Annotated in this window: 52 protein-coding genes and 1 pseudogene (1 of these 53 running past the window's edge); 31 read left to right on the top strand and 22 right to left on the bottom strand. The window is 59.7% G+C overall.

What is annotated here, in order from left to right; all coding sequences use genetic code 11:
• The 6 genes from AC5XE7_RS18550 to AC5XE7_RS18525 all read left to right on the top strand — a co-directional run.
• Positions 1–20, top strand: the end of a protein-coding gene (locus AC5XE7_RS18550; protein ID WP_495367143.1) for a cytosine deaminase. It extends 1,279 nt beyond the left edge of the window; the window shows 20 of its 1,299 coding nt (coding positions 1,280–1,299); its start codon lies off the left edge, out of view; it ends in the stop codon at positions 18–20.
• Entirely contained in the window at positions 17–1,408 is a 1,392-nt protein-coding gene (locus AC5XE7_RS18545; protein WP_495367142.1) for an FAD-binding oxidoreductase, read from the top strand. Before AC5XE7_RS18550 ends, AC5XE7_RS18545 begins: the two co-directional genes overlap by 4 nt.
• A 63-nt stretch (positions 1,409–1,471) precedes the next feature.
• On the top strand, positions 1,472–2,719 hold the full coding sequence (locus tag AC5XE7_RS18540) for an NAD(P)/FAD-dependent oxidoreductase (protein ID WP_495367141.1): 1,248 nt from the start codon (positions 1,472–1,474) through the stop codon (positions 2,717–2,719).
• A 49-nt stretch (positions 2,720–2,768) separates the two neighbouring features.
• Positions 2,769–3,569 carry an ABC transporter ATP-binding protein gene (locus AC5XE7_RS18535; RefSeq protein ID WP_495367140.1) on the top strand — a complete coding sequence of 267 codons (801 nt, stop codon included), beginning with the start codon at positions 2,769–2,771 and terminating at the stop codon, positions 3,567–3,569.
• A gap of 59 nt (positions 3,570–3,628) precedes the next feature.
• Complete coding sequence (locus AC5XE7_RS18530; protein WP_495367139.1) at positions 3,629–4,477, top strand: ABC transporter permease; 849 nt, start codon at positions 3,629–3,631, stop codon at positions 4,475–4,477.
• A 99-nt stretch (positions 4,478–4,576) separates the two neighbouring features.
• Complete coding sequence (locus tag AC5XE7_RS18525; RefSeq protein ID WP_495367138.1) at positions 4,577–4,969, top strand: RidA family protein; 393 nt, start codon at positions 4,577–4,579, stop codon at positions 4,967–4,969.
• Between the two features lie 107 nt (positions 4,970–5,076).
• Here the strand turns inward: AC5XE7_RS18525 and AC5XE7_RS18520 are convergent, their stop codons facing one another.
• The gene (locus tag AC5XE7_RS18520) at positions 5,077–6,423 is read right to left on the bottom strand and encodes an aromatic ring-hydroxylating dioxygenase subunit alpha (protein WP_495367137.1); all 1,347 of its coding nucleotides are present in this window, start codon (positions 6,421–6,423) and stop codon (positions 5,077–5,079) included.
• A 321-nt stretch (positions 6,424–6,744) separates the two neighbouring features.
• On the opposite strand from AC5XE7_RS18520, the gene AC5XE7_RS18515 reads away from it, so the two are divergent.
• The 5 genes from AC5XE7_RS18515 (at position 6,745) to AC5XE7_RS18495 (ending at position 11,791) form a co-directional block, all read left to right on the top strand.
• A complete protein-coding gene (locus AC5XE7_RS18515; RefSeq protein WP_495367160.1) occupies positions 6,745–7,065 on the top strand; it encodes a 2Fe-2S iron-sulfur cluster-binding protein in 321 nt (106 codons plus the stop codon).
• The gene (locus AC5XE7_RS18510; RefSeq protein WP_495367136.1) at positions 7,062–8,282 is read left to right on the top strand and encodes an NAD(P)/FAD-dependent oxidoreductase; all 1,221 of its coding nucleotides are present in this window, start codon (positions 7,062–7,064) and stop codon (positions 8,280–8,282) included. The genes AC5XE7_RS18515 and AC5XE7_RS18510 overlap by 4 nt, the downstream gene beginning before the upstream one ends.
• 96 nt (positions 8,283–8,378) lie before the next feature.
• On the top strand, positions 8,379–9,845 hold the full coding sequence (locus AC5XE7_RS18505; RefSeq protein ID WP_495367135.1) for a glutamine synthetase family protein: 1,467 nt from the start codon (positions 8,379–8,381) through the stop codon (positions 9,843–9,845).
• A 450-nt stretch (positions 9,846–10,295) separates the two neighbouring features.
• Positions 10,296–11,450 carry a hypothetical protein gene (locus tag AC5XE7_RS18500; protein ID WP_495367134.1) on the top strand — a complete coding sequence of 385 codons (1,155 nt, stop codon included), beginning with the start codon at positions 10,296–10,298 and terminating at the stop codon, positions 11,448–11,450.
• 152 nt (positions 11,451–11,602) lie between these two features.
• Entirely contained in the window at positions 11,603–11,791 is a 189-nt protein-coding gene (locus tag AC5XE7_RS18495; protein ID WP_495367133.1) for a hypothetical protein, read from the top strand.
• On the opposite strand, the gene AC5XE7_RS18490 is transcribed toward AC5XE7_RS18495, so the two are convergent.
• From AC5XE7_RS18490 to AC5XE7_RS18455, 8 genes are all read right to left on the bottom strand, one after another.
• Positions 11,769–12,572 (bottom strand): amino acid ABC transporter ATP-binding protein, encoded by an 804-nt coding sequence (locus AC5XE7_RS18490; RefSeq protein ID WP_495367132.1) that lies wholly within the window; start codon positions 12,570–12,572, stop codon positions 11,769–11,771. The two genes, AC5XE7_RS18495 and AC5XE7_RS18490, sit on opposite strands and share 23 nt — an antisense overlap.
• A complete protein-coding gene (locus AC5XE7_RS18485) occupies positions 12,569–13,402 on the bottom strand; it encodes an amino acid ABC transporter permease (RefSeq protein ID WP_495367159.1) in 834 nt (277 codons plus the stop codon). The genes AC5XE7_RS18490 and AC5XE7_RS18485 overlap by 4 nt, the downstream gene beginning before the upstream one ends.
• 41 nt (positions 13,403–13,443) lie before the next feature.
• Positions 13,444–14,214, bottom strand: coding sequence for an ABC transporter substrate-binding protein (locus AC5XE7_RS18480; RefSeq protein WP_495367131.1), 771 nt, complete (start codon positions 14,212–14,214; stop codon positions 13,444–13,446).
• Between the two features lie 153 nt (positions 14,215–14,367).
• Positions 14,368–15,357, bottom strand: a complete 990-nt coding sequence (locus AC5XE7_RS18475; RefSeq protein ID WP_495367130.1) for a polysaccharide deacetylase family protein — start codon at positions 15,355–15,357, stop codon at positions 14,368–14,370.
• A gap of 141 nt (positions 15,358–15,498) precedes the next feature.
• Positions 15,499–16,569, bottom strand: coding sequence for an arginase family protein (locus AC5XE7_RS18470; protein WP_495367129.1), 1,071 nt, complete (start codon positions 16,567–16,569; stop codon positions 15,499–15,501).
• 30 nt (positions 16,570–16,599) lie between these two features.
• Positions 16,600–17,538, bottom strand: coding sequence for a type 2 periplasmic-binding domain-containing protein (locus AC5XE7_RS18465; RefSeq protein WP_495367128.1), 939 nt, complete (start codon positions 17,536–17,538; stop codon positions 16,600–16,602).
• Complete coding sequence (locus tag AC5XE7_RS18460) at positions 17,535–18,896, bottom strand: M20 family metallo-hydrolase (RefSeq protein WP_495367127.1); 1,362 nt, start codon at positions 18,894–18,896, stop codon at positions 17,535–17,537. The genes AC5XE7_RS18465 and AC5XE7_RS18460 overlap by 4 nt, the downstream gene beginning before the upstream one ends.
• Positions 18,820–19,656 carry a polysaccharide deacetylase family protein gene (locus tag AC5XE7_RS18455; RefSeq protein ID WP_495367126.1) on the bottom strand — a complete coding sequence of 279 codons (837 nt, stop codon included), beginning with the start codon at positions 19,654–19,656 and terminating at the stop codon, positions 18,820–18,822. The genes AC5XE7_RS18460 and AC5XE7_RS18455 overlap by 77 nt, the downstream gene beginning before the upstream one ends.
• Positions 19,657–20,024: 368 nt before the next feature.
• On the opposite strand from AC5XE7_RS18455, the gene AC5XE7_RS18450 reads away from it, so the two are divergent.
• Positions 20,025–20,606 carry a cupin domain-containing protein gene (locus AC5XE7_RS18450; protein ID WP_495367125.1) on the top strand — a complete coding sequence of 194 codons (582 nt, stop codon included), beginning with the start codon at positions 20,025–20,027 and terminating at the stop codon, positions 20,604–20,606.
• Positions 20,607–21,129: 523 nt separating this feature from the next.
• Here AC5XE7_RS18450 and AC5XE7_RS18445 read toward each other — a convergent pair.
• Positions 21,130–22,251 carry an ABC transporter ATP-binding protein gene (locus tag AC5XE7_RS18445; protein ID WP_495367124.1) on the bottom strand — a complete coding sequence of 374 codons (1,122 nt, stop codon included), beginning with the start codon at positions 22,249–22,251 and terminating at the stop codon, positions 21,130–21,132.
• 231 nt (positions 22,252–22,482) lie between these two features.
• Complete coding sequence (locus AC5XE7_RS18440) at positions 22,483–23,562, bottom strand: ABC transporter substrate-binding protein (protein WP_495367123.1); 1,080 nt, start codon at positions 23,560–23,562, stop codon at positions 22,483–22,485.
• Between the two features lie 377 nt (positions 23,563–23,939).
• Here AC5XE7_RS18440 and AC5XE7_RS18435 point away from each other — a divergent pair, with 377 nt between their 5' ends.
• The 7 genes from AC5XE7_RS18435 to AC5XE7_RS18405 all read left to right on the top strand — a co-directional run bounded on the left by AC5XE7_RS18435 (position 23,940) and on the right by AC5XE7_RS18405 (position 32,303).
• Complete coding sequence (locus AC5XE7_RS18435; RefSeq protein ID WP_495367122.1) at positions 23,940–24,794, top strand: ABC transporter permease; 855 nt, start codon at positions 23,940–23,942, stop codon at positions 24,792–24,794.
• The gene (locus AC5XE7_RS18430) at positions 24,791–25,594 is read left to right on the top strand and encodes an ABC transporter permease (RefSeq protein WP_495367121.1); all 804 of its coding nucleotides are present in this window, start codon (positions 24,791–24,793) and stop codon (positions 25,592–25,594) included. Before AC5XE7_RS18435 ends, AC5XE7_RS18430 begins: the two co-directional genes overlap by 4 nt.
• A 49-nt stretch (positions 25,595–25,643) precedes the next feature.
• Positions 25,644–26,786: a succinylglutamate desuccinylase/aspartoacylase family protein gene (locus AC5XE7_RS18425; RefSeq protein ID WP_495367120.1), complete on the top strand. Its 1,143-nt coding sequence runs from the start codon at positions 25,644–25,646 to the stop codon at positions 26,784–26,786.
• Between the two features lie 604 nt (positions 26,787–27,390).
• On the top strand, positions 27,391–28,644 hold the full coding sequence (locus AC5XE7_RS18420; RefSeq protein ID WP_495367119.1) for a sarcosine oxidase subunit beta family protein: 1,254 nt from the start codon (positions 27,391–27,393) through the stop codon (positions 28,642–28,644).
• A gap of 8 nt (positions 28,645–28,652) precedes the next feature.
• Entirely contained in the window at positions 28,653–28,913 is a 261-nt protein-coding gene (locus tag AC5XE7_RS18415; RefSeq protein ID WP_495367118.1) for a sarcosine oxidase subunit delta, read from the top strand.
• Positions 28,913–31,780 carry a sarcosine oxidase subunit alpha family protein gene (locus tag AC5XE7_RS18410; RefSeq protein WP_495367117.1) on the top strand — a complete coding sequence of 956 codons (2,868 nt, stop codon included), beginning with the start codon at positions 28,913–28,915 and terminating at the stop codon, positions 31,778–31,780. Before AC5XE7_RS18415 ends, AC5XE7_RS18410 begins: the two co-directional genes overlap by 1 nt.
• The gene (locus AC5XE7_RS18405) at positions 31,773–32,303 is read left to right on the top strand and encodes a hypothetical protein (RefSeq protein WP_495367116.1); all 531 of its coding nucleotides are present in this window, start codon (positions 31,773–31,775) and stop codon (positions 32,301–32,303) included. Before AC5XE7_RS18410 ends, AC5XE7_RS18405 begins: the two co-directional genes overlap by 8 nt.
• Before the next feature lie 29 nt (positions 32,304–32,332).
• Here AC5XE7_RS18405 and AC5XE7_RS18400 read toward each other — a convergent pair whose 3' ends face one another.
• Entirely contained in the window at positions 32,333–33,076 is a 744-nt protein-coding gene (locus AC5XE7_RS18400) for a TetR/AcrR family transcriptional regulator (protein ID WP_495367115.1), read from the bottom strand.
• Between the two features lie 211 nt (positions 33,077–33,287).
• Between AC5XE7_RS18400 and AC5XE7_RS18395 the strand changes: the two genes are divergently transcribed.
• From AC5XE7_RS18395 to AC5XE7_RS18370, 6 genes are read left to right on the top strand one after another with little or no spacing between them, the layout of a single operon-like run.
• On the top strand, positions 33,288–35,282 hold the full coding sequence (locus AC5XE7_RS18395; protein ID WP_495367114.1) for a S9 family peptidase: 1,995 nt from the start codon (positions 33,288–33,290) through the stop codon (positions 35,280–35,282).
• Positions 35,279–36,529, top strand: coding sequence for an NAD(P)/FAD-dependent oxidoreductase (locus AC5XE7_RS18390; protein ID WP_495367113.1), 1,251 nt, complete (start codon positions 35,279–35,281; stop codon positions 36,527–36,529). Before AC5XE7_RS18395 ends, AC5XE7_RS18390 begins: the two co-directional genes overlap by 4 nt.
• Before the next feature lie 27 nt (positions 36,530–36,556).
• Positions 36,557–37,558, top strand: coding sequence for an ABC transporter permease (locus AC5XE7_RS18385; RefSeq protein ID WP_495367112.1), 1,002 nt, complete (start codon positions 36,557–36,559; stop codon positions 37,556–37,558).
• Positions 37,558–38,382 carry an ABC transporter permease gene (locus AC5XE7_RS18380; RefSeq protein WP_495367158.1) on the top strand — a complete coding sequence of 275 codons (825 nt, stop codon included), beginning with the start codon at positions 37,558–37,560 and terminating at the stop codon, positions 38,380–38,382. The genes AC5XE7_RS18385 and AC5XE7_RS18380 overlap by 1 nt, the downstream gene beginning before the upstream one ends.
• Positions 38,375–40,009, top strand: coding sequence for an ABC transporter ATP-binding protein (locus tag AC5XE7_RS18375; RefSeq protein ID WP_495367111.1), 1,635 nt, complete (start codon positions 38,375–38,377; stop codon positions 40,007–40,009). Before AC5XE7_RS18380 ends, AC5XE7_RS18375 begins: the two co-directional genes overlap by 8 nt.
• Before the next feature lie 12 nt (positions 40,010–40,021).
• Complete coding sequence (locus tag AC5XE7_RS18370; RefSeq protein WP_495367110.1) at positions 40,022–41,590, top strand: ABC transporter substrate-binding protein; 1,569 nt, start codon at positions 40,022–40,024, stop codon at positions 41,588–41,590.
• A 375-nt stretch (positions 41,591–41,965) separates the two neighbouring features.
• Here AC5XE7_RS18370 and AC5XE7_RS18365 read toward each other — a convergent pair whose 3' ends face one another.
• From AC5XE7_RS18365 to AC5XE7_RS18330, 8 genes are all read right to left on the bottom strand, one after another.
• The gene (locus tag AC5XE7_RS18365) at positions 41,966–42,286 is read right to left on the bottom strand and encodes a 2Fe-2S iron-sulfur cluster-binding protein (protein ID WP_495367109.1); all 321 of its coding nucleotides are present in this window, start codon (positions 42,284–42,286) and stop codon (positions 41,966–41,968) included.
• A 90-nt stretch (positions 42,287–42,376) separates the two neighbouring features.
• Positions 42,377–43,075, bottom strand: a complete 699-nt coding sequence (locus AC5XE7_RS18360; protein ID WP_495367157.1) for a TetR family transcriptional regulator C-terminal domain-containing protein — start codon at positions 43,073–43,075, stop codon at positions 42,377–42,379.
• Positions 43,076–43,097: 22 nt separating this feature from the next.
• Positions 43,098–44,108, bottom strand: a complete 1,011-nt coding sequence (locus AC5XE7_RS18355; protein ID WP_495367108.1) for an ABC transporter substrate-binding protein — start codon at positions 44,106–44,108, stop codon at positions 43,098–43,100.
• A 29-nt stretch (positions 44,109–44,137) separates the two neighbouring features.
• The gene (locus AC5XE7_RS18350; protein ID WP_495367107.1) at positions 44,138–45,520 is read right to left on the bottom strand and encodes an FAD-binding oxidoreductase; all 1,383 of its coding nucleotides are present in this window, start codon (positions 45,518–45,520) and stop codon (positions 44,138–44,140) included.
• Entirely contained in the window at positions 45,517–46,770 is a 1,254-nt protein-coding gene (locus tag AC5XE7_RS18345; protein ID WP_495367106.1) for an amidohydrolase family protein, read from the bottom strand. Before AC5XE7_RS18345 ends, AC5XE7_RS18350 begins: the two co-directional genes overlap by 4 nt.
• Positions 46,771–46,772: 2 nt before the next feature.
• Positions 46,773–47,606, bottom strand: coding sequence for an ABC transporter permease (locus tag AC5XE7_RS18340; protein ID WP_239801466.1), 834 nt, complete (start codon positions 47,604–47,606; stop codon positions 46,773–46,775).
• Positions 47,607–47,616: 10 nt separating this feature from the next.
• Positions 47,617–48,420 carry an ABC transporter ATP-binding protein gene (locus tag AC5XE7_RS18335; RefSeq protein WP_183832311.1) on the bottom strand — a complete coding sequence of 268 codons (804 nt, stop codon included), beginning with the start codon at positions 48,418–48,420 and terminating at the stop codon, positions 47,617–47,619.
• Positions 48,417–49,229, bottom strand: coding sequence for a creatininase family protein (locus tag AC5XE7_RS18330; RefSeq protein ID WP_495367105.1), 813 nt, complete (start codon positions 49,227–49,229; stop codon positions 48,417–48,419). Before AC5XE7_RS18330 ends, AC5XE7_RS18335 begins: the two co-directional genes overlap by 4 nt.
• 298 nt (positions 49,230–49,527) lie before the next feature.
• On the opposite strand from AC5XE7_RS18330, the gene AC5XE7_RS18325 reads away from it, so the two are divergent.
• The 6 genes from AC5XE7_RS18325 to AC5XE7_RS18300 all read left to right on the top strand — a co-directional run bounded on the left by AC5XE7_RS18325 (position 49,528) and on the right by AC5XE7_RS18300 (position 55,434).
• Positions 49,528–50,760, top strand: a complete 1,233-nt coding sequence (locus tag AC5XE7_RS18325) for an NAD(P)/FAD-dependent oxidoreductase (RefSeq protein WP_495367104.1) — start codon at positions 49,528–49,530, stop codon at positions 50,758–50,760.
• A 63-nt stretch (positions 50,761–50,823) separates the two neighbouring features.
• The gene (gene denD, locus AC5XE7_RS18320) at positions 50,824–51,819 is read left to right on the top strand and encodes a D-erythronate dehydrogenase (RefSeq protein ID WP_495367103.1); all 996 of its coding nucleotides are present in this window, start codon (positions 50,824–50,826) and stop codon (positions 51,817–51,819) included.
• An 8-nt stretch (positions 51,820–51,827) separates the two neighbouring features.
• Positions 51,828–52,754: an L-threonate dehydrogenase gene (gene ltnD / locus AC5XE7_RS18315; RefSeq protein ID WP_495367156.1), complete on the top strand. Its 927-nt coding sequence runs from the start codon at positions 51,828–51,830 to the stop codon at positions 52,752–52,754.
• A gap of 2 nt (positions 52,755–52,756) precedes the next feature.
• Positions 52,757–54,010, top strand: a complete 1,254-nt coding sequence (gene otnK, locus AC5XE7_RS18310; RefSeq protein WP_495367102.1) for a 3-oxo-tetronate kinase — start codon at positions 52,757–52,759, stop codon at positions 54,008–54,010.
• A gap of 3 nt (positions 54,011–54,013) precedes the next feature.
• Entirely contained in the window at positions 54,014–54,664 is a 651-nt protein-coding gene (otnC, locus tag AC5XE7_RS18305; RefSeq protein WP_495367101.1) for a 3-oxo-tetronate 4-phosphate decarboxylase, read from the top strand.
• 2 nt (positions 54,665–54,666) lie between these two features.
• A complete protein-coding gene (locus tag AC5XE7_RS18300; RefSeq protein ID WP_495367100.1) occupies positions 54,667–55,434 on the top strand; it encodes a hydroxypyruvate isomerase family protein in 768 nt (255 codons plus the stop codon).
• Between the two features lie 31 nt (positions 55,435–55,465).
• Here AC5XE7_RS18300 and AC5XE7_RS18295 read toward each other — a convergent pair whose 3' ends face one another.
• Both AC5XE7_RS18295 and AC5XE7_RS18290 read right to left on the bottom strand, forming a co-directional pair.
• Complete coding sequence (locus tag AC5XE7_RS18295; RefSeq protein WP_495367099.1) at positions 55,466–57,499, bottom strand: 3-hydroxyacyl-CoA dehydrogenase NAD-binding domain-containing protein; 2,034 nt, start codon at positions 57,497–57,499, stop codon at positions 55,466–55,468.
• A gap of 34 nt (positions 57,500–57,533) precedes the next feature.
• Positions 57,534–57,671: pseudogene (locus AC5XE7_RS18290) on the bottom strand (3-oxoadipyl-CoA thiolase); the annotation flags it as partial.

The raw sequence follows: 57,671 nt of genomic DNA, 5'->3' as shown, positions 1-57,671 counted from the left end.
TCGGGGTTGGAAATTCATGACAGCTAATATTGAGGCTTGCCGTGAGGCGCTGGCGCATCTCGATGTCGACTGCAACGTCAAAACGGTGCAGCAGAAGAGCCGGGACTTCTACTGGTACAGCCCTATCCTGAAAGAGCAACTGGGCCATATCACAGCTGATTTCGTCGTCGCGCCGCGTAATGAGGAGGAGGTCGTCGAAGTGCTTGCTGCTTGTTTCAGGCACAATGTGCCGGTGACCACCCGCGGCGCGGGCACCGGCAATTATGGCCAGGCAATGCCGCTGTTCGGCGGCGTCGTTCTGCATACGAAACACCTCAGCAATATGGTGGCAATCGAGGACGATCATTTCATCGCGCAGGGCGGTGCCGTGATCGAGCATATCGAGACGTCATTGCGGGCAGTCGGCAAGGAAATCCGCCTGTTTCCATCCACCATGAGTTCGGCGACGATCGGGGGGTTCGTGGCTGGAGGGTCGAGCGGCGTCGGCGCCATTCGCTGGGGCGGATTGCGCAACCCCGCCAATATCCGCCGCCTGAGGCTGGCGACGATGGAAGAGACGCCGCGCGTGCTTGACCTGGTGGGCGAGGACATCAGCAAGGCGGCGCATGCCTATGGTGTAAACGGCGTCATTCTCGAAGTGGAGATGCCGGCGGACCCGTCGACCGAATGGGTCGACGTGATGGTGGGTGTCGACAGTTTCGAGAATTCCGGCCGGCTGGCCCTGCTGATCGGCGAGGATGCTTCGATCGACAAGCGGATGCTGTCGAATTTCGAAGCGCCGATCCCGATGAGCTATTTCCTGCGTCATCGCCGGTTCTTCGTCGAAGGCGAGGCGCTTCTTGCCGTAACCGTATCGCGCGCGACGATTGACCGGCTGGTCGAAGTGATTGACGGCTATGAGGGCGCCAGAGTTGCGTTGCGATATGACCAGCTCGAAGACGGTTTGAAACTACCCGCGGCGTTCGAACTGGCATGGAACCACACTACATTGCGTGCCTTGCGCGTCGATCCGACGATTACCTATCTGCAAATGTTGGTGCCCCGGCCGGTGATGTTTGAAAAGCAGGCGCAGGTGAAGGAGCGCTTTGGCGACGAAGTGCTGCTGCACTATGAATTCACCCGCTTTGATGGGGTTGTTGCGCCGGTCGCGCTGCCCATCGTGCGCCATACGACCAATGCGCGATTGGAAGAGATCATCCATATTCTCGAACAGGAACTCGGCCTTCCGGTGTTCAATCCGCACCGCGTCACGCTGGAGGAAGGCGGGATGAAGAAGACCAATCCGGTGCAGCTTGAGTTCAAGAAGCAAGCCGATCCGAAAGGATTGCTCAATCCGGGCAAGATGATCGCGTGGGATAGCCCGGACTGGGTTCCGGTGGCCGGCAAGACTTATCTGTTTGCCGAATAGGAGCGCCCGCATCGCGTGGGAGTACCTGCAACTCATGCTCCATGAACTGGAAGAAATGTCGAGATGACTGGTCAAAGCGGACACGTAACGATCATCGGCGCCGGCATTGTCGGCGTCAGCTGCGCGGCGTTTCTGCAGCGGCAGGGTTATGGGGTGACGATCATCGATCGTCTGAAACCGGGCCTCGGCACGTCGTTTGGCAATGCCGGATCGGTGTCGCCGAGCGCCATCCTGCCGGTGGCGATGCCCGGCATGATGAAGAAGATCCCCCGATGGCTGCTCGATCCGCTCGGGCCATTGACGATCCGCTGGTCCTATCTGCCGTTCGTCATGCCATGGTTGCTGCGCTTTCTGCACCATGCCAGCCGCGACGAATGCGTGCGTGTTGCCACCGCCATGCGTTCGCTCATGGAAACGGTGTTCGACGATTACAGCGAAATTCTCGAAGGCGACACATTCCGTCATCTGATCCGGCGCAATGGTTGCCTCTATGTCTATGACAGCAGGCAGGAGCTGGCATCGGCGCAATGGTCGCTGGATCTCCGCCGCAAGCTTGGCGCACAGATGGAGGAGATTGGCGAAAGTGATATTCGCCAGCTTGAACCGGCGCTGAACCGGCGTTTTCAGCATGGCATTTTCGCACCCGACAACGGTTCGACGATCGATCCGCATCTCCTGGTCAGGGCAATCGCCGATCAGGTCCGGGCCAATGGCGGCACAATCCTGCAGGCGGAGGTGAAGGATGTCGAGATCGGTCCGCAAGGGCCTGTCGCATTGCAGACGACGCAGGGCAGAATTCCTGTCGACCGCCTCGTGCTGGCAGCGGGCGCATGGTCGGGCAAGCTCGCGCGCAAGCTCGGCAGCAAGGTGCCGCTGGAAACGCAGCGCGGTTATCACGTGACCTATGCGCAGCCGGATATCGAGGTCAGCCGCACGGTCATGTGGAACACCCGCAGCGTGTTCGTGAATCCGATGGATTGTGGGTTGCGCATCGCCGGAACGGTCGAACTGGCCGGACTGGAGGCTGCGCCCAACTATGCGCGCGCCGACCGGCTCACCGAGATCGCGGTGGAGATGTTCCCTGATCTCAACACGGCGAAGACGTCGAAATGGATGGGGCACAGGCCATGTCTGCCGGACAGTCTTCCCGTGATTGATCGGTCACCGAGATACCAAAATACGGTTTTCGCCTTCGGGCATCAGCATGTCGGCATTTGTTCGGGCGGGCCTACAGGCCGTCACGTCGCTAATCTTGTGAGCGGCCGTCCGGCAACCATCGATTTATCGCCATTTTCGGCAAATCGGTTCTAGGCGGTGTTATTGCCCAACCGGCGATGAGGATTTTCACGGAGGAGAGTTGATGACGGTTTCAGCAGAAGCGCCAGAACCGGCAGGAATGGAACAGTTGGAGGCAGGGGGACCGGCAGCACTGACCTTCGATAAAGTCAGCATGCGGTTTCCCGATGGGACGCAGGCAATCGGTGAGGTGTCGCTGACGATAAAGGCCGGCGAATTCGTGTCGATAGTGGGACCATCGGGTTGCGGCAAGTCGACTCTTCTCAAAATTGCGTCGGGCCTGTTTCCGCAGACCACCGGCACGGTGACTGTGGATCGCAGTCATCTGGGCTACACATTTCAGGACGCAACGCTGCTGCCGTGGCGCAAGATTCTGGGCAATGTGGAGTTGCTGATGGAACTGCGGGGCTATCCGGCAGAAGAACGCCGCCGCATCGCGCTGGAGCAGATCAGCATGGTCGGGCTCGACGGCTTTGCAGACCATTATCCCAAGCGTCTGTCGGGTGGGATGCGGATGCGTGCGTCTCTGGCGCGCTCGCTGTCGCTCAATCCGACGGTGTTTATGTTCGACGAGCCCTTCGGGGCCCTCGACGAAATCACCCGCGAAAGGCTCAATGACGAGCTGATTTCGCTTTACATGCGCAAGGGCTTTACCGGCCTTTTCATCACCCACTCGATTTCGGAAGCCGTCTATCTGTCGAGCCGGGTAATCGTGATGTCGCGACGGCCCGGAGCAATCCTCAACGTCTACGACATTCCATTTGGCTTTCCGCGCTCGCCGGAATTGCGGTACGATCCAGCCTTTACCGATCTTTGCGGTGAAATCTCGGTGTCGCTGCGCGAAGCCACGGAGGGCAGGGCATGATTATTGCGTCTCCCACCGCCAAGCCTATAAATTCCGGAGCAGGCTCCATGTCCGAGACAATGCCGACCATGACCACGACAACTTATCAGCCGGTGCCGTTCTCCACACCGCGCGGCCCGCTGACGCAAATGGCGATGGTCGTTATTCCGCCGCTGGTCGTGTTTGCCCTGTTCCTCGTGCTTTACAGCTGGGTGCGCAGCGGGCTTGAGGAGCACAGGCAGTTTCTGATGCCCAGCGGTACGGAACTGTGGAATAATGCGTTTGCGTTGCCGGAGGTGCGCTATGAGCTGCTGACACGTGCGCTGACCACCATCGGTATCGCTCTGATGGGGCTTGCTGTGTCGATTCCGATCGGAATCCTTTTGGCGGTTATCATGTTCCGTGCAGTGATCCTGGAGCGCGCTCTGTTTCCAAACATCGTCGCGATGCAGTCGATCCCGACGCTGGCGATTATTCCGCTGATCCAGACAGCCCTTGGCTTCGGCATGCTGCCCAAGGTGCTGATCGTCGCCAAGTTCACTTTGTTTGCCATCCCGATCACCCTGCTTCTGGGCCTCAAGAGCGTCGATCGCGGCATTATCGACCTGTTCCGGCTGCAGGGGGCACGCTGGCACACCATCCTGTTCAAAGCGTGCTTCCCATCTGCGGCGCCATCGCTTTTTGCCGGCCTGCGCATTGCAGCCAGCCTTGCGGTCATAAGTGCGATTGTGTCTGAACTGTTCTTCCTCGCCGGTCGCGGCGGTCTGGGCCAGATGATCATCAATTCCAAGATCGATTTCAAGTATGAGCAGATGTATGCGGGCCTCATCACGGCGACCCTTTTGTCAGTGAGCGTTTACATCCTCTTCACCTGGCTCGGGAACCGGTTTTTCGCCCACTGGCATGAATCGGGCGCGCCGCAGACCTGAGTTTGGCCCCATAGTATGAAATGTGGGCGGCCCTGCTTGTCAGGGCCGCCGTTTTTTTGCTGATTGATACAGACGTACGAACCTGATGAAGGAAACAGCATGACCCAGCCGATCAACCCGACAGCCTTGTCGGCGCCGTTGTCGAATTACAGCCATGCGATGCTGGTGCCCGCGGGCGCCAAGCTGCTGGTCTGTTCCGGTCAGCTCGGCGCGCACGCTGACGGCACAATCCCGGCCGGCGCAGAGGCGCAGGCGCGTATCTGTTTCGACAATGTTCGCGCGCTGCTCGCCGAAGCCGGTATGGACTTTGGCGATGTCGTGCGTATCAACGCGTATGTCACGGGGCGCGAACACATGGCGCCCTATATGGATGTGCGCAACGAATTGTTTGCAGAAAGGCCATGGCCGGCCTCGACGCTGCTGATAGTCAGCGGATTTTCAAAGCCGGAATTCGTGGTCGAGGTCGAGGTGATCGCTGCCAGAGCCGGGTAGGGCACGACGGCCCGGCACCCCCGCTCCTGCCAGGAAGGGGAAGGCTTGAAGCAGAACAGCCGCGCAGAATTTGCGCGGCTGTTCTTTTTTGACACCTCTCCACGCACTTACATATGCGGCAGCTTCAGGGCGATTTCCTCAGGTATCGGCGCGGCCCATGGAGCGGAGCGGCGGCGTTTGACGTCGACTTCCATCCAGTAGATCTCCCAGCCGCGTGTCGGCCCGATCCCGTCCATTGTTGCCGGGCCCTGGATAGAGCGTGCATGGGCCTCATCAAGGAACAACAGTGGTTTGCCGCCATTGGCAGCCTTTTCGATCTCCTGACGGAGCAGACGGCGATACTGAACGATCGCCTTGTCGGAGGTGCCGAGGTGCTCGCGGGTGCGGTCCTGGATAGCGCCCATCGATTCGACCGCCCACTGGTCATGGACATTGATGTCGAGGCCCATGCCCGTATAGGTCGAGGTAGACTGCTCATGCGGGTCGAAGCCGTAATCGTTGGTTTTGTTGCGGCGCGACGTGTAGTGCGGCAGTTCATAAAGCTGCAGGCGCTGCTCGCGCATCTTTTTCTTGTCGACTGGCTCATTGTAGCTGGTGAAGATCGCGTACCAGTAGCAGTTTTCGTCATCCACGGGCACGTGCCACTGAGTGATCGTCATCTCGGCACTCATCGGGATGACGAAGCCGTGCGGAAACAGTTGATTGGTGACGCGCACATGGGTGCGCTCTTCATCGATCTGGCGCAGCGCTATCAGGCGCAACCCGTATTCGGTGCGCTCAACATTGATGATCGGACGATCATATTCGCGCAGGATCTTGGTCATCGGCAGGTCGCTGTCGGCTGAGGCGGCACGGAACTGCTTGCCATAGGATTCGGACGTATCTTCGTCTTCGAAAAAGCGATGCAGGAACGAGGCGTGTGCCGGGTCAATGCCGACTTCGAGCGCCTGCAGCCAGTTGCAGTTGATCAGACCCTTGAAAGCGAATGTATGAGTGCCCGGAGCGATGAAGCAGTCCAGCTCGGGAAACGCCGGCGGTTCGTCCCCACCCAGATAGGCCCAGAGAATGCCGCTCTTCTCGACGACCGGATAGGCACGCTGCTTGATATTCCTGCACAGGTTCGAATTTTCCGGCTCGGCCGGGGTCTCCAGACAATTGCCCTCCACGTCGAACAGCCAGCCATGGAACGAGCAGCGCAGACCGCCATTTTCAAGACGGCCGAATGCCAGATCGGCACCGCGATGCGCGCAATCGCGATCGACCAGACCGTAACGGCCCTGCTCGTCGCGGAAGAGAACGAAATTCTCGCCGAGCAACCGGACCGGAACGATCGGGCGGTTGCCCTCCAGCTCGTCGACCAACGCGGCCGGCTGCCAGTATTTGCGCATCAGCTTTCCCGCAGGCGCGGTGGGACCGATCCGGGTAATCAGATCGTTCTGCTCTTGGCTCATCATGGCTTTGTCTCTCCCTATAACCGCGCCACGGCATCAGATTGATGCGACTTCCCAGCCCACGCGCTGTTGCTATTCACAGATCTGAGCGTTGAATTGTCGCTTGATCGATAATCGACCGTATGTACGATTATAAGTGATAATTTTGAGTCATCAAGGCCAAACTGATGCGCTCTCTGCGCTCCTCGTATGGCAATCGCGTACGAAACTCACACTTTCGGCGGGGATTCTCATTGACAGTGCCCCAGGTTCTATGAATGTTGTGATCGATAAGTGATATTAAGTTCGTTAATCGACCAGTTGGAGCATCGTGTGAGCGAAACGATCACCATCAAATTCCGGAACGGCAACAGTGAACCCGTCGAAGTGCAGGCGCGTGCGGGCGTGAGCGTCATGGAAGCAGCCGTCATGAACAATATCAGCGGTATCGAGGCAGAGTGCGGTGGCGCCTGCATCTGCGCTACCTGTCATGTCTATTGCGATCAGATGGATGAAGGCGTGCTGCCTGAAATGTCTTCCGAAGAGGATGACATGCTTGATATGGCCTCCGCAGAACGCCGTGCCGGAAGCCGGCTGTGCTGCCAGTTGCGCGTGAGTGACAAGCTGGAGGGGGCATTGTTCACCATTCCGGAAAGCCAGTTTTGAAAGCCGCAGTCGTCGTCGGCGCCTCGCATAGCGGCGTGCAGGCCGCCGCCTCGCTGCGTCAGGCCGGGTGGCAGGAGCCCATCATTCTGCTGTCGGCGGAAGCCGACTATCCGTACCACCGGCCGCCCTTGTCGAAAGCCTATCTCGCGGGCGAGAAGGATAAGGATCAGCTTTTTTTGCGGGCGCCCGCCTTCTATCGCGATCAGGGTATTGAATTGCGGCTGGGAGATCCCGTCACCGGGGTCGATCTGCAGGCGAAAAAGCTGCGCAGCGCGTCGGGCGTCACGGACTTCTCGAAGCTGATCCTGGCAACAGGATCGCGAGCGCGCTCGCTGCCGCTGACCGGAACGGATGCAAAGGGGGTTTTCACTCTGCGCTCAATCAGCGATGCGCAGGCGTTGCGCTCTGCCATGGCGACAGCGTCGAGCGTGGTCGTCATCGGCGGTGGCTTCATCGGTCTCGAATTTGCTTCCACTGCGGTCAGGCACGGACTGCCGGTCACGGTGCTGGAAACCCAGCCGCGACTGTTGTCGCGCTCCCTGCCAGCAGCTCTGGCGGACTATCTGCGTGACTACCATATTGCCAAGGGAGTCAAGTTCAGCTTCGCCAGCCAGATCGAGGCGCTGGACGTAGAGCAAGGCGCGATCTGTGGCGTGCGCCTCGCTGACGGAACACGTCTTGCCGCCGATCTGGTGCTGGTCGGTATTGGCGGTCAGGCAGAGACCGGGCTGGCTCAGTCTATGGGGCTTGAACTGACAGCCGGTGGTATTCACGTCGACGCGCACGGGCAGACAAACGTGCCAGATGTCTATGCACTGGGTGACGTCGCGGCGTTTAAAAATGCTTATGCGAACGCGGCGATGCGTCTTGAATCCGTGCAGAATGCGGTCGATCAGGCGAAATCGGCGGCAACCCATATCGTTGGCGGCAACGCGCCGCTGAATGCGGTACCGTGGTTCTGGACCGACCAGTACGAGCTGAAGGTGCAGATGGCGGGTCTGGCGAAGGCCGGCTGCCGCGAGATTGTGCGCGGTGATCCGGCGAGCGGTTCTTTCACCATCCTGCAGATGGAGGGCGACCGTCTGGTCGCCTCCTATACCGTCAACCGTGCCGCGGATCACATGGCATCGCGCAAGCTGATCGGGGAGAGCCTTGCCGTGGATGTGGCGCAGGCGGCCGATGTTTCGGTGCCGCTGTTGCGCGCGGTGAAAGGCTGACCGGACGTGGCCCGTCCGGCATAGCCGATAGGATCTCACGCAATCACCAAAATGCAGGTTCGGATTGAACCGCCAATGAACGGCCAGAGGGAACAAATGGACAAGTCGGCACACGCTTGGAGTCTGCGAAACGGGTTGGTGGAAGCCTGCGGTCTGCTCAGCGATGATCAGTTTGCGCTTGCCGAGGAGGTTCTGTCGCAAATCAGAACTTTAGGACTGGAAACCGTGAGGCTGGTCTTTGCCGACCAGCATGGCGTTCTGCGCGGCAAGACGATCGTCGCCGACAAGGTGGATTCGCTGTTTCGCAATGGCATGGCAATCACCTCGACCTTGCTCCTGAAAGATACCTCGCACCGTACCGTCTTTTCGGTATGGGACGAGGACGCAAAGGCAGGTGCGGGCGAGTTGACCGGTGCAGGCGATGTTCTGCTGGTGCCCGATCCGGCTACTTTCAAGGTGCTGCCATGGTCCGGGCATAGCGGCTGGCTGTTATGCGATGTGTTCTTCAAGGATGGGCGACCTTATCCGTTCAGCTCACGCGGCATCCTGCGTGACGCGGTCAACCGCCTCAGCAAGCGCGGCCTTGATCTCGTCTGCGGCCTTGAAGTCGAATTCTATGTGTTCCGGATGGATCAGGAAAACCTCGACCATGGCGATGGTGGCATGCCGGCAACTCCACCGCAGACCAGCCTGTTATCACACGGCTACCAATATCTGACCGAAACCCGCTATGACGCGCTTGAGCCGGTCGCAGACGAATTGCGCCGGGCGTGCCAGCAACTCGGGATGCCGGTGCGATCTGTCGAAGCGGAATTCGGCCCCAGTCAGTTCGAATTCACCTTCGAGCCTGATACTCCGATGAACCATGCCGATACGATGATGTTGTTTCGCTCGACGGTGAAGCAAATGTGCGCGCGCATGGGACTGCACGCCACCTTCATGTGCCGCCCGAAAGTCGAGCACGGTATGGCCAGCGGCTGGCACCTGCACCAGTCGGTCGTGGAGCGCGCCACGGGGCGCAATATGTTCATGCCGGAGCCGGGACAGGATCTGACGCCGACGGCGAGCGCGTGGATTGCCGGGCTGCTCGATCACGCCGCCGAAAGCTGTCTGCTGACGACGCCGACAGTGAACGGCTACAAGCGCTACCAGCCGTTCCAGCTGGCACCCGACCGCATCCAGTGGGGCCGCGACAACAAGGGTGCCATGATTCGTGCGCTGATTGCGCAGGGCGACAAGGCAAGCCGTATCGAAAACCGCATCGCTGAACCGGCCGCCAATCCCTATTACTATTTCGCCTCGCAGATATTGTCCGGACTGGAAGGTCTGGAGCGCGGTGCAGTCGCACCGGCACCAATCGAGAGGCCTTATGACAATGACTCGCAGATCCTTCCCAAAAGCCTGATCGCTGCGATCGAGCGCTTTGAGGGGAGCGAATTCTATCGGCGCACCATCAGCTCCGAGTTTGTGGACTATCTGATCCATATCAAGCGAGCGGAATGGGATCGTTATCTGATGACAGTCTCTGAGTGGGAGCAGAGGGAATATTTTTCATTGTTCTAGGCATCAGAAAATCCGCCTTGCCTGGGCTGGGGGATTTTCTGACGTGAGAGCCCGGGTACCATGGATGACAAGCGCAGCGTTGTCCCGGTGTTGCCCTACCGGCATAGGCCGAGAGAGTAATTGAGGACGCTGCAAAAGACAAAACCCGTCTCCTGGCGTGCATCTGTTTCTTGACCGTGGAAATCAATGGTCTGGCGATGAACGAACTTTTACTCGATAATCGGTCTTTGGAGAGGGGTTGCGAGGTGCGATGCAAGGTTCTGTGCGCGGCGACCGGGTTCTGTACGCCGTTTGGGAAAGCCCGGGCTTTCGCCTGCGCGGGCTCGGCGTTTCGACATCGCCAGCGCATTCATGTTTTTGGTGAAAGACCGGAATGTTTTCTATGGCCTTTCCGCAGCGGGAACGCTGACGATGAACTGATTTCCGCAACTATCTAAAAGGGGAACAAAAATGAAATTTCTGAGATACGCGCTGCTGGCCGGCGCTGCGGCGCTGGTGCCGACGATGGCGGCGGCTGCAGAGCCGGGTGCTCGTGCACGGCAGGCCTACACAACGCCGCTGGCCGACGTGTGCCCCAATCCTTTCATCATCCAGAAGGACTGGCTGGCGCAGGCCGAGCAGGGCGGGCTTTACAATCTGATTGGCGCTGCCGGTAAAATGGAAAGTGGCCGCTATACCGGCCCGCTGGGCAGTACCGGCATCGATCTCGTCATCCTCGAAGGTGGCGGTGGTATTGGTCTGGGTGATGGCGAGACGGCCTATTCGGCGCTGCATATGGGGAATTCGAAAGCCGGGATGCGCCCGCATCTGGGCTACCAGGAACTCGACAACGCATTCACCTTCTCAAAACGCTTCCCCGTGGTTGGTGTCATCGCACCGCTGGAAACTGCGCCTCAGGGCCTGTTCTGGGATCGCGGAACCTATCCGGATGGCTTCAGGAGCGTGGATGACCTGAAGGCCTTCGCCGCCTCCGGTAAAGGGATGATCTACATATCGACGATCCAGCGCACATTCGGTTTGTTTCTCGTCAAGTCGGGCGTACCGAAGGAAGTGTTTGTCGAAGGCTATCGTGGTGACGGTGAGAACTTTGTCACCAACAACGGCACCTGGCTCAATCAGGGCTTCGTGACCGCGGAGCCGTACATCTTCTCGACCGGTAAGAACTGGAACAAGCCGATTGATGCGGTCACGGTGGGGGAACTGGGCTACCCAAATTATACCGGCATGCTGGCAATCGCTGCTGACCGGATGGAAGAGCTTGCGCCGTGTCTGGAAAAGATTGTCCCGTTGATCCAGCAGTCGATGGTCGACTACATCGCTGATGGAAGCGAAGTGTTGCAGGTTCTGCACGAATTCAACGAAGGCGGGTTTGCCACCTCATGGTGGAAGACGCCCATGTCCGATCTTGAATTTGCCTGGAAAACGATGGGTGAGCGCATCGTGCATAATGGCAACAACAGCACTGTCGGTGATTTCGACATGGAACGCGTCGCGCATATGCTTGAAATCGTCAAGCCGTGGCTCGACGAGCGTGCGGTCGATGGGGTGACGCCGGAGATGGTGGTGACCAACCGATTCATCGACAGCTCGATCGGCTTCAAATGACCGTTGGTTGAAGGTTCTGTCGCTTACTGGGAAACAAGGCCGGGATCCGTTCCGGTCTGTCCGTCAGCCAGCGACGATGCCGGGCAGGGTGACGACCGCGCCCGGCCAAGGCTTTAAGCCGGACGTGCAGATCACCGGCGCTTGCTGCGCCGATGATTCTACTCGATCCGGTTGTTGCAGTTGTTGTTCTGCTGGCAACGGACGAAGCCGCCGCCGCGTTCGGCCAAGCACCTCTTCCAGCCAGTATGCAGCATAATCATCCATCGGTCGAGGTGACTGGCCCCGAACCTGAAGCCTTCACGTTCGGAGGTGAAGACATCAGCCGATTACGGCCGAAATGAAGGCTTTTGTGCGCGCTTCACGCGGTGATGCAAGCACCTGCGACGCGGGACCTTCCTCCACAATGACACCCCGGTCCATGAACACGACCCGGTCCGCCACTTCCCTTGCAAACCCAAGCTCATGAGTTACCACCACCATCGTCATGCCCGAATGTGCCAGCTCGCGCATGACGGCCAGAACCTCGCCGACCAGTTCAGGGTCGAGTGCCGATGTGGGTTCGTCGAACAACATGATCTTGGGGTTCATGGCGAGCGCGCGGGCTATGGCAACGCGCTGCTGCTGACCGCCCGAAAGCTGGCTTGGATAGTGCGAGGCCTTGTCGGCCAGTCCAACCCGTTCGAGAAGTTTCATTGCCCTTTCGTCCGCTTCGCGTTGAGGCGTTTTCAGAACCTGAACGGGACCTTCCGTGATGTTTTGCAGCGCTGTCATATGCGGGAACAGGTTGAAGCGCTGAAAGACCATGCCGCTTTTGAGGCGTTGTCGGATGGTCTCTTTTTCAGTCAAAGGGTAGAGTTTCGGCCCGACCTGACGGAATCCGACCAGTTCATCTTCCAACCAGATTGTGCCGTCGTTTATGTCGTGCAACTGGTTTATGCACCGCAAAAGCGTCGTTTTGCCGGATCCGGAGCCCCCGATAAGGCAAACCACTTCGCCTTTGGAAACGGTGAGCGAAACATCTTCCAGAGCGACATATTCCTGGAATTTCTTGGTGACATTGCAGATGCGCAGCAGGGGCTGGTTGCTACCGGATGTCGAAGATACAGGGGCGGAAGGGGTCATCGGGAAAGGCTCCCCTTCGCGAAGTGCCGCTCCAGCGGGATCTGAACCAATGTCAGGATGGACACCAGGATCAGGTACCAGGCGCCAGCAACGAACAGTAGCTCTACGACGCGGGCATTGGAGTAGTAGATGGTTCCGGCATTGTACATGACTTCGGAAAACTGAATGACGCTTGCCAGCGAGGTTGTCTTCACAAGCAGAATGAATTCATTGCCCAGCGGGGGTATGACCACCCGCATGGCTTGCGGCAGGACGATGCGACGCAAAGCCTTGAGGCGCGTCATGCCGATGGTCTTGGCGGCCTCGTACTGGCCTGTGTCGACTGAAAGCAGCCCGGCCCTTATGACCTCGGCAGTATATGCGCCCTGATTGAGCCCAAGCCCCAGAAGGGCGGCCCAGAACGGGCTCATGATGTCTATCATGCGCATCGACCAGACACCGGGTATTCCGACCGTAGGGAAGACCAGCGCCAGATTGTACCAAAGCATCAGCTGAAGCAGCACCGGCGTACCCCGGAACAACCAGATATAGCCGAAGGCAACCGAGCGCATAATCGGATTGTCGGAGCCGCGCATGATCGCGAAGATCGTTCCCAGAACGACGCCAATAATCATCGCCAGAACCGCAAGCAGCACGGTATTCGCGACACCCGCCAGAATGGTCGGGACGGTCATGAAGCGCCAGAAATATTCCCACTCGATCTTTCCGGTGGCGAATGCATAGCCGATCATCGCAAGAATGACGATGATAAGGGCACCGGAAATCCAGCGCCCGAACCGGGGACGTGCGACGATATGATATTGGGATATCTTACTGTAAGGCCCCGGCATTGCCGGGACCGTATTGACTGACATACGTGGAGGAGACGTCCTCATTTGCGAGGCTCGCTGTTGACCAGCACGTGTGGCAATGCGTGCGACGTGAGTTCCCACTTTTCGAAGATCGAGTTGTAGGTCCCGTCAGCTATGAGCTCCTCGATCACGTCTGCAAAGGCATCACGAAAAGCAGAGTCTTCCTTGCGGAAGGCTGCACCATAATAGGCAGTGATCAGGGGTTCGCCTATGAGCCGATAGGCGCCGCCTTCCTGTTTGCTGGTGAAGGGAATGCTCTCTCCGCCCTGCACGCCCGCTACGACACGTCCCTGACGCAACTGCAGGCGCACGTCGGGAGAACTCTCCGATCCGATGATCTCGATCGGGGCATGGCCCGCTGCGACACAGTTCTCGGCATTCCATTTTTCAAGAATGCTGAGATAGCTTGCCGAGCGGATTGTGCCGACGGCTTTGCCGCACAATTCCACCGGATCCTTGTATTCGCTATCGGTCAGAACATAAAACTGCGCTCCGGCCGTCATGTAATTGACGAAGTCCATCGTCTCCCGGCGCTCTTCATTGTCGATCATGCCCGAGAGAATGAAGTCGGTCCGCCCTGTGGTAAGAGCAGGGATCAGCTGATTGAACAATCCATCGGTTCGCTCGACCTTCAGCTGAAGACGATCAGCGATCGCATCGACGAGATCGACGTCGAGCCCTTTGAAGGTGTTGGTTTCCGTGTCGACGAATTCCATCGGAGGAAAGGTCGCATTGATGGAAAGCGTGAACTTTCCGGCATCGCGGATCGATTGGGGGATCTCACCGGCCACAGACAGAGCCGGGAAGGCGATGAGACTGGTCAGGGTAATACCTGCGATTATCAGGCTGCGCATGCTGTTCTCCCATGTTTTGTTTTTTATTAAGTTTCCGCGCTCCCTTCATCCCTTACGGAAGCGCGTATTCCGGCCATGATGTGGCTCTGTTCAGTTCGCCGCGGAGGCGCGCTGGTCATAGATTGCCTTCGCACGGCTTGGCGATACGATCTCGCCGTTATTGGATCTCACATAGTCGAGTATGGAGATCAGGCGCGTTTCGAACTCTGGCTGACCCATTGTGTAGGTATGGCAGACCATCGATACGATCTGTTGCTCGCCTTTTTCGGCAGCGCGCCGCACCACGGCGTCCCAAACACGTTTCATGGCTTCGAGGTTGGAGAATTCGTTGATCATGTAATTCTCGCCAACTACGAAGCGGCGGGAAAGTCCGGGCGCAACGCCGTCCCATGCCCATGGAATTTCGAAGAGCGGGTTCGTTTCTCCATCCTTCGCAATGTCAGATTGGCAGCCACCGGACATGTAATATGCCGAAAGCGGTGCACCGCCCCAGGCTGCGGCCTTTTCGGGCCACACGATTTCCGGCGCGCAGGACAGATCGATCTCAATCTCTGCTTCTTTCAGGATGGCGCCGATATCGGGCGTAAAGCCATGATAGCCGCTGCGATACACTGAAACGGGCAAACCGGCGGCCCGCAGCTTCTGCGCCCGCGAAAGAATAACGTCGCGCATATGTTCGGCGTGATAGTAGCTGCATGAATCCGGGCCTGTTCCGGGCCCCGGGCCGTAAAGGTCCTCTTCCGGATGAATTGCCAGATCAGCCCCGCCCGCGACCAGTTCCCGCCAGAAGGGGATAAACGCGCCCTCGTAAAAACGATCACGATACAGAGATCCTGTCAGAACCGTCCACGCGGCTGCGCCGCCGGCGTGATTGCCGATGATCTCCCGCATGCGCGAGTACTTGGTGAGGATACTGTCGTCCTCCTGATAGGTGGAGACAGGATCAGGATCGCTGTCGACGTTTACGATGAGGAGGACATCTGCGGACATGGTAGCTCCCAACCCTGGATTTTTATCCGGGGACGCCGCCAGTGCCGTCCCCTGCTTGCGCCGCCGCTTATCAACCACGGCTGCGATCACTTCTTCATGGAGTGGTCTGAACTTTTAGTCAAGTTACATTCCAGATAAGAAAGTAACTTGAAAGATCGGCTCGGTACTCGTGCAGGCCGATCTGGCGTTGCCGCCCGATCTGCCTGCACAGTCCAGCCCTGAGTGCTCCGCTTACTTGCCCTGCAACGCGATCTTGCGCTTCGCCAGGCCCGCCATGAAATACATCATTACATAGACGATCACCCGATAGGTGACGGCCGATCCGGGCGGGATGCAGATGAAGGAGAGGCCGTTTCCGCCGCGCAGCCCCACCTCGTGGCCCAGGCGGATTGCCTCGTAGTCCGTCATGCCGATTGGCTCGGCGAGCTCGCCCAGAATATCCCCTTCGCTGGGACCGGCGCCGCCCAGAACATCCATGTCGAAATGCGCGTAAACGGCATCGGTGCCGTCGAAGGCCCGATCCAGCGCCTTGACGGTTCCCTCGATGCCGAGTTCCGTGCGCAGTCGCCACATGGGGATGAAGTCTGTACCCGCCTTCACGAAGCGCCGGATCGTGGCTGGATCTTCCAGCATGCCGCGCTCACCGATCTCGACCAGATGTGCCATCGAGAAATTCGGGCAATCGCGATAAAGCTTGTCTTTCCAGTTGGTGGAGCCGGCCACATGCTCGCTCATGGTTGCCCAGTCGTAAGGCCAGGCGTCCCAGTGGGTGTCGAGGCTGACCATTCCGACCTTCCCTTGAACCGTCTCGGCGATAGGACGGCCGACGGCATAGGATCCACATGGCGAGTTCTGGCCGATGACGATCGGCACAGCTCCGGCTTTCAGAGCCGCCCGCACCTTGACCATCGTGGCCTCCTGGGCTTCCAGGATTTTTTCGGCACGACCGTCATAACTTGTCTCAATAGGGATATCCGCATCTCCGTAGTCGACGACCTTGAGATGCTCAAAAACGTCGAGGTCGAAATCCTGTATGTATCCCGATCGGTAACGGATCGACTGCTGACGCACACGGCGTGTGGCGGAAATCCATTCCTTCTTGTCCACCCCACTGTATTTCTCTCCCCAGCCGGCAACGAAAGGCGCGCCTATGATGACAACATCCGCTCCCTGGATGTCGTCTTCGGTAAGCGCATGACGCACTCCCAGAAATGTAGGCATGTCCTCTTCAATCCGGGGAAAGTGCGTCGTGCGCCAGACCTTGCCCCGGAATGTCTCGTCCCATGTCGGATAGTGCGGCATTGCCCGTTTCCCTTCTTGTCTGGCCGATCTCTAGCGGCGCTCGTTGTGTCCATTAAATACGTCAATGACCTCAGATGCATCGACGAGCCCGCCCTCAATAGAACGGTTGACGTGTCGCCTGATGCTTTCAGTCGCCGCAGCCCGCAATCCGGACATCACCTGCGCAGGAAGGCGTTCGAGGCTGTGCCCCTCTTCCTGCGCAAGAGCCCGTCCGGGCGCAGACCAGGTGTTCCAATAGGCACCAAACCGTGGGGTCAGATCCGCTCCGGAACAGTCGTCAAGTGCCTGCCGTTCGTCGCTGGTCAGTCCGGCGTAGCTGTCAGGATTCATCACCAGATAAAGCGGTGAGACATAGAAGACATCCTCGTAATGGTGCCGGAAAATGTCCTGCGTTCCGGTATAGGCCAGAACGTCCCAGGCCATGATAGCGCCATCGATCTCACCATTGCGTGCAGCCTGACCGATGGCGGGGGGAAGCAGATGCACCGGTTCGGCGCCCGTTGCGCGCATTGCGTCGGCTATCGCTCCGACCGGCGTACGGATCCGCTTGCCCGACAGGTCGTCCAGCGATCTGACCGGCGTATCGCGCATGTGAAGAACACCGCCGCTGTCGGCATGCAGGGCAAGGACGTGCAGGGGCGCGAATTCGCCCTTGAGAAAGATTTCGTGTGCCTTCCAGAGCCGGTCGCTTGCCTGCTGCGAATCTTCGACCAGGAAGGGCAGATTCATCAGATTGGTAAGCGGAAAGCGACCCGGAGGCAGAGACGCAGGCGAATGCGCTATGTCAACAACGCCAGAGGATACCTGACTGAACTGGTTTTCAAGCAGACCCAGCGGATGCCCCTCGCAATTCACCTCAAATTCCAGCGAGGGGCAGACGGCTTGCACTCTGGATATCCAGGGAAGGATGAAATCCACATGCGTGCCGTGGTCGGCCGGCATGTAATGGCTGATTACCAGTCGCGTCACAGTTCCGACCTTTCAGCCAGCGCCATGACGGTTTCAACGAGCACCTGAGTGCCCTGAATCACATGCTCTGGCGCGCAGTGTTCATTTTCATTATGGCTGACGCCATCGCGGCAGGGGACGAAAATCATTCCGGCAGGGCAAAGATCCGCAACGTGGGCTGCATCATGGGTCGCTCCGGAAACAATCCTTCGCGAACTCAACCCCTGATGTTGTGTCGCTGTTTCGATCGTCCTGATCACCCGCGCATCGAACGGCACGGGCGCCTGATAGATAAGGCGGGTCACTTGCACTCCGCTACACAGAAACTCTATCTGCGCCGCGGCTCTTGCCAGCATCTCAGGGTGAGGGTGCCTCACGTCGAGGGTGAATTCGGCTTTCGCCGGGATTGTGTTGATCGATCCTGGCGCCACGGCGATGCAGCCAATGGTGAAGCGCAGGTCATCGATGGCGTTGAGCGCGGTATCGATCTGTGCCATAAGCGAACGGGCGTATGTCAAAGCGTCCTGCCGGCTTTCCATGGGGACCGCTCCCGCATGACCGGCCGTGCCAGACACTCCAATCCTGTACTGAACGAGTCCCTGAATATCGGTAACGATGCCGATCGCGCAGCTCTCCTTCTCAAGGATAGGTCCCTGCTCGATGTGAAGTTCCACATAAGCCTTGTATTTCGCCGCGAGCTCCCGGGCCGACAGATCGATGCCGCAGGATCTCAGGCTCGTCATTGACTGCCGTAGCGATGTCTCAACGGATTCGTCGTCTGAATCCGTTGTCGCCAAGGCGTTTTCCAGCGGGAAATGCCCGGCGTGTACGGCAGCCCCCATCGTGGTGGGATTGAAGCGTGCTCCCTCCTCGTTGCACCATATGGCTATTTCGACAGGCAGGAATGTCCGGTCCGGGCGTCGGGCCAGAACCTCGACGCATTCAAGCGCGGCAATGACCCCCAGCACGCCGTCGAAATTTCCGCCGACCGGCTGTGTATCGAGATGAGAGCCTACGAGAACCGGGGGCTCGTTCGAGCCGGCGTCCCCAAAACGCAGAAACAGATTGCCGATGGGGTCTATAAATGCAGTGCAACCAAGTGCCTGTGCCCAGCCAATGAGCCTGGCCCTGGCCTCTGTTTCTTCCGATGAGAGTGCCAGCCGGCAGACGCCACCGTTCTCCAGTCTCCCGATACGGGAGATCTCCTCCAGCCGGCTCAATACCCGCGCGCCGTCAACGGTACGTCCCTGATTTGACATGTCCTGAATGAAACCTTGCAAGATGATGGGTGCAGTCACTGCTTCAGCCGGGCGTACCGGTTGGCAGCGGACCAGAGAAGAAAGGAATGCGATCCGTCCTTGGCTGCCAGCGGCCAGCATCAATCAGTCCCCGGCAATGGCGGGCAATTTCGGACATGGTCGCGAACCAGACACCACCCTTCTGCTGCATGTAGGTCAGCAGTTCGTCGATCATCTCGGCGCGGGCCAGTCGGCCCGAAAGGAAGGGGTGCCAGACGGTGACCAGCATGCCATTGTGGCGCCAGGCAGCATCGAATTCCGCCTTGTACATCTCAAGCGCTGCGGCGGGCGAAGCAATCGGCATCATGTAGCCAAAATCCGGCAGGCATGCGAACTTGGTCCAGTCATCCAGCGTGATGTCGGTCGGCAGTTCAATCAGAGTGCGTGTGTCGTCGCCAATGAGGTACGGCACATCATCGCCGAAAAGCGAGGAATCATACTCAAAGCCTGCGTCAAGCAGATATGAAAGCGTTTGACGGGAGTGCTGGAACGCGGGAGCGCGATAGCCCACTGGCCGGGCACCGCTCGCCCTCTGAATGGCCTCGATGCCGGCCTGAAGGCTCTCTCTCTCCGCCTCAGGCGTCTGCACATTGGGGCGTGCGTGGGCGTAGCCGTGATGGGCAATTTCATGCCCGCCTTTGAGAATCTGCTCTATCATCGCCGGATACTGATCGACACACCAGCCCGGGATAAAGAAAGTCTGCCGGATATTGTGGGCCGCAAAAATCCTGAGCAACCTCGGCATGGCCACCATCGGTTCGTAACGGAACTGCGCCGCCAATGCCACCTGATCCGGTGCAGAATCCGGAAACCGCCGGTGGACCAGCGTCTCGCCATCCACATCGAACGATATGCACACCGCGCAGCGGGCGCCGTTCGGCCATTGCGGAGCAGAATCGATTAATTTCAATGTCATACTCGGCGAGGCTCCTGTATATTACGGATCATTCGAAGAGCGCGCGTACGATGCTCTCAGGAAGCTCCACGGCATGCGATCATCCCAGAGCCCGCGTGAACAAATGAGAGGCCCGCTTGCATCAGAGGAGAGCCCCGATGGATCTTCAAAATCGGAAACCGCTTTGGCAGCGGCCATGACAGACAGAGCTGACAAATGCCTCTTTGTCAAGCTACTTTACTTGAGGGCCAGCTGGTGTACATGTAAGCCAGCAGCCTCGAAATCCATTTTCAGCAAGCAGGAGACCGTGAGATTTGGCCCAGGACGTGGATAAAATTCATATCGGCGGACGCCTGCGACATGCACGCAAGATCAAGGGCATGAGCATGAAGCAGGTCGCTGATCTCGTCGATTGTTCAGAAAGTTTCGTTTCGAAGCTGGAACGTGACAAGGTTCAGCCTTCCCTGACCCTGCTGCATCGGCTGGTCGCTGTGCTGGGTATCAACGTATCGAATCTGTTCGATACGGATCACAGTGGGGAAGAGCCGGTTTTCATCGTGCGCAGCGGAAGACGCCCCCGAATTCAGATGAATACGCGGCCTAACTCCAGCGGAGTGTTGCTTGAGCAGGTCGTCCCCCTGGGTCCAAAGTCATTGCTGCAGGCGAATATCCACATTGTGGCTCCGCAGGGTGGCGGTCACGACGCCATCAGTCATGTTGGAGAGGAGATGGGGTTTGTTCTCGAAGGTATGATCGACCTACATGTCATGGACCGAACCTACCGGTTGTCAGCAGGAGATTCGTTCATGTTCCAGTCTGAATTACCGCATGCATACAACAATCCGGGGGAGACTGAAGCCTATGTACTTTGGGTAAATACTCCACCTACTTTCTAGAGATGTGTTGAGATATTTCATTTTCGGATCAGTTGCATTTCTTCCCGAGCGAAGAAGGCGAGGATAGGGGTTTGCCTGACCGAGGGTGAGCACTCGGGAAGGGGTTCTCTTGCAAGATGTGCGCGAAAACCGCGTTCTGACCGCGCCATGGTGTTTTCGTTATGACATGTCGTATGCTGTGCGGGTTGGTGGCTGCCCAATGCTGCGGCAAGTGTACATGCTCCATGTCCTGTTTCGGCAACGGGCAGGCCCTGTTGTGGGCGGGTAGCGGAAGTTCTGCGGCCGATGCTTAAAACCCTGCCGTTTAGAAGCTCAGCCTGATTGCATGTTAAAGGCCCGGACGGGAACACGGCAGATGAAATATGCCGGATGCCCGGCATCCGGTCGAAGTGCTGGTTTCCGGGTTGCTATTCCATTCGGCTTTCTTCGTCACATAAGCGCAATCGAAGCGGATATCCGGACGCATCCGCTCGTCGCCATCCGATGAAACTGGCTGCTTATTTGGTTTCCAGTTCAGCGGTACTTAAGCTTCCGATACAATAACCGCTGCATCTGCCGACCATGACACCCATACAGCATTGCCGGTTTCGGGAAGAATTTCGGTGCTCCAGGTCGGGATTGTCAGCATGAGGTCGCCGGCCTCCTGCGTCCTGACGGCAATATGGAAGCTGGCCCCGGTATAGCTTACCGAGATTACCCGGCCAGGTAATCTATTACAGCGCTCCTGCGGCTCCTGATCATGTAGCTCCATGCGTTCGGGTCGGAGCGCAAGCAGTACCGGATTGTCAACTGACAGAGGGGCAGCAGGGGGGATCTGCTGAAAAACACGGTCGTTCAGGCGGCAATGAACCATTCCGCTTTCAAGAGAGGAAACCGTGCAGGAGAGAAAATTGCTCTTCCCGAGAAAATCGGCAACGAACCGGCTGACTGGCTTGTCGTAAAGCGCCTTCGGGCTGCCGACCTGGACGATCGCCCCGTTGCGCATGATGGCAACGCGGTCCGACATCGTCAAAGCTTCTTCCTGATCATGCGTCACATTGATGAAGGTCTTTCCGACCTCACGGTGCAACTGTTTCAGCTCGTCCTGCAAGTCATGACGCAGGCGCTTGTCGAGGGCGCTCAGCGGCTCGTCAAGAAGCAATAAATCCGGAGAGAAGACGATTGCACGTGCCAGTGCGACACGCTGCTGCTGGCCGCCTGAAAGCTGACTGGGAAGCCTGTCGGCCAGGTGCGCCATTTGCACTTGTTCCAGGACCTTGCTCACCCTGAGATGGGACTCTGCTCGCGAAATGCCTCGCGCCTTTAACGGGAAGGCGACGTTGTCGGCAACCGAAAGGTGGGGAAACAGCGCATATCCCTGAAACACCATCCCGAAATTGCGACGCTCTGGCAGCAGGTTGGTGATGACTTGCTCTCCAAGCACAATTTCTCCGGATGTCGGCTGAACGAAACCCGCGATCATCATCAACAGTGTGGTCTTGCCGGATCCCGACGGGCCGAGCAAAGTAAGAAATTCTCCGCTCCTGACCTCGAGATCAACCGAATCCACGGCATGCATCTGACCATAGGTCTTGGTAATGCCCCGTGCCGTCAATGTTTGCGCGAGGCGCGATCCAGATGCTTCTGCGGCATTCGTTTCGATCATGAAAGAACCTTGTTCTGTGGCTGCCGGCCCCGTCTTTGAAGGCAATCGGCGGGATGTCTGCGGCTGCGACCGCCAGGGAGAAGGAGCCGGGGCGTGCGTGGCGCTCATCGCGCCGGATGTCAGGGCCGCTGTGTTGGGGAAACAGAAAGCCAACACAGCGGCAGGGTGCTGGCATGAGCCCGGCGGCGATCGGAATGCCGCCGCCGGTTTCTTTTTATTGCGCCGTGCCGATCACGACGCGATGAAGTCAAGATATTGATCGTTTAGCCGGATCTGGTTCTTGCCATACCATTCAGCGTCCATTTTGGCCTGAAGCTTGGCATTGTCCGGATGGCCCGGATCAAGCGGTACGAGTTCGGCTGGAAGCAGCGTTGCTGCGTCGGGGTTGGCCGGACTGCCATTCATCATCTTGAACAGCTCAATCTGCCGTTCCGGGTTCTGAGCCCATGCGATAAAGCGGAAGGCATCCTTGCCGGCCGGGTTACCCTTCGGCACGGCCCACACGCCCGGGCAAAGCAAGCCCTGGTTCCAGGTCCATACGCACCGGCCGCCTGTGTCTTCTTTCAGGGCATTCACGCGGGTGCTCCACATTGCGCCCATCGTCACTTCGCCTTCGCGGAGCATTTGCTGGCTTTCGGCTCCGTTCGCCCAGAAGAAGCAGTCCTTCTTGATCTCTTTCAGCTTGTTGAAAGCGCGCTTTTCGTCGATCGGATAGAGTTTGTCGATTGGCACGCCATCAGCCATGAGCGCGATCTCGAGCATACCCTCCACCCCTTTGCGCAGGGCGCGCTTGCCGGGGAAATCTTTCAGGTTCCAGAAATCGGCCCACGTCTTTGGCTGATTGTCCTTCAAAGCCACCTGATCGTAATCGAGAACGTAGCTGAAAAGATAATTGGCGATGGCGTATTTGTAAGCGAAGCCTTCCGGCACCTTGGATTTGTCGACGATCGAATAGTCGATCTCCTCAAGATATCCTTCCTCGCCGAGCTGAACCACTGCGGTGCCCGTATCCATCACGTCCCATGTGATGCTGCCGGATTCCACCATGGCTTTGATTTTGCCGCCCGATGTTCCGCTGCCATCGCTGGCGCCGGCAATGCCGGTCTCTGCTGCAAAGCTATCCAGGAAAGCGGCAGCCAATGCTTTGCCGGCATCGCCACCCCAGCTTGCGAGCACGAGTTCGTTTGCACCTGCGAGTGCTTTTCCCATCATCAGCGGCGTCATGCCGGCTGCTGCACAAAGGGAAAGGAAAGTTCGGCGATCAGGGTTCAGGCCGCTTCCGGTCCCGAACATTTCTTTCTTGTAAGACATATGGGTTCTCCGCCATAATCTGATACTACCGTCATTTTCCATGACGGCAAGTTGCTTTCCCCTTTGGCAAGCACTCAATTCTAGCCGCCCCGACACCACACAGGGTCATGGTCACATGTTTCCCGCGGGGACCTTACATCGAAAACCTTCAGGAACATGGCTTTTGCGTAAAGGGTGACGATAACTGTACCAGCACAATCCATCAGGTCAAGTAGCTTGACTAAATGGCAAGATGGAGTCTAGTAAAAAATTGGTCGAGCAGGAACATGCTGGTTGTCCGGAATCCGGAGCAGCCGCTGCATGTGGACTGAATGAGGAGACTCTGCAGTGCAAAATGAACAATCCCGAACGCCTGCGCCAGGAAGAGGGCGTCCGTCATGAAGGGCCTTTTTCCGCTGCCTGCTTTAAAGGCCTCCTACTGGATGTTCGTACTGCCCGCGCTCCTTCTTCTGCTCGGCTTCTACGTCGTGCCGGTTCTCGGAGTGTTGTGGCTGAGCTTCACTGTTCCGGAACCCGGTCTGGGCAATTATGAAATGTTGTTCACCAACCAGACCATTGCGAAAGTTCTGATCGTCACCATACGTGTTTGCGTCATATCGACGATTATTACGCTCGCTGCGGGTTATGTGGTTGCCTACATCCTCGTTCATGTCAGCGCGCGGCAGCGGCAGTTGCTGTTGTTTTTCGTTCTTTTGCCGTTCTGGCTGTCGGTACTGGTGCGCTCCTTTGCCTGGCTGATACTGCTTGGGCGTCAGGGCGTTGTGAATGATACTCTGATGAGCCTCGGCCTGATCGATCAGCCATTGTCGTTGGTGCGCAATGAGCTGGGCGTCATCATCGGCATGATTCATTATATGCTGCCCTATGCCGTTCTGCCGCTCTATGCGGGTATGCGCGGTATAGATCAGCGGTTGGTTTTGGCGGCCAGAGGCCTGGGGCTTGGGCCCGTCGGCTCCTTCTTCAGGGTCTTCCTTCCTCTCAGCCTTCCGGGTGCGGTCAGCGCGGCTGTCCTGGTTTTTGTGATGTCTCTCGGTTTTTACATTACGCCTGCCATCCTTGGTGGTGGCAAGACGGTGATGATTGCTGAGTACATTGCCTTCAACATCCTTGAGAATGTGCGGTGGGAAATGGCGACAATGCTGGCCTCCGTTCTTCTGGTGACGATTTTTGCCATTCTCTTTGCTGTTTCGCGGTTCTTCGATCTGCGCCGTATGTTCGGAGCCGCCACATGAGTGAGTTGCGCAAAAGCCGCTGGTATGGCGCTGTACTTGTTCTTGCCTGGCTGGTGGCCGCTTATCTCGTGCTGCCCATGGTAATTGTGCTGCCGGTTTCGCTGACGGATCAACGTTTTCTGTCGCTGCCGCATCATGGCATCTCGTTCAGGCACTATGAGGCGCTTGTGGACAACCCAGTCTGGTTGGCCAGTATGGGGCGGAGCTTTATCGTTGCCAGCATTTCCATGGTGTTCACAGTTGCTCTGGGAACTTTCGCTGCGATTGGCTGCTGGCGTATTGCGTCCCGCACGTCAGAACTGGTCCGCGCCATTCTCCTTTTGCCGATGATTGTTCCTTCGATCGTGCATGCTCTCGGCATCTATCGCATGTGGATCGACCTCAATATTGTCGACAGCTTCTTTGGAGTGATCCTCGCGAATACGATCACCGGCATTCCTATGGTCGTTATCGCCGTTTCCGCCGCTCTGTCTAACTTCGACGTCAGGCTCGAGCGGGCGGCGCGAAATCTTGGCGCCACGATGTGGCAGACGATGCGATGGGTGATCCTGCCCAACATCAAGGCCGGAATAGCGGCCGGGGCGGTCTTCGCATTTATTCACGCCTGGGACGAGATCGTGGTTCTGCTTTTCATCGGTGGACGTAAGATCTACCTGCTTCCCCGCGCGATCTGGGACGGCGTTCACGAAAACATTGACCCCGCCATCGCGAGCATCGCCACCATTCTCATTCTTCTTACTCTGCTGATCATGCTGGTGGAGCGCTGGGTGAGAGCACGAGCAGCACGGGCGGCGTCGTGAAGGCGATGTGGAGCTGACGGGAAACCTTCTGAGGTCAGATCAGGTGAGTATGACAAAGCATATCGAGAATATCCCGCTGCTGCCCGGCCACATCGGAGCTTCGCGTTCCCTCAAGGTCATCCGCTACGGTCGTGCGGGTGCGCGGCCAAAGGCGTACATACAAGCATCGCTTCACGCAGATGAAATTCCACCGATGCTGGTACAGCATCACCTCATCAGGCTGCTCGACGAAAGCGATCGGGCAGGTCGCATCCGTGGCGAAGTCATCGTTGTTCCCGTCGCCAACCCGGTGGGGGTAACTCAGGTTCTGCACGGCGCGCTTCTTGGACGCTTCGATTTGCCGAGTGGCGTCAACGCCAATCGAAACTGGCCCGATCTCTACGATGGTCTGCCTGATCGTGTGCGACCGCTTCTCACCCAGGATGCGCAGGAAAACACTGCTCTTGTGCGCGCTGCGATGGCCGACACGCTGTCGCAGATCAAGCCCAATTCCGAAATGGGCAGCCTGCGCCTTGCGCTGGCGAGGCTGGCTTTCGATGCCGATATTGTGCTCGACCTGCACTGTGACATGGAAGCAGTGCTGCACTTGTTCATGCATTCAGCCTTGTCGCCGCCCGGCGTCGATCTGGCCGCCGAAATCGGAAGCCAGGCGACGATGCTGGCTGAAATTGCCGGTAACGGTACATTCGAACATGCTTTTTCGGCACCCTGGATCAAGCTCGCAGATGAACTACAAAGCTCGTTTCCATTGCCTCTCGCATGTTTTGCAGCCACCGTGGAATATCGCGGCTCGGCTGATGTCGATGACAGCTTCGCGCGGCCTGATGCTGAGGCGCTGTTCAGGTTCCTGAGACGACGCGGCCTTATAGAGGGGGAGGCTCTTCCTCTGCCACCACTGGTTTCCGCACCACGGTCAGCAGCCTGCTGCGATACTATCCGGTCTCCGGTCGCCGGTATCATAGCCTATAAGGTTTCGCTGGGAGACAGCGTGTCGAAGGGCCAGACGATTGCCGAACTTGTCGACCCTCTGGCGGATGATCCTGAGCAGGCACGCCTGCCGATAAAGTCAGCTACTGACGGCATAGTTATCTCACGCAGGCCGGATCGGCTGATTCAGCCTGGCCGTATCGTTGCCCGCGTCCTTGGCGAAGAGCCCCTGGCTCATCGGAAAGGCATGATGCTCGACGACTAAAGTCCGGAAGGAGAGTTTTCTGGCCACCCGGTTTCTCTCAGGAGATATCACCTTCACGGCGTCGACGAGCTTCAATCAAGCCTGCCATTCCCGGCTGGAACTTCCCAATCGTGATCCCCCATGGGGAAGGATGGTTCCCGTGAGAACATCTAAGTTTGCGGGTCAACCATCGCTGCATACTTAAGCTGGGTTCAGGTCTGGCCGCTCGTATTGGGGCCCACGGCAAAGCGGCGCTGTCGCAGGCAGGAGACTGCGGCTGTCAGAAGCGTTATGGCAAATAACCCCCACCCCGCTGACCTGATGTGAATTGGTAGCCGCCATACCTCTGGTCAGCGGGGTGGGGGTTATTTGCCGCGGGAAACGAAAGAGCCGTTTCCGAAACCTGAAACAGGCCCGGCCGCTTCCCGTGAAAGTGGAGAGCCCGCTTTCTGAAAAAACGTCGCCGCTTACAACAGCACAGGTGGCTGTCGTCTTTTTCATGCCCTCTGGACATAAGTGTCCAGTAGAATTAAATCAGCTTGATGTAACCGGAGGAAGCGTTGTGCCGAAGCCTGCCATATCGGGGGTGGCTTTCGGTATCGCAGGATGGTGCGGGGAGACTTGAATGACGCGACGCTACTCGGCTCTTTCGCTGTTTGTAGAAGGCATGGCGGGCCAGAAGGGCTGGCAGCAGGCCTGGAGATCGCCCCAGCCCAAAGCCAGATATGATGCCGTCATCATCGGCGGCGGCGGGCATGGTCTGGCGACGGCTTATTATCTTGCCCGCACACATGGCATCACCAACGTCGCGGTCATTGAAAAGGGCTGGATTGGCGGCGGTAACACCGGCCGCAATACAACGGTCGTGCGTTCAAATTACTACTACCGGGAAAGCGCTGATCTCTACGATCTGGCGTTGCGCCTTTATGAAGGCCTGTCGGAGGAACTGAACTACAACATCATGCTGTCGCAGCGCGGTATGCTCACACTCTGCCACAGCGTGGCCGAGATGGAGATCGCAGCCCGCGCCGTCAATGCAATGCAGATCAATGGCGTTGATGCCGAACTGTTTCAGCCCGAGGATGTACGGCGGGTCGCTCCGATCTTCAACTTCTCGCCTGATGCGCGTTACCCAGTTTTCGGGGCTGTCTGGCAGGGGCGTGGCGGCATTGCACGGCACGACGCGGTGGCTTGGGGTTATGCCCGGGGCGCCAGCAGACTTGGCGTCGACATCATCCAGAATTGCGAGGTTACCGATTTCATCATCGAAGGCGGGCGCTGCTGCGGTGTGAAGACAACGCGTGGCGAAATTCGGGCCGAACGTCTTGGCATGGCCGTTGCCGGACATTCCTCGGTTCTGGCTGCGAAAGCCGGCTTTCGCCTGCCGGTCAATTCCTATGCACTTCAGGCCTGCGTGTCCGAGCCGGTCAAGCCGGTTCTGAATGTCGTTGCATTGTCCCCGGGGCCCGGCGTTTATGTGAGCCAGTCGGACAAGGGCGAGCTGGTTCTTGGCGGTGCGCTGGATCGCATTCCCTCGTATGGCCAGCGCGGGAACCTGCCCACCCTGCAAGGTGTCGTTGCCGGCTTGCTGGAGATGTTCCCGACCTTTGGTCAGTTGCGCATGATGCGACAATGGGCTGGCATCGTCGATGTGGTGCCGGACTCCTCGCCCATTTTCGGCGAGTCTCCTCTGCCTGGCCTCTATCTGAATTGCGGCTGGGGTACGGGTGGTTTCAAGGCCATTCCTGCCGGAGGTGTGTTGCTTGCCCATTTGCTAGCCACGGGCCGGCATCACGACATCAGTCGCCCGTTCGATCTTGATCGCTTCACAACCGGACGTCTCATTGATGAGGCTGCCGGCTCCGGCATTGCGCATTAGGAACCAACATGCAGCTCTTTACCTGTCCCTTCTGCGGTCCGCGCGATGAGACCGAATTTCACTTTGGTGGCGAGGCCGGAAATGTCCGGCCCGATGGCAAAATTCCGGCCTCGCGCTGGACCGATTATCTGCACATGCGCACCAACCCCAAAGGCGTCACGAACGAGGTCTGGGTTCATATGACGTGCGGCGAATTCTTTACTATGGAGCGCAGCAGCGTCGATCACGCCGTCGGCGCTTCTGCACCCATTTCCGGGGAGGGCTTGTGATGGTCGCTGCGCGTCTCGCTTCCGGCGGTGCCGCCCTTGATCGCAGCCGCCGCGTCACATTCACTTTTGATGGCAAGACCATCGAAGGTTTTGCTGGCGACACTGTTGCCTCAGCTCTGCTCGCCGCAAATGTGGTGGTTGTTGGCCGCAGCTTCAAATATCACCGCCCGCGCGGCGTCTGGGGTTCCGGAGTCGAGGAGCCCAACGCACTGATTGATGTCGTGCGTGCCGACCGCCATTCACCCAACAGCCGCGCAACAACTGAGACTATTTGCGACGGTCTGAGCGCGCGCAGCGTCAACGCCGTTCCGAATGCGGCCACCGACCGGAAAGCCTTTATCGACCGCTTTTCGCGCTTCATTCCGGCCGCTTTCTACTACAAGACCTTCATGTGGCCCGACTGGCATCTGTTTGAGCCGCGCATCCGGTCCATGGCGGGGCTGGGCTCTGTCGATCCCCAATGGAGTTCTTCGGGACCTGCTGACCAGATCAATCATCATTGCGATGTTCTGGTCGTGGGTGCAGGTCCAGCTGGCCTCGCCGCAGCCCGTCAGGCCGCAGCCGGCGGAAAATCCGTGATGCTGGTGGACGATGCGCCGGAGCCCGGCGGCTCGCTTCTCCACCGGGAAGCGGAGATTGACGGGAAACCAGCTGCGGACTGGATTGCCTCATCGCTGGCAGAGCTGAATTGTGGCGGGCATATCGTGTTGCCCTCCACGACCGCTTTCGGCATCTATGACCACAATCTGGTGGCGCTCAATCAGCATCATGGTGACGGTCGTCCGGATACGCTCTGGCGTGTTCGGCCTGCGCAGATAGTGCTCGCGGCCGGCGCGATCGAGAGGCCTTTGCCATTCGCCAATAACGACCTGCCCGGCATCATGTCGGCAGACGCGGCGCTGGTTTATCTTCGCCGCTACGCTGTGTTGGCAGGCAAGCGCATTGTTGTCGCCACCAACAACGACAGTGCTCATGAAGTGGCTGCGGCTCTGGCTGGCGCGGGCGCATCGGTAACGCTGGTAGACGTGCGAGGCGAGGTTTCCGCGCCTGCGGGAGTGCCCCTGATTGCCGGATGCAGTGTTGTCGCGGCCCGGGGACGCTTGCGGGTTGAGGGTGTTCAGCTCAGCAACGGAAAGACCCTCCCGGCGGATTGCGTCGCAGTATCAGGGGGATGGACGCCGAGCGTCCATCTGTTCGGTCAGGCTCGGGGTAAGCTGGCTTGGGATGACAGGCGCTGTGCATTCCTGCCCGGTGATCGGGTTCCCGGTATTGAAACCGTCGGGGTTCTGGCCGGCAGTTCGGCGCTTTCCGAGGTTTTTGCGAGTGTGGCAGCCATCAACGGTGGCGAACCGGTGGCCTGCAGCACCGGCTTCGAAGCCAGTGGCGGTGTCACTGCGGCATGGCCAGCTCCTGACCAGAAGGGGCGTGTCTGGATCGACTACCAGAATGACGTGACGGCGAAGGATGTGGAACTCGCGGCCCGTGAAAATTTCGTCTCGGTCGAGCATCTCAAGCGCTACACCACATTGGGCATGGCGACCGATCAGGGTAAGACTTCAAACCTTGCCGGCCTTGCGCTTATGGGGGCGATCACCGGGCGCACCGTTCCTGAAGTCGGAACCACTACCTATCGGCCGCCATTCACGCCGGTTCCCTTTACCAGCTATGCGGGTTCGGTCGGCGGGGAGCTTATGCATCCGGTTCGGCGTCTGCCGCTTGAGAATGTGCATCGCGCGCAGGGTGCCGTTTTTCAGGAATATGGCGGCTGGTTGCGGCCTGCATTTTACGCCCGGGACCAGAAGGAGGCCGACGAGGTCATTCATGATGAGGCAGCCAGGGCACGACGTTCGGTCGCGCTTTTCGACGGTTCGACGCTCGGCAAGATCGAGGTGATCGGACCTAAGGCAGCCGAGTTCGTCGACTTCATCTTCTACAACACCATGTCGACCCTGAAGCCGGGCCGCTGCCGCTATGGATTCATATTGTCGGAGAATGGCGTCGTCTTCGATGATGGCGTTCTGGTGCGGCTGGACGAGCACCGTTTCGTGGTTTCATGTTCGTCCGCCCACGTAGCTGCTGTCCATGCGCGTCTGGAAGAATGGCGCCAGGATCGGTTTTCACGCGAGGCGGTCTACATCCATAACGCAACGGCGCATTGGGCGACCCTCACCGTATCGGGCCCGAACTCGAAAAAACTGCTTGGCGAACTTGGCCTTGGCCTTTCGCTGGAAGACGGTGACCTGCCGCACATGTCTGTTGCGGAAGGTCGTTTCGGCAGCGACCCGATCCGTGTTGCGCGGGTTTCCTTCACCGGCGACCGCTCCTATGAGATTTCGATCGCTGCAGACAGTGCCGAACGGCTCTGGAGTGCTCTTCAGGAAGCTGGCAAGCCGCTAGAGGCCGTCACGATCGGTCTCGAAGCGCTGATGATCCTGCGCGCCGAAAAGGGCTTTATCGTCATCGGAAAGGATACCGACGGCACCACCATGCCTCAGGACCTCGGTGTCGCCGGCCCTCGTGAAAAACGAAAGAGCGAATATATCGGCCGTCGCTCGCTTTTTACGGAGGTTGCCGATGATGCCCGGCGCCTGCAACTTGTGGGTCTGACCGTTCCGGATGGTTCTCCGCCCCTGCCCACAGGAGCCCATGCAATCCGCCATGATGAAGGGCGCCTTCGCAGTCAGGGCTTCGTGACGACCAGCCATATGAGCCCCACGCTTGGCGGACCCGTCGCTCTGGCTCTCATCGAGGGCGGGGCGTCCCGACATGGCGAGATCGTTCAGATGCAGCATCTGGGGATATTGAGAACGGCGACAATTGCAGCGCCCTGTGCATTTGATCCTTCCGGAGAGCGGCTTCATGCGTAATCTTGCTGAGAAATGGACCGCTCCGCCCAACTGGACAACGGCCGAGATTACAATCCCCGGTCTCGTCGTGAAAACCCGTCCGGGTCTTTTCCAGAACATCGTCAGCGGCAATCTTGCCGGGTGGGCACAGGCAGCAAAAATGCCGGCAGTGGGCGTTGGCGCATTCAGCCCGGCTTCTGGCGAAGCTTATTGCGCACAAATCGCACGGGATCGTTTGCTGGCAGTTACCGCCAGACCGCTCGAGGTGGCCTCGGGGTGGCACGAAGCGGGGTTCGCGGTCACGCCGGTCAGCGCGGGCCTGCATGTTTTCGCCATAAGGGGTGAGGCCACTTCTGAGCTCATCGCCCGGGCATCGACGCTGGCACCTGAAACGCACAGTGCGTCCTCCGCATTGATGTTTGGCGGCGTCAGCGCGATTGTCTATCGCCATGACGAGGATCTGCTCGTTCATGTTGATCGCGGATTGGCGACCTATCTGTGGGTGTGGATGCAGAAAGCCGCCGCCAATATTTCCATGGCCTGAAGCGATTTTGCATCAAGGCATGCACAGCGTTACGTGTGGATGCTGGCGAGGTTCTCGCGGTAGAGATTATACCTCGCGATAAACTCGCCGAAAACGGCGATGTCCTCCGGGGTCGCCTCTGTTCCGGAAAAGGCCAGAAGATAGGCCGGGACATGTGAAACGCGAACGTCCAGCGCTTCATCCAGATCGAGCGTGTAGTGGCCTATCTGCATGAAGTACAGGACCCGAGCACGGATAAAGGCATTCTCTTCATCGTAGCCATAACGGCTGTACATGGCGGTGATTGCCCTGATGCGCTGCTCATCTGCCTGATCAATCACAGAGTGAATGGAAGAATCCCGCCGTGCCCAGATACGGATCGCAATGTCGAGCTGAGGGTCGAAGATGCGTTCATCCACCCAGCATTGAAACACGTTCAGTATCGCCTGATTGATATTGGGTGCCGGCTGCAACGCGCGTTCGACGATAGGGTTGGTGTTTTTGTGCAGCCAGTCATCGAGCAATTGCCGGTGAAGATCCTCCAGGCTTTCAAAGAACCAGTAGAAGCTCGAGCGTGAGACATTGAGCTTCCTGGCCATGGCCTGAATTTTCACCTGGTCGATTCCGTCGTCGATCAGTGTGGAGCGCGCCAGATCCAGCCAGATTTGCTTTGACACCCTGCTGTTGCCGGAAGGTGCAGTGCCCGATTTATCATCTTGCGGGGACTCTATCGCGGCTTGTTTTTGCTTGCGTAAAGACACCGGCTCATCTCCGTTTTTTATTTTATAGCTCAACTAATCTTCGTGATACAATCCCGACTCCGCTCTGTAATCAGCATTCACTAATGTACATTTATGTCTAGACAGATGCCGGTTTCCCTGTAAGGTATTCTGAAGCGTGGATTTTCCCTCGCCCGTCGAGACAGTCTCTCCCGGATGGCATTGTTGCCACGTCTGGTGGTGTTTTTTGTCCGTAGTCGATCAGGCAGGTCTTGGGAGGGGCCAGTTGAGTCAGGATTTCCGTTCAACAGCGCAGTTTCGTGCAGTGGTGGAGCTTTACGAGAAGCTCCACGCGCCTTCCGGCCACATATATAATGGGCACAGCCTGTGCGGGGCGGCGGACACCGGCGATTTTTATTTCATAGGCAATAGCTTTGACGATGGTTTTGAAAGCGGTGTTTCGGGCAGGCTATGCCGGGTTACTCGCGCCGGGGGCAAAGTTGAACGCATCAACGGGCATGAAACCCGGGTTTTGCGCCGCTCCGAAGCCAGCCGGTTGCTTGCAGTTGCCTGCGCACAGAGCGATGCGCCGGGCGACCGAATCGACATCCTTGCAGATGGCTGTATCCGACAGTCCGTCGCAATAGCAGGACGTATCGAAGCAATAGACTGGAACTCCGATGGCTCCGGTCTGTTGATTGTTGTCGCCGGCACTGGTGCAGATCTTGCCGGGATTCATGGCGGCTACACTCAACAGGCGAAAATTTCTGGTCCGGACTGGCTTCCCAGCGTGCGTTCCGATGAGGGCGGTGATCTGTGGCGCAGTGTCTGGATTTGGGATCTCGAGCATGAACCCCGCCAGCTGACCAGGCCGCCGCTCAATGTTTGGGAAGCCAGCTGGTGCGGTCCGGCTCAAATTGCCGCAGTCGCCAGCGATCATCACAGCGAGGGCAGCTGGTACACCTCAAAGCTGGTCATGATCGACGCCGCGACGGGGACGCCGGAGCGTCTGCACACGCCGCAGGACCAGCTCGGTGTGGTGCGTGGCTCCCCTGATGGCTCAAAGGTTGCGTTTATTCGCGCTTTTTGCAGCGATCGCGGCATTGTCTTTGGTGATCTTTGCCTGATCGACAAGGACGGAACAACGCCGCGGGTCATAGATACCCTTGGCGTGGATGTTACCTCCATCGAATGGCGTTCGCCTTCCGTGCTGCATCTTGCAGGATTGCGTGGACACGAAACCGTTGTGTTCGACCATCATCTGGCTGAGGGGGCGACTGAGGAATTTTGGGCATCCGGCGATGCTACACTTTCAGGCTGGCGGCCCGTTTCCGTCCCGGCTGGCGCGAAAAACGCCCTTTTCATTGTTGAGGCCTATCAACGTGCGCCTGTTCTGGCGGAACTGACGCCGGCCGGTCTTCGTGAAATCGCTTCGCTTGCGGCGCCGAACGCGGAAGTTGCCATGGCAGGTTGCGGTTCGATCAAGCCGTTCAGCTGGACCGCTCCGGACGGGCTGGAAATCGAAGGTTGGCTTATTCGCCCGGACAACGTCACCGATCCCACTCCGCTACTGGTTGATGTCCACGGCGGACCGGTGTCCGCTCACACAAACAAATGGATGGCGGGAATGCGCGCCGCTCCCTTGCTGGTCAGCCGGGGCTGGACTGTCTTCATGCCCAACCCGCGCGGCAGTACCGGGCGGGGGCATGTCTTCGCACGGGCCGTCAAAGGCGATATGGGCGGCGCCGACCTGCTTGATATTCTGGCGGGCATCGATGCTCTTGTCGCGCAAGGACTGGTGGATGACACCAGGGTCGCCATGACCGGCACCAGTTATGGCGGCTTCATGTCGGCATGGGCGCCGACACAGACGGAGCGTTTCGCGGCGGTGGCGGTTCTTTCCCCTGTTGGCAACTGGTACAGTCAGCACCGCACAACGCAGATTCCCGAATTCGACGCCATCATGCTCGAAGCAAGTCCCTGGGATGGCACCGGCGCGTATTTCGATCGCAGTCCGGCCCTGTTCCGGCACAGACGCCCGACGCCGGCACTGATCATGGCCGGGGGGATCGACCGCAGCACTCCGGCCAGTCAGGCCGAGGAATGCTACAATGCCGCCGTTGAATCCGGCTCCTGCGCCGAATTGGTTATCTATCCGAAAGCTGGCCACAGCATGCGCGTCTATCCCGAATATCTGGATAGCGCCGCCCGCATCCTATGCTGGCTCGAACGCCATGTGCATCCAGGCAAGGATGCGCTGAAAGAAGGAGAGACGCATTGACCGCAGAACGCAAGCACGTCGTCGTCGTGGGCGGAGGCATCATCGGAAGCTGTGCCGCTTATCACCTGTTGCAGGCTGGCTCCAAGGTCACCGTTCTGGAAGCCACTACCCTGGCTAAAGCGACCAGCGGCGCCGGGGCGGGCTTCGTTGCGCATTGGTCGGCCGGCATGATTCCCATGGGAGAAGAAGGCTATCACCTCCAGCAATACGGTATCGATTTCTATCGCAGCCTCAGCAATCTCGGTCAGGAGATCGGCTTTCGTCCGAACGGCACGCTGATCATGGCGTTGACGGAAGAGGGGCGCGAAACCTTCGTGCGCGGCGTTCTGGAATCGCCTTATGCGCCCAAGGAGATGCAGGATCTCACGGCGGAAGAGATCGGCGTCAAGATGCAGGGGCTTGTCGATCCTTCAAAGGTCCATTCGGCTGCCTACAATCCGCTTGGCATCCAGTTCGACACGTCGCTGGGTCTCAAGGTTCTGGCCGGTGAGATCGCCCGGCTGGGCGGCGATTATCGCGAAAAGACCATAGTTCTCGACATCCGGGACCATGCTGGAGGTGTCACGCTCGAAACGGACAAGGGCAGGATCGAGGCGGATGGCGTGGTGCTTGCCGCCGGTGCCTGGAATGGCGAGCTGGTCAAACGTTTCGACTGGCACCTGCCCATGCTGAAGGTGCTCGCCACTCGTGTGACCACGGATGGACGCGGCCTGCCTTCAACCATTCCCACAGTCCAGTGCCGCGAGCTCGGGCTGTGGCTGCGCGAAACCTTCGGTGCCATCATGTGGGGCACAGGCGGGCACTATCATCCCTACCATCGTCTGGATGAGGAATGGATCGCTCCTGGCCAGCCGAATGTCGAGAAGCTGATGCAGGACATGGTGGACGGGGATCTGGCGCGCCTGCAGGAAATTTTTCCGCCTCTGCGCGGCTCGAAAGTCGCTGCATGGGCGCAAGGCGTTCCCTGTTACACACCAGACCGCAATCTCTTCCTCGGTCCCGTGCCGGGCACCACCAATGTCGTTCTTGCCGGTGGCGACAACGAAAGCGGTGTTACCCATGGGCCGGGCCTCGGTCGCCTTGCCTGCGAACTCATTCTGGATCGCAAGACGATGGTCGATCCGAACCGCTTCCGCCTCGATCGTTTCAGCAAGGATCAGTTCCCGGCCGATGCGGATGTCGAGAAGGCGCTGCCTTCATGGTCCGCGAAAGCGAGTCATGCCTTTGGGGAGCACGCGAATGCCTGACCGCTGCATCGATGACAGCGGTGCCTCATGATGTCACCCTCACAACAGCCAGCCACAAGCTCTGCGGGCGCTTACGGCGCTCTGTTAAGGTTGCTTTCGAAACGCATCCTGCTGGGGTTGGGTCTGCTTGTCGCCGCGTCCATGCTGATCTACGGCGGTGTCGAGGCTCTTCCTGGTGATTTTGCCGAAACCTATCTCGGTAAAGAGGCAACACCGGAATCCGTGGCGGCGGTCCGTCTTGAGCTGGGGCTCGACCGCCCGCTCCCCCAGCGCTATTTCGAGTGGCTGAGCGGCATTGCCCATGGTGATTTCGGCATTTCCTGGTCGAACAGGAACTCGGTAGGCGAACAGATATGGAAGCGACTCGGCAACTCCATGTTGCTTGCCGGGGTTTCAGCGCTCATTGCCGTGCCGCTGGCGCTTGGGCTCGGCATGCTTGCGGTGCTTTATCGGGACCGGTTCACCGACAAGGCGATCAGCATTCTGTCGCTTGCGACGGTGTCGTTGCCGGAGTTTTTCATCGGCTATCTGATCATCCAGTTTTTCACCGTCCAGCTCGGTGTCGCGACGTTTCCGTCCACCGTTTATGAGGGCATGAGCCTTACGGAGCGCTTGTCTGCCATCGCATTGCCGGTCGTGACGCTGGTGGTCGCCGTGGTGGCGCACATGATGCGCATGACCCGCTCGGCCATTCTCAACGTGATGGCGTCGCCCTATATCGAAACTGCGGAGCTGAAAGGTCTGTCGGCGATACGCATTATCGCGCAGCACGCCGCTCCCAACGCCGTGGCACCGATCGTGACGGTCGTCGCGCTCAATCTCGCAGCCTTGATTGTCGGTGTGGTGGTGATCGAGGTTGTCTTCGTCTACCCCGGTATGGGGCAGTATATGGTCGATGCGGTTACCGTGCGCGACATGCCGGTGGTGCAGGGCTGCGGCTTGATCTTCGCGGCCATCTACATCCTGCTCAATCTTGGCGCCGATGTCATTTCGATGCTGGCCAATCCGCGTCTGAGGCACCCGCGATGATGAAGCTGGGAACCATGCCCCTGAGCGCTCGCATTGGAATGGCAGGCATTCTGATTGTGGTGTTCTGCGCCCTGTTTGCGCCCTGGGTTGCACCGTACGATCAGAGCACCATCGTTGGAAGCGTGTGGGAGCCGATGGGAGACACCACGCTTCTCGGCACGGACAGTCTGGGTCGCGACCTGCTCTCACGCCTCATCTACGGGGCCCGGGCGACATTTTTTGTGGCGTTGGCGGCGACAGCCTTGTCCTTCGCCATCGGCATGCTTTTGTCTTTCACCGCGGTGGTCAGCGGCGGGTTCATCGATCAGTTGCTGTCGCGCTTCAACGATCTGATGATGTCGGTCCCCGCACTGATCCTGGCTCTGGTCGTGCTGGCGGTGTTGCCGCAAAACATCTGGGTGCTCATCGTGGTGATGGCAGCAATCGATTCCACCCGTGTGTATCGGGTGGGCCGCGCCATAGCGCTCGATGTCTCGGTGATGGATTTCGTCGAAGCGGCATGGTTGCGCGGCGAGGGCAGGCTGTGGGTGATCTTTCGGGAAATTCTACCCAACACCCTGGCGCCGTTGCTGGGGGAATTCGGACTTCGTTTTGCGTATTCCATCCTGTTCCTCTCCACCCTTTCCTTTCTCGGGCTTGGCATCCAGCCACCGGTGGCGGATTGGGGAGGCATGGTGAAGGACAACAAAGATGGCATCATCTTTGGCGTTTCGGCAGCGCTGTTGCCCGGTGCGGCGATCGCCTTCCTCGTGATCTGCGTCAATCTCGTCGTGGACTGGCTGATCAATTCATCTGCAAGTCTGAAAGGCGCGCGCGATGCCTGATATGCTTGCTGTCCGGAACCTGCGCATTGAAGTACGGGCACGCCAAAACGATGGCTCACGCCAGAATATCGTTCTCGCAGACGACGTCTCTTTCACGCTCGCACAAGGCAAAGTCCTTGGTCTGATCGGTGAATCGGGAGCGGGAAAATCTACCCTTGGTCTTGCGGCGCTTGCCTACGGGCGTGGTGGAGTTCGTATCACAGGCGGTGATGTGGTGCTGGGCGAAACGGAGATCAGCCGCCTCGATCCCCGATCGGTGCGCGCCATTCGCGGAGCGCGGGTGGCCTATGTGGCGCAATCTGCGGCCGCCGCGTTCAACCCTGCTCACAAGATTGGCAGGCAGGTAATCGAAACCACTCTGCGTCATGGCGTGATGTCGCGGCAGGAGGCGACAGAACGCGCAATCTGGCTGTTCCGGGTCTTGGGACTGCCTTCGCCGGAGAGCTTTGGAAACCGGTATCCGCATCAGGTTTCCGGTGGACAGCTTCAGCGTGCCATGACGGCCATGGCGCTTTGCGCCCGGCCGGAACTCATCGTCTTCGACGAACCAACCACAGCTCTCGATGTCACCACCCAGATTGAAGTTCTGGCGGCCATCAAGCATGCCATCGCAGAAACGGGCACCGCAGCCCTCTATATCACCCACGACCTCGCGGTCGTAGCTCAGATAGCGGACGATATCCTCGTCCTGCGTCATGGCAAGATGGTCGAATATGGCACTGCCCGCCAGATCATCGAGGCGCCGCGTGAGAATTATACGAAGGCTCTGGTGGGTATCCGTCAGGAAATTCACCATGAGCCTCGCACCAGCGGTGAAGACCTGTTGCAGGTAGATGCGGTGACGGCCGACTATGGCAGTGTTGCAGTTCTCCGCGACATCTCATTATCGCTGCCACGTGCACACACGCTGGCCGTCGTCGGCGAATCCGGCTCAGGCAAATCCACGCTGGCGCGCGTCATCACGGGCCTGCTTCCACCCCGATCCGGGTCGGTCACCTTCAGGGGCGAGCGTCTTCCGGCATCGCTGAGGCAACGGTCGCTGGAGCGGTTGCGACGGATTCAGATGATCTACCAGATGGCCGATACGGCGATGAACCCGCGGCAGCAGGTCGGCGACATCATAGGCCGCCCACTTACGCTCTATTCCGGCCTGCGGGGCCGGGCGCGAATGAGCCGGGTCATCGAATTGCTGGAGCAGATCGAGCTGGGGTCGCAATTCTTGGATCGCTATCCGGCAGAGCTGTCCGGCGGTCAGAAGCAGCGCGTGGCCATTGCCCGCGCTCTTGCCGCCGAGCCTGAGCTCATTCTGTGCGACGAGCCGACCTCAGCGCTGGATCCTCTGGTCGCGGACGGCATTCTCAAACTCCTGATGCAACTGCAAGCGCAGACGGGTGTCTCGTATCTTTTCATCACGCATGATCTCGCGATCGTCCGTGCCATCGCCGACAGCGTCGCTGTCATGCATCACGGACGCCTGGTCCGCTATGGCGACAAGGAGACCGTGCTCGCGCCGCCTTACGACGCCTACACAGAGAAGCTTCTGAGCTCGGTCCCCGAGATGAAAATCGGCTGGCTGGAACGCACACTTGAGCAGCGCGGTCTCACATCGCCTGCGTCTGAAATCTGAACAACAGAGGGAATGGAAATGACCGGGTCATCCTTGATCGACATAACTGCCAGCCGTCGCGATTTTCTCAGAGGCACCGTTGCTACAGGATTGATGCTGGGCGGCCTTTCCGGTGTCGCACGGGCGCAGTCCGCGACACCCAAGAAAGGCGGCACCCTCAAGGTAGGCATCGAAGGGGCTGCCACCACCGACACACTCAACCCCGCAACGGTGATCGGCGCTTTTGCATTCCTGCTGGTGCGCACCATCGGAGACACCCTCGTCACAAGTGAGCCTGCGACCGGCAAGGCGCTGCCCGGCATTGCCTCCAGCTGGGAAGCAAGCAATCAGTTCAAGGACTGGGTATTCAAAATCCGTCAGGATATCACCTTCCACAACGGGAAGAAGCTGACGACTGAGGATTGCGCCCAGACCATCCGACGCCATATGCGGGAGGATTCAGGGTCCGGAGCGCGGGGGATGATCGCGTCGATCGAGACCGTTGAAGCAAATGGCGATGACCTTATCGTCAAGCTCTCCGAGAGCAATGTCGACCTGCCGCTGGTTTTCACCATGCATCTTCTGATGATCCAGCCAAATGGCGGCATGGACAACCCCGCCGACGGTGTTGGAACCGGTCCCTATAAGCTGGTGAGCTTCGAGCCCGGCGTACGTGCGGTATTCGAGAAGAACCAGAACGACTGGCAGGATCGCGGTTATGTCGACAGCATCGAGATGATCGCCATGAACGACGCCACCGCCCGCATCGCAGCTATTTCCGCTGGTAGGGTTCACTTTATCAATGCGGTCAGCCCCAACACGGTTGGGCTCCTGAAGCGGGCGAAGAATGTTGAAATCCTCAACGCGCCGAGCCGGGGGCACTACACGCTGCCAATGCTGGTCGATACGCCTCCCTTCGACAATAATGATCTGCGGCTGGCGCTGAAATACGCTATCGACCGGGAAGCCGTTCTGCAAACGACCCTGGGCGGTTACGGAACCATCGGTAACGATTTCCCGATCAACGCCACCTATCCGAATTTCCCTGCCGACATCGAACAGCGCAGCTACGATCCGGACAAGGCTGCTTTCCATTTCAAGAAATCCGGCCACGATGGGCCGATCGTCCTGCGTACTTCCGACGGAACCTTCCCGGGCGCTGTGGACGCTGCGACGCTGTATCAGGAAACCGCGAAGAAAGCCGGCATACAGATCGAAGTCAAGCGCGAGCCGGCCGATGGGTACTGGAACAACATCTGGCGCAAGGTGCCGTTCTGCATGTCCTATTATGGCAGCCGCCTGACGCAGGATTTGATGTATGCGACCGAATGTCTGTCGGATTCACCTGCCAACGAGACCAATTTCAGGCGCCCGGACTTCGACAAGCTGATCAAGGAAGCAAGGGTCATCGAGGATGACGCCAAGCGGACCGAGCTGTATCATGCAGCTGCAATGATGGTTCGCGATGAGGGCGGTTCCATCATCCCGGTGTTCAACAACAACATCAATGCCCAGCTTTCTACCCTGAAAGGCTATGAGGAAGATGTCGGCAACGACATGTCGAATGGCTTGCTGTGCTCACGCGTATGGCTGGATGCCTGATACTGCATTCAGATGTTAATCTGGATGGATAGTCCCGCGGCGAACGTCACCGTTTTCCCCGGGGCTATCAGGCATCGAGAGTTCAGGTTTGATGCTTTGAAGAGGTATGGGAGTTCAGCTACGCTGAGCATGGGGGTAGGCTGAGCATCTTCATGCTGCCCTTTCGGTCGAAGAGCGAGGGCGTGGCGGTGCGTTCAGCCTATGAGGGCAGCCATCAGTAAGTATCCTGAATCACAAGATATACTCAGGCTCGTGCCCATGCGGTTGATGGTGAATTTTGGCGTGGGCCTGGTCTGATATCAGGGCCGGCACCTGACTTGGGCCGGCCTTTCATGATTTCAGTTTGCGGAAAGAGCGAACCCGTAGTTCGGCTCTTTATCCCTGACGCTCCGGGATCCGTACGATCAGTCCATCGAGTGCGTCGGTCACCCTCAGCTGGCAGGAAAGCCGCGAATTGGCCGATGGTTCCCAGGCGAAGTCGAGCATGTCGGTTTCCATGCCATCGGCTTCGCCGACCGCTTCCATGAATTCCGGCTCAATGTACACGTGGCAGGTTGCGCAAGCGCAAGCGCCCCCACATTCTGCCTCGATGCCGGGAATGCCGGCCCGAACGGCTGCTTCCATGACGGTGGACCCGTTTTCCGCATCCAGCTCGAAGCGCTGGTCGTCGTGGGTCACATAGATGATGCGTGCCATGGCTGTTGGTCTCTCGGATGCTGTCTGATGCGGCCGCGACTGTTTATGCTGTCGCTGCCTGTTTGTGCTGACTGGTGGGAAGCTGAAGCGCTATTCGAGCCCCAGCGCGCGCAGGAAAAGGGAGGCGACCTCTTTCTCGACCTGCTCGTAGTCAGGCTCCTCGCCATCACCCAGATGCATCATGTTGCGAACCTGAACTTCAAAATCCGCATAATGCTGGGTAACGGCCCAGATGTGCATCTGGAACAGCAGCGGATCGACCGCTCTGACCAGTCCCTGATCGACCCAGGACTGTATCAGCTTGACCGCCTCTTTCGTTGAAGCCTGATAAGGTGCCCAGTGGCGACCCAGTACCGGCGCGCCATTCGCTATCTCGGTGGTAAAGAGGCGCGAGGCTTTGGGGTGTCTGCGTCCATATTCGAGCTTTTTATGCACATAGGCCCGGATGACATCTGCAGGCGTGTCGCCGGTGGAGGCGCTGAGAAACAGCTCCTGCCACTCGTCGAGGATATAAACCAGTATGTCCTCATACAGCTCCTCTTTGCTGGAGATGTAGTAGTGCAGCTGCGGTTTGGTCAGCCCGGCACGCTGGGCAATAGCTTGCGTGGAAGCCCCGATGAGTCCCTTGCTGGCAAACTCATCTATCGCCGCATCGCGGATGGCGGCAAGGATCATGCGCCGGCGCTCAAGGACCTTGTCCCTGGCGCTCGACATCTGCGGTTCCGGATTTTCAGCCTTTTGCTGCGTCATTGCCTGTGCACGAAGGTGATGGGCAGAAAGGCCGCCCATCACTCCATTTTCCGTTCTCTGTTTATGGGGTGAGCTGCTTCTTCACGTCGAGCCCGACGCCCTTGTTGACAAAGGCGTCAGTCGCAACCTTTGAAATATCGACCTTACCATCCTCGACGATACCAGATTTGACTGCAAGGTCGTAAAACTGCTTCACGCGGTCAAGTGAGATCGCGCCGATGCCCTTTTCCAGCGTATCGCCGCTGTCGATCATCTCCAGCTTCTTCAGCATCTCGATCTCGCTATCCAGCGTCTCGGTGCTCATGTCGGGATTGTCTTTAAGGATCAGCTCATAGGTCTTGCTGCGGTCGCCATAGAGGAAATTGTTCCAGCCAATGATGCTCGCATCCACGAAGCGCTGAACGAGATCCGGATTGTTCTGGACCAGATCGAGGCGCGTTTCGATGGTGTTGGCGTAGGTGCTGTAGCCGTAGTCGGCCAGCAGATAGGTGGTGACCTTCGCGCCTTCCTTCTGTGCATAGAGCGGCTCGGCGGTGGCATAGGCCTGCTGAACCATCCTGGGGTCGCTCAGGAACTGGGCGAGGCTGTAGCCATAGGGCCGGATCTGCTCGTCCTTGAATCCGAAATCGTTGACCAGCCAGCGCCAGAAACCGTACTGGGTGTCCTTTGCCATCAGCACCGACGGTGCATTGGTCAGATCCTGAAAGTCCTTGTAGGCGCCTTCATGCGCCATCAGCGCCTGCGGGTCCTTCTGGTAGAAGGAAGCGATGACGGTTGTCGGAATATCGTTGGCCGTGTTGTGGAAGGACAAGAGCAGATTTCCCGTCAGCAGGAAATCCAGCCGGCCGGCGGCCAGCATCGGGCGGTTGTTGACCTGCGGGCCACCCATTTCGATGGTGACGTCGAGGCCATGCTTCTCATAAGTGCCGTCGGCCACCGCCTGATAGAAACCGCCATGGCCGGCCTGAGCCAGCCAGTTGGTGCCGAGTGTAACCTTGTCCAGCGCCAGAGCAAATTGCGTGGACACCACAAGTGTTGCGGCGGTCATCGCCACTTTGAGCATGTTTTTCATCAGAACTGTACTCCCATTGGTTCTTCGGTTCAGTCTGCGGCGGCCATGTCGGCCGTCCAGCCACGGGTCTTGCCGGGATTGAGCAGGCCAAAGGGATCGGCCTGCTTCTTGAATTCGATCTGCATGGTGTCGATCTCTTTCATCCCGCCATCTTCGATCGTGAAGGCGTGCGGATCGTAGATGTCGCAGCCGTCCTTCTCCTCCAGCTCCCGGATGACGCGGTAGGTATCGTCTCGATCCTTGTAACGAACCAGGGGCAGGCCGAAGATCTGTATTTCGCCTTCCAGCCGCGCCATCTCATGATGCATGTACTGGTCGTCGCCATAGCGCTCCATCTGACGCAGAACCACATCCGGGTCGAAGGGGCGCGGATAGGCGACCTGAAGATAGGTCCAGCCTTCCTCGGCCTTCAGCGCCTGCAGGGTGGTGTGGTTCCAGCCGCATTCGTAAGCGGGCTGCAATCCCTTTGCGTGAAGCGCGTCCTGTGTCATGCCGAAAGAAACCTGGCCACCGAACGACGCCACCAGTTCGGCAAAGCGTGCCTGCTCTTCGGGTGCGATCATCGCGAACACCGCATCGCGGTCGGCCGGGAACAGATCTCCGAACTTGGTGTAGAAGCGCGAGAAGCGGCGATCCACCGTGGTCAGCAGATAGCAGTCCAGCTTGTCGTCCAGCGCCTTCAGGCAGAAACGCAGCGTGGCGTCGTAGCTCTCGAAGAGGGCTGCGGTGTGAATCCAGTCGGTCGCTTTCGTCAGGCCGATCTCCAGCTCCATGACGATGCCGTTGGTGCCATAGGCATGCTGCACCTTCTGGATGTCGTGGCCATGCAGTTCGATGATTTTCGGCTCCGGCTCCACCGTCATCACCTTCACCGAATAGATGTTGCCATCGTCGCGCAGCATGCCGTGGCGCAGCGAGCCGATGCCGCCCGAGCCGCCGGTGAAGAAGCCGCCGATGGTGGCGATGCGACGCGTCGACGGATACATGAGAAGCTCCTGTCCCGTTTCGCGCACGGCATCGTCCAGCCGCGAGATGCGCGCGCCGGCCTGCACGCGCACGCGGCCCGGCTCGATCGAAAGCACCTTGTCGATCTTGGTCATGTCGAGAATGATGCCGCCTTCCAGCGGCACGCACTGGCCGTAATTGCCGGTGCCGCCACCGCGAATGGTGATCGGGATGCGCAGTTTCGCGGCCGCTGCCGCCACCCGGCGCACCTGATCCTCATCGGCCGGGATGACGACGAGGTCACCTACAAAATGGCCGATATCTTCGCTGAGGATGGGGCTGTACCAGAAATAATCGCGCGAACGCAGTTCAACCTGCTTCGGATCGTCGTAGACACGGATGCCATCGATCTCGCTGCGGAAGGCGGCCCAGTCATAGGCGCGCACGGGCTTGGTCGCGACGTTCATGCGTTTCTCCAATCGTTGTTTGCTGCCAGCAGTGGCGCACCGCTGCGATAGACAATGCGTTCGCTCCGGGGACGGGTGATGAGGTCGCCCATATCGGTTGCGCCATGCCAGACGAAGTCGGCCTGCATGCCCTTTTCGATGGGCCCCGAGGCATTGCTTGCGCACCAGCGCGCGGGCAGTGAGGTTATGCTGTCCAGCCACGCATCCGGTTCCAGATGCGCGGATGGCACCGCCAGTCTCAGAACGGAAAGCGGGTCGTAATCTCCGTACGGATAGAAGGCGTCGCCGACATTGTCGGAGGCGATCATCACCTCCATGCCCGCCGCGCGCGCCTCCTTCAGTGGGGCAAGGCCGCGCAGGCGTGGCGTGCGGCCGGTGCCGCGATCCTGCAGGTAAAGGTTCGTGGTTGGCAGAACCACGAGCCCCACGCCAGCGCGCGCACCTGCCGCCAGTATTCGTTCCAGCTCGTCCGGCGCACGCAGCGACAGGGAGCAGGCATGGCCGCACAGCACGCGTCCGGCCATGCCGAAATGCGACGCGGCATCGATGATGAGCGACAGTCCGTCGGCTTCCGGCTCCAGTCCTTCATCGACATGAAAATCGAGGGTGAGATCATGGCGCACGGCAAGGCTGAACATGGTTTCAACCCTGCTCGCCAGATCCGGGTTGCGGTAGAAGAAGGCACCGAACACGCCCCCGTCGGCCGCCACGCGCGCGGCGATGGCGCTTCCGGCTTCCGGCACGATATCTCCCAGAACGAGAGCCGCCGGCTGCAGATCGACACGGCCTTTCCATTCTTCGCGCAGCTCGCAAAGCACGGGCCATGCCACCGGCAGGTCCGGCGTCACCCAGTCGACATGGCTGCGCACAGCACCGACACCATGCGCGAAGGCTGCTTCCAGCGCGCGGCCTGCCCGCGCACGGATATCGGCGGCCGTCCAGTTCGGCCTGTCCTCCTCCATCAGGGCGATGGCATCGAACAGGGACTGAATCGGAGCCGGATTTCCGGCTTTGATCCTTTGGATGGTGTGGGTCTTATCGAGATGCACATGCACATCGGCCAGCAGCGGCGTCACGAAGCCGCTGCAAGCCTTCCCGGCATCGTCGGGGTTTGCGGGAACGACATCGGCGACAAAGCCATTTTGCACCACGATATCGTGGCGCCCGGAAAGCCCGGCCACGCCCACGCCCGACAGGCGCAAAGTCCCGTCCGGCGCGGCTGTGTGTGGAATGTCGTGCCCTTTGGTCACGCTCAGGTCTCCCGGCGGATTTCGCTTTCGTGCCAGCGACCAAGCACGAGGCGCGACAGCCAGCTCGTGGCGAGGAAGATCACGATGCCGAGAACCGAAACGAGGAACAGGGCCGCAAACATGCGCGGGATCTCGTTGCGGAAGCTGGATTCCAGAATACGCGAGGCGAGACCCGTGTTCTGGCCGGCAGTGCCCGCGACGAACTCGGCCACAACGGCCCCGATCAGCGCCAGACCGCCGGCGATCTTCAGCGCCGCCATGAAGTAGGGCAGGGCGCTGGGCGCCAGCAGGAAGCGCAGGCGCTGCAGCGGAGTCGCCCGATAGAGCTTGAACAGATCGCGCAGATTGTGGTCGGCGCTGCGCAGGCCGATCACCGTGTTCGACAGGATCGGGAAGAAGGCGACGATCCAGGCGCAGATGAGCAGGGCGGTGAAGGTGTCGCGCACATAGATGAGGATCAGCGGCGCAATCGCCACCACCGGCGTGACCTGAAGGATCACCGCGAAGGGGAAAAAGCTCATCTCCACCGTGCGGGAGAGGGCGAAGATCATGCCCAGCAGCACGCCGCCGGCAATGGCGCAGGCAAGCGAAAGCATGGTCAGCTTCACCGTGAACATCATCGAACTCATCAGCGAAGACCAGTCCTTCACCAGCGTTTGCGCGATCAGCGATGGTGCGGGGATGACGTAGTGAGGAACCTCATAGTAGCGGACCAGCCCTTCCCACACGAGAAGGGCGATCACGATCGCCATCGTCGGCATGATGACCGCCTGGCGGCGCTCGATGCGGGCGCGGCGATTTTGTTCGGAATTGAGTACTGGCGTCTCGGTTGTCATGGCGAGGGCCTCAATGGTTGATGTCGTCATTTCCGAGCGTCTGATTGAGCGCGTCGGAAACGATTTCACAGCTTTCGGTATATTCGCGGGTGGTGCGGAAATTATCCGCACGGGGATAGCTTCCCGGAATAGCGATATCGGCGACGACGCGCCCCGGTCGGGCAGCCATCACCACGACGCGGTTGGACAGATAGACCGACTCATAAACGCTGTGGGTCACGAAGATCACGGTCAGCCCATGTTCCTGCCACAGGCGCAGAACGTCGTTGTTGAGCTTGAAGCGGGTCATTTCGTCGAGCGCTGCGAAGGGCTCGTCCATCAGCAGCAGACGGGGCTTGGTGACGATGGCGCGCGCAATCGAGACACGCATCTTCATGCCGCCCGAAAGCTCGCGCGGATAGGCTTTCGCAAACTTGCTCAGGCCCACCTGCGCCAGAACTTCCTCGACACGCGGCGTTGCTTGTGCACGTGACATGCCGCCAAGCCGCAGCGGCAGGTAGACATTGTCGAACACGGATGCCCACGGCATGAGTGTCGGCTCCTGAAACACGAAGGCGACATCCTGCGGGCCGGTGCCGCTGCCCGGCGCATGGCCATTCACTGTGATTGAGCCGGCGGACACTTCCGACAGGCCTGCAATCATGCGCAGGGCGGTGCTCTTGCCACAGCCCGACGGCCCAAGGAAGCTGACGAACTGCCCGTCCTCGATGGAGAGCGACATGTCGCGGACAGCCACCACCCCCGTACCATATTGCTTGTAGACGTTCCTGATTTCGATCAGTGGCTGCGAACCTGTCGTAGCTGCTGCGCTCATTGCGTGTCCTCACCCCAGGCCGGGTTGTTGTCGAGCCAGGTCAAAGGCGCGCGCTCCACCTCGGCGAGCACTTCGACGAGACGGTCGGCTGCATAATCGATGGTCTGGCGACCTTTTTCGGTCGTCGCGGCGGCGGCGTTGCCGGCAGCTCCGAAGGGGTTGATGTCATGCATCTGCCAGCCGGGCTTCGCGCCCGACAGCGCGATGTGACGATATTCGTTTTCGAAGGTTTCGGTGAGAGCCGAAAAATTCTGCGCCTTGTCCATCACCACCAGATCGGGGTGCATGGCAAGCATCACCGACGTCTCCATGTCGCCGGCATGAATGCCATGCAGCGTTTCATGCTCGTCATAGAGGCCATCCGGCAGGCCGTGCCCAAACCAGTTGACCGAAAATACCATCATGCCATGGCGCTGGCGCAGTTCGCGCGCAACGATATCCATGATGCTGATCTGCCCGCCATGGCTGTTGAGCAGCACCATCTTGCGAACGCCGCTGGCGGCAACGCAGGCACCGATCTCGCACCACATTGAAATAAGCGTCTGGGCGGAGAAGGTCAGCGTGCCGGGATACCGAGCGTGCTCATTGCTTTTGCCAATCGGCTGCGTGGGCAGAAAAAGCGCCCGGCTCGTTTCCGGCAGCCGCTCCACAATGGCTGCCACCATGCCGCTGACGATCGCGGAATCCACTGACAAAGGCAGATGCGGCCCATGTTGCTCCGTCGCGCCAACGGGCAGAACCGCGACGATACCGCCACGATCGAGCCGGGAAAATTCCTCGCTCGTGTAATCCGACCAATATCTTTTCAAAATCAGAATTCCTCCCTCATGCTCCGCGCAGCTTCGCTACGAGAAAGCGCGGAGCAGCTTCAGATGCCGGCGCGCCTCCACGTCGCCACCAAAGCTGTTCTCCATCCCTGACGCAGCTGGCTTTCTCCCTGCTCCCAAGGGGCCGAAGCTGCATCCTGAGCGATACTACTAAACGATCTGATCGATCGGTCAAACTAATTGTTTAAATTCTCCCGGGAATATGCAACCAAATGTCCCGCGGCCCTTCGAGGGAGCGAAGCGCGCAGTTCGTGCGGTGGGCCGTCAGTGGAGGATGTCGATGGTTGAAAGATGCATCATCGTGGGTGCCGGGCATGGCGGCTCGCAGGCCGCGGTCAGCCTGCGTCAGGAAGGATATTCCGGCGAGATTGTGCTGGTCAGCGATGAAAAAGACCTGCCGTATCACCGCCCGCCTCTGTCAAAATCCTACCTGAAGACCCCCGATGCGGAAGGGCTGGTGCTGCGCACGGAGGCTGTCTATCGCGACAATGCCGTAGAGCTGGAACTCGGCATACGTGCCGAACGGATCGATACGAGCGGGAAGCGGCTGGTTCTGGCTGGTGGGCGCGAGCTGGAATTCTCCGACCTCGTTCTGGCAACGGGTGCGCGGGCGAGAATGCCCGGGCTTCCCGGCATGGATCTCGATGGCGTCGTCACGCTGCGCACCATGGAAGACGCCCGCCGCATTCGTGCGGCGATGCCCCGGGTCGAGAATGTGGTGATTGTCGGCGGCGGTTTCATCGGCATGGAAATGGCGCATAGCTGCATCGGTCTCGGCAAGTCTGTCACGCTCATCGAGGCTGCGCCGCGGGTGCTTGTGCGTTCGGTCGCGCCGGTCGTTTCCGCCCATGTCGAGCAGCGCAGCCTATCTGTCGGCATCGACCTGATCACCGGCGCGCAGCTTGCCGCCATCCACGGCGAAAACGGGCGCGTTGCCGCCGTTTCCACCGCAGACGGCCGTCGTTTCGATGCAGGCATGGTTGTGATGGGGATTGGCGCGGTGCCCAATGTGGAACTGGCCGCCGACGCGGGACTTGAAATCGCCAACGGCATCGTCGTCGATCCGAACCTGCGCAGCTCCGCAGCGAACATCCACGCCATCGGCGATTGCGTCAGCTTCGATCACCATCAGCTGGGAACGCGGGTCCGTCTGGAATCGGTGCAGAACGCAACCGACCATGCGCGACATGTCGCGCTGGCCCTCACCGGGCGCGCACGTCCCTATGCCGAAGTTGCATGGTTCTGGTCCGATCAGGGCGACATGAAGCTTCAAACCGCCGGGCTGTCAGCCGGTGCAGACAGTTGCATCGTATCGGGCGATCCCGAAGCCAACGCCTTTTCCGTCTATCATTTCTGCGGTCAAAAACTGGTCGCCGTCGATTCCATCAACCGGCCGGCAGATCATATGATCGCGCGCCGGCTTCTTGCAGCCGGCATCAGCCCCACGGCAACGGATATCGCGGAAGGCCCCCAACGCCTCAAGCAAATGGCCAGCCCCGCCAGGGCAGGCTGAGCCTTACACATCTTCCGCGGCTGCCGTGCCAGTCGCGGAAACCTCATTCGGAGTTCTGTGCAAATGCTTCACTGCCTTATCATCGGCGCGGCCGGCATGCTCGGCGACGGGCTCGCAAAGCGCCTCGTGAAGGATGGCCAAATCGGCGGCCGCAAGGTCGGTCGGATGACGCTGTTCGACATCGTTCCTGCCAATACGCCTTCAGCTGAAGAGATTGGTGTGACGATCGAGACGGGCGATATTTCATTGCCGGAAACGGCGACGTATCTCATCGCGTCCCGTCCCGACGTGATCTTCCATCTGGCGGCCATAGTATCGGGCGAGGCGGAGCGGGATTTCGAGAAAGGCTATCGCATCAATCTGGACGGCACCCGCCATCTGTTCGAGGCGATCCGCAAAGCGCATGAGGCGGATGGCTATTGCCCGCGCGTGGTCTTCACCTCCTCGCTTGCCGTGTTCGGCTCGCCTTTACCCGATGTGATTGGCGACGACTACATTATCACCCCGCGCTCCAGCTATGGTACCCAGAAGGCCATCGGCGAACTGCTTCTGGCCGACTACAGCCGGCGCGGTTTTCTCGACGGCATCGGCATCCGCCTGCCCACCATCTGCATTCGCCCCGGCAAGCCGAATGCGGCAGCTTCAGGCTTCTTCTCCGGTATCCTGCGCGAGCCGCTGGCGGGTCTGCCTGCAACCTTGCCCGTCGACACCTCCGTGCGTCACTGGTTCGCCAGCCCGCGCGCGGCGATCGGCTTCATGGCCCATGCCGCGGCAGTCAGCAGCGAGTTGCTTGCCGAGCGCCGTAACATGACGATGCCCGGTGTTTCGGCAACGGTGGCCGATGAGATCGAGGCGCTGCGCAACACCGCCGGTGAGGCCGCAGTGGCCCTCATCCGCCACGAGAAAGATCCGGCCATCGAGGCGATCATCTCCACATGGCCGCAGGCATTCGATGCCAGTCAGGCGCTCAGGCTCGGCTTCGAGGCGGACGAGTCATTCGAAGCCATCGTGCGCGCCTATCTTGAGGACTATGCACCGGCTGTGGAGCACGCATCGTGAACGCAGCAGTGCAGGACAACACCGTCAGCGGAAGAAATTTTCTCCTGATAGGCCTTGGTGCAATGGGCTACGGCATGGGCCGTTCGCTGCTGCGCGCCGGCCTTTGCGTGGATGGCTTCGACCTGAATGCAGAAACGCAGGCACGCTTCCGCACCGAGGCAGGGCTTGACCGCACGCTGGTGGAGGCCGCAGGCGCAGCGGACGGTGCGATCCTCGTCGTGGTCAATGACGCACAGACACACGAGGCCTTGTTCGGCACGAATAGCCTTGCCGAAAAGCTGAAGCCGGGTGCAGTGGTGATCAGCTGCGCCACCATCGATCCGCAGCGAGCCATTGCTTTCGAGCAGCAGCTTGCAGAAAAGGGCATTCTCTATCTTGATGCTCCGATCTCCGGTGGTTCGGCACGCGCCGCGCAGGGCAAGCTCTCGATCATGGCATCCGGCAGGCCCGAGGCTTTCGCAAAAGCCCAGCCCGCGCTGGATGCCATGGCCGAGACCCTATTCCGGCTGGGCGACAAGGCCGGGCCCGGCTCGGCAATGAAGAGCGTCAACCAGCTTCTGGCCGGCATTCATATCGCGGCCACCGCGGAAGCCTTTGCCTTCGGCATCGCGCAGGGGCTGGATGCGGACCAGATCATGCAGGTCATTCCCGCCTGCGCGGGCTCCTCATGGATGTTCCAGAACCGTGGTCCCTACATTGCCGATGGCGACTACAGGCCGCATTCGGCGGTCGATATCTTCGTCAAGGATCTGGGCATCGTCACCGATGCGGCTTCCGGTGCGAAGCTCGACCTGCCGGTTTCACAGGCCGCGCTTGAGCGCTACCGTGCTGCTTCCGCCGCGGGCATTGGACGCGAAGGGGATGTGGCGCTGGTCAAGCTCTACGCCGCCCAAAGCGGCATCGACCTGCCGCCGAAACGCTACGAGGACAAGTAAACATGCTGCTGGGCTGCATAGGTGACGACTTCACCGGCTCTTCCGATCTGGCCAACACGCTGGTCAAAAGCGGCATGGCCACGACGCAATATTGCGGCGTGCCGCAGGGCAGGGCCGATGCCGGCGTGGAAGCTGGGGTCGTGGCGCTGAAGACGCGCAGCATTGCGCCCGGCCAGGCTGTCGCGCAGTCGCTTGCGGCGCTGGACTGGCTGCGTGAGCAGGGCTGCCGCCAGTTTTTCTTCAAATATTGCTCGACCTTCGATTCCACGCCGCAGGGCAATATCGGCCCCGTGGCAGAGGCGCTGGTGAAGGCGCTGGGCGCGGAAAAGGTGATCGTCTGCCCGGCTTTCCCGGCCACCGGCCGCACCATCTATCAGGGCCATCTGTTCGTGGGCGACCGGTTGCTCAGCGAATCCGGGATGGAAGCGCATCCGCTCACCCCGATGACCGACCCGGACATTCGCCGCTGGCTTCAGCACCAGACCGCGCTGCCGGTCGGCCATGTCGGCTTCAGCGATGTGCTGCGCGGCGCGGCGGCCATCGGGGGAGCGCTCACCCGCCAGCAGGCGCAGGGCCACACGCTGGTTGTCGTCGATGCGGTGCAGGAAGAGGATCTGTTCGCCATCGGTGAAGCGGCTGCGGATCTTCCGCTGATCACAGGAGGCTCAGGTGTCGCCCTTGGCCTGCCGGAAAATTTCCGCCGCAAGGGGCTGATCGGCAACCGCGACGTTCAGTGGAAGGCGATTGAAGGACCGGGTGCCGTGCTTTCCGGCTCCTGCTCGCGCGCCACGCGGGCGCAGGTCGCGCATTACCGTGCCGGCCACCCTTCTCTGGAAATCAAGGCAGATGCCCTCATGTCCGGCGACATGACCCTTGCTGCCGCAGCCGCATGGCTCCAGCAGAACCTCGACGGCGCGCCGCTGGTGTTTTCCTCAGCCGATCCGGAGGAGGTTGGCCGCGCTCAGAAACGTTACGGAACCGAAGAGCTTGCGGGCCGCATCGAAGCCTTCTTTGCCGGTCTGGCGGCACAGGCGCGCGCGCTTGGCGTGAAACGGCTGGTCTCCGCCGGCGGCGAAACATCCGGCGCGGTGGTGCAGGGCCTTGCCTGCGAGGCCTTGCATGTTGGCCCCGAGATCGATCCCGGCGTGCCCATGCTGCGCCTTGGCGACGAGGATTTCGGCCTTGCCCTCAAGTCTGGTAATTTCGGCTCGGAGGATTTCTTCTCCAAGGCGCTGGCCATGCTGGAAGGGAGATAAGGGGTGAGCGAAGAGGCGCGTCTGCGTGAAACAATCTGCGCCATGGCGCGGTCGATCTTCGATCGCGGCCTGACAGGCGGCGCATCCGGCAATGTATCGGCGCGTCTGTCAGATGGCCGGTTGCTCGTCACGCCAACGGGGTCATCGCTGGGCACACTCGACCCCGGCCGCCTTTCGCTGCTCGACATGCAAGGCCGCCTGATTTCCGGCGATGCACCGACCAAGGAAATGCCGCTTCATTCGGCCTTCTACGAAACGCGCGGGGCAAAATCTGGCGCCATCGTGCATCTGCATTCCACCCATTCGGTGGCGCTTTCGATGCTGCCGGAAACCGATCCCGACAACGTTCTGCCGCCGCTGACGCCCTATTCGGTGATGCGGCTCGGCAAAGTGAAGCTGCTGCCCTATTTCCGGCCCGGCGATGCGGCCATCGGCGAGGCGATCCGTGGCCTTGCCGGCAAGCGCAGCGCCGTGCTTCTGGCCAATCATGGGCCGGTGGTTGCCGCCAAGGATCTGGAAGCAGCACTTTACGCCATGGAAGAGCTTGAGGAGACCGCACGCCTCGCCCTGCTGACGCGCGGCATGTCGCCCAGAATGCTGACGCCCGCGCAGGTGCGCGACATCGTTGATCATTTCAATATCGAGTGGGAATAATCATGAGCCTGTCCTTTTCAGCCAATCTCGGCTTCCTGTGGACGGAGCTGTCGCTGCCGGATGCGGTGCGCGCCGCAAAACGTGCCGGGTTCAGCGCGGTGGAACTGCACTGGCCTTATGCGACGGATGCTGCGGACCTGAAGCAGGCGCTGGCCGAAACCGACCTGCCGGTGCTTGGGCTCAACACATCGCGCGGCAATCTGGAAAACGGCGATTTCGGATTGTCCGCATTGCCGGGCCGCAAGCAGGATGCTCGTGTCGCCATAGATCAGGCACTGGCTTATTCTGCGGAAATAGGCGCGACCGCTGTCCACGTGATGGCTGGCAAGACCGCTGCGCCGGAAGCACGCGAAACCTTCATCGCCAATCTGCGTTACGCCGCCGACAAGGCTGCACATTCAGGCATCACGATCCTGATCGAGCCGATCAACCAGCACGATGCGCCGGGCTATTTCCTCAGCGACAATGCAACGGCTTCCGTCCTCATCGCAGAGGCCGGCCGCGACAACATCCGCATCATGTTCGACTGCTATCATGTCGGCCGCTCGGGAAAGCCGGTGCTGGAAGAGTTCGAGGCTCACAAGCACAATATCGGCCATGTCCAGTTCGCCGCCGTTCCGGATCGCGGCGAACCGGACTCAGGCGAGGTCGATTTTGCCACTATTCTGCCGAAGCTGGCGGAGGGTGGTTATCGCGGTCACTTCGGCGCCGAATACCAGCCGCGCGGTACGACCGAAGCAGGGCTTGGCTGGCTGGCGGCCTGGCGCTGAAAGCGTTGCGGAATCCTGATCGCCGCGAAGATTATCCGATCATCTCCGGCAACCGTTGGAACGGCTGGAGGGAGGCATCGCCGGTCTGTGTGGCGTGATCCTGCAGGCGCTGTGCGATAGTTGCGGCGCCGATCTGTGCGCCGTGGTGCATGGGGCCGCCCAGCCCGCGCGGCCAGCCATAGCCGTGCAGCCAGATGACGTCGATGTCGGAGGCGCGTTCCGCGATGCCCTCGGCCAGAATGCGCGCGCCCTCGTCGATCATCGGATAGACCAGGCGCTCCAGAACCTCCTGATCGTCCAGCACACGCCGCACCACCCCTTCGCGCGCCGAAACCTCTTCCATCAGCCGTAGCGTTGCGGGATCTTCCTCGCCCTGGCGTGCGCCTTGCGGATAGGCGTAGTAGCCGGCCCCGGTCTTCTGGCCGAAGCGGCCGGCTTCGCACAGCGCATCGGCTATCGGGGCACGGCGGCAGGTGGCCTTGCGCATGCGCCAGCTGATGTCGAGGCCCGCCATGTCGCCCATGGCGCAGGCGCCCATGCGGAAGCCGAAGCGGGTCAGCACGGCATCGATCTGCGCTGGCGTGGCACCTTCCAGCAGTATGCGGTCGACCTGTTGCGAACGCCTTGCCAGCATGCGGTTGCCGACGAAGCCGTGGCACACGCCCACCACCACCGGCAGCTTGCCGATGGCGCGCGCAGCAGCCAGTGTCTGCGCCAGCACTTCGGCGGCGGTCTCGCCGGTGCGCACCACCTCGACCAGCCTCATGACATTGGCCGGGCTGAAGAAGTGCATGCCCACCACCTGCTCAGGGCGTGAGGTGAAGCCGGCGATCTCGCCGACATCCAGATAGGAGGTGTTGGTGGCCAGCACCGCGTCCGGCTTCGCAATGGCGTCGAGCTGCCCGAAAATATCGCGCTTGACGCCCATCTCCTCGAAAGCGGCCTCGATGACGAGGTCGGCGTCGGCAGCGTGAGCAAGGCCGGCCCTGAAGGCGATGTTGGCCATGCGCCTTGTCTTGTCCTCAGCGCTCAGGTTGCCGCGTCTGACGGAGATGTCGTAGGTGGAACCGACGCGCTGTTCGGCCCGTGCGGCACCGGCCTCGTCGGTCTCGATCAGGGTGACGGGAAAGCCTGCATTGGCAAACGACATGGCGATGCCGCTGCCCATGGTGCCGCCACCGATGACGGCCACTGTTCTGACAGGCTTCTGCGGTCTGACGGGAATGCCGTCGACATGGGCGCTGCGACGCTCGGCGAGGAAGGCATGGCGCAGAGCCGCCGAGCGCACACCCTGCCGCAGCTTCTGGAAGGCCGCCTGTTCCGCGCGGCAGGCAGAGACAAAATCCACGCCAAAGCTGTTGCGGATGCTGGCGACGATGGCCGCGATCTCATCGGCCTGTCCGTGCTTCTTCAAAAGGGCCGTTGCGGCTTCCTCGAAGGCTGCCTGTTCTGCGACAGGCACGGCTTTGTCGCTGAGGCGGCGCCTGCCTTCGGCGGCAAGGTCCCGCGCCATGGCTGCGGCCTGGCTCAGCAGTTCCGCATCGCCGACAATGCGGTCGGCTATGCCGGAGGCAAGGGCGGCTTCGGCCTTGCGGGGCTCACCGCCGGCGATCATCTCCAGCGCGGCCACCGGGCCGATCAGGCGCGGCATTCTCTGGGTGCCGCCGGCGCCCGGCATCAGGCCGAGTTTGACTTCCGGCAGGCCGAAGCTGGCGGCGGGGGTGGCGATGCGGGCATCGCAGGCCAGCGCCAGTTCGCAGCCGCCGCCCAGCGCCGCACCAGCAATAGCGGCCACGACCGGCTTCGACAGCCTATCCATGAAGGACAGCAGGTCGGGCAGCAACGGCGCCTGGGGCGGCTGGCCGAACTCGGTGATGTCGGCGCCCGCGCAAAACACCTTGCCCGCCGCTGTCAGCACCACGGCCTGAATGGCATCATCGGTCTCAGCCCGTGCAAACGTCTCCTGAAGGGCAACACGCACCCCATGCGAAAGTGCGTTAACAGGCGCATGTTCAAGACGAACCAGAAGAACGTCGTGGAGCACGTCTGTGGTTACAAATGTCATTGCGATCCTGCCTTTCACGCCCGATCCTGTCACCTCAGACGGCCTCGACGGCGATGGCGATGCCCTGCCCGACGCCGATGCACATGGTGGCGAGCGCCAGCCTGTCGCCGCGCAGCTTCAGTTCCAGTGCCGCCGTGCCGGTGATGCGCGCGCCAGACATGCCAAGCGGATG

Source organism: Aquamicrobium sp. YD-1-mutant5, from assembly GCF_059509755.1.
Note: the sequence above shows the minus strand (reverse complement) of the source record. Positions and strands in the feature narration are given on the sequence as shown.

Coding starts and splice junctions, on each gene's coding strand:
- AC5XE7_RS18375 (WP_495367111.1), top strand. CDS start 38,375: ATGCCTGATATGCTTGCTGTCCGGAACCTGCGCATTGAAGTACGGGCA.
- AC5XE7_RS18545 (WP_495367142.1), top strand. CDS start 17: ATGACAGCTAATATTGAGGCTTGCCGTGAGGCGCTGGCGCATCTCGAT.
- AC5XE7_RS18500 (WP_495367134.1), top strand. CDS start 10,296: ATGAAATTTCTGAGATACGCGCTGCTGGCCGGCGCTGCGGCGCTGGTG.
- AC5XE7_RS18370 (WP_495367110.1), top strand. CDS start 40,022: ATGGAAATGACCGGGTCATCCTTGATCGACATAACTGCCAGCCGTCGC.
- AC5XE7_RS18495 (WP_495367133.1), top strand. CDS start 11,603: ATGATTCTACTCGATCCGGTTGTTGCAGTTGTTGTTCTGCTGGCAACG.
- AC5XE7_RS18490 (WP_495367132.1), bottom strand. CDS start 12,572: ATGACCCCTTCCGCCCCTGTATCTTCGACATCCGGTAGCAACCAGCCC.
- AC5XE7_RS18340 (WP_239801466.1), bottom strand. CDS start 47,606: ATGACAACCGAGACGCCAGTACTCAATTCCGAACAAAATCGCCGCGCC.
- AC5XE7_RS18350 (WP_495367107.1), bottom strand. CDS start 45,520: ATGAACGTCGCGACCAAGCCCGTGCGCGCCTATGACTGGGCCGCCTTC.
- AC5XE7_RS18325 (WP_495367104.1), top strand. CDS start 49,528: ATGGTTGAAAGATGCATCATCGTGGGTGCCGGGCATGGCGGCTCGCAG.
- AC5XE7_RS18525 (WP_495367138.1), top strand. CDS start 4,577: ATGACCCAGCCGATCAACCCGACAGCCTTGTCGGCGCCGTTGTCGAAT.
- otnK (WP_495367102.1), top strand. CDS start 52,757: ATGCTGCTGGGCTGCATAGGTGACGACTTCACCGGCTCTTCCGATCTG.
- AC5XE7_RS18405 (WP_495367116.1), top strand. CDS start 31,773: ATGCGTAATCTTGCTGAGAAATGGACCGCTCCGCCCAACTGGACAACG.
- AC5XE7_RS18365 (WP_495367109.1), bottom strand. CDS start 42,286: ATGGCACGCATCATCTATGTGACCCACGACGACCAGCGCTTCGAGCTG.
- AC5XE7_RS18300 (WP_495367100.1), top strand. CDS start 54,667: ATGAGCCTGTCCTTTTCAGCCAATCTCGGCTTCCTGTGGACGGAGCTG.
- AC5XE7_RS18335 (WP_183832311.1), bottom strand. CDS start 48,420: ATGAGCGCAGCAGCTACGACAGGTTCGCAGCCACTGATCGAAATCAGG.
- AC5XE7_RS18430 (WP_495367121.1), top strand. CDS start 24,791: ATGAGTGAGTTGCGCAAAAGCCGCTGGTATGGCGCTGTACTTGTTCTT.
- AC5XE7_RS18385 (WP_495367112.1), top strand. CDS start 36,557: ATGATGTCACCCTCACAACAGCCAGCCACAAGCTCTGCGGGCGCTTAC.
- AC5XE7_RS18530 (WP_495367139.1), top strand. CDS start 3,629: ATGCCGACCATGACCACGACAACTTATCAGCCGGTGCCGTTCTCCACA.
- AC5XE7_RS18460 (WP_495367127.1), bottom strand. CDS start 18,896: ATGCTGGCCGCTGGCAGCCAAGGACGGATCGCATTCCTTTCTTCTCTG.
- denD (WP_495367103.1), top strand. CDS start 50,824: ATGCTTCACTGCCTTATCATCGGCGCGGCCGGCATGCTCGGCGACGGG.
- AC5XE7_RS18420 (WP_495367119.1), top strand. CDS start 27,391: ATGACGCGACGCTACTCGGCTCTTTCGCTGTTTGTAGAAGGCATGGCG.
- AC5XE7_RS18485 (WP_495367159.1), bottom strand. CDS start 13,402: ATGCCGGGGCCTTACAGTAAGATATCCCAATATCATATCGTCGCACGT.
- AC5XE7_RS18380 (WP_495367158.1), top strand. CDS start 37,558: ATGAAGCTGGGAACCATGCCCCTGAGCGCTCGCATTGGAATGGCAGGC.
- AC5XE7_RS18295 (WP_495367099.1), bottom strand. CDS start 57,499: ATGACATTTGTAACCACAGACGTGCTCCACGACGTTCTTCTGGTTCGT.
- AC5XE7_RS18440 (WP_495367123.1), bottom strand. CDS start 23,562: ATGTCTTACAAGAAAGAAATGTTCGGGACCGGAAGCGGCCTGAACCCT.
- AC5XE7_RS18425 (WP_495367120.1), top strand. CDS start 25,644: ATGACAAAGCATATCGAGAATATCCCGCTGCTGCCCGGCCACATCGGA.
- AC5XE7_RS18435 (WP_495367122.1), top strand. CDS start 23,940: ATGAAGGGCCTTTTTCCGCTGCCTGCTTTAAAGGCCTCCTACTGGATG.
- AC5XE7_RS18505 (WP_495367135.1), top strand. CDS start 8,379: ATGGACAAGTCGGCACACGCTTGGAGTCTGCGAAACGGGTTGGTGGAA.
- AC5XE7_RS18520 (WP_495367137.1), bottom strand. CDS start 6,423: ATGATGAGCCAAGAGCAGAACGATCTGATTACCCGGATCGGTCCCACC.
- AC5XE7_RS18415 (WP_495367118.1), top strand. CDS start 28,653: ATGCAGCTCTTTACCTGTCCCTTCTGCGGTCCGCGCGATGAGACCGAA.
- AC5XE7_RS18410 (WP_495367117.1), top strand. CDS start 28,913: ATGGTCGCTGCGCGTCTCGCTTCCGGCGGTGCCGCCCTTGATCGCAGC.
- AC5XE7_RS18445 (WP_495367124.1), bottom strand. CDS start 22,251: ATGATCGAAACGAATGCCGCAGAAGCATCTGGATCGCGCCTCGCGCAA.
- AC5XE7_RS18470 (WP_495367129.1), bottom strand. CDS start 16,569: ATGCCGCACTATCCGACATGGGACGAGACATTCCGGGGCAAGGTCTGG.
- AC5XE7_RS18355 (WP_495367108.1), bottom strand. CDS start 44,108: ATGAAAAACATGCTCAAAGTGGCGATGACCGCCGCAACACTTGTGGTG.
- AC5XE7_RS18360 (WP_495367157.1), bottom strand. CDS start 43,075: ATGGGCGGCCTTTCTGCCCATCACCTTCGTGCACAGGCAATGACGCAG.
- AC5XE7_RS18535 (WP_495367140.1), top strand. CDS start 2,769: ATGACGGTTTCAGCAGAAGCGCCAGAACCGGCAGGAATGGAACAGTTG.
- AC5XE7_RS18540 (WP_495367141.1), top strand. CDS start 1,472: ATGACTGGTCAAAGCGGACACGTAACGATCATCGGCGCCGGCATTGTC.